At 63.8% G+C, this 55,337-nt stretch carries 54 protein-coding genes and 1 tRNA gene (2 of these 55 cut by a window edge); 30 read left to right on the top strand and 25 right to left on the bottom strand.

Going from position 1 to position 55,337, the window contains the following annotated elements:
* Together ASE26_RS23445 and ASE26_RS23440 are read right to left on the bottom strand one after the other, a co-directional pair.
* Positions 1–484 carry the start of a murein L,D-transpeptidase family protein gene (locus ASE26_RS23445; protein ID WP_055925335.1) on the bottom strand. Its footprint begins 737 nt before the window's first position, so only the first 484 of its 1,221 coding nucleotides appear in the window; it begins with the start codon at positions 482–484; the stop codon falls past the left edge of the window.
* 5 nt (positions 485–489) lie between these two features.
* Complete coding sequence (locus ASE26_RS23440) at positions 490–1,650, bottom strand: tetratricopeptide repeat protein (RefSeq protein WP_055924982.1); 1,161 nt, start codon at positions 1,648–1,650, stop codon at positions 490–492.
* A gap of 70 nt (positions 1,651–1,720) precedes the next feature.
* Between ASE26_RS23440 and ASE26_RS23435 the strand changes: the two genes are divergently transcribed.
* The 7 genes from ASE26_RS23435 to ASE26_RS23405 all read left to right on the top strand — a co-directional run bounded on the left by ASE26_RS23435 (position 1,721) and on the right by ASE26_RS23405 (position 12,411).
* Positions 1,721–2,503 (top strand): hypothetical protein, encoded by a 783-nt coding sequence (locus tag ASE26_RS23435; RefSeq protein WP_082507076.1) that lies wholly within the window; start codon positions 1,721–1,723, stop codon positions 2,501–2,503.
* Positions 2,504–2,548: 45 nt separating this feature from the next.
* Positions 2,549–3,850, top strand: a complete 1,302-nt coding sequence (locus tag ASE26_RS23430; protein WP_057247029.1) for a DUF3422 family protein — start codon at positions 2,549–2,551, stop codon at positions 3,848–3,850.
* Positions 3,847–4,986: an esterase-like activity of phytase family protein gene (locus tag ASE26_RS23425; protein ID WP_057247028.1), complete on the top strand. Its 1,140-nt coding sequence runs from the start codon at positions 3,847–3,849 to the stop codon at positions 4,984–4,986. Before ASE26_RS23430 ends, ASE26_RS23425 begins: the two co-directional genes overlap by 4 nt.
* A gap of 99 nt (positions 4,987–5,085) precedes the next feature.
* A complete protein-coding gene (locus ASE26_RS23420; RefSeq protein ID WP_055924969.1) occupies positions 5,086–5,697 on the top strand; it encodes a glutathione S-transferase family protein in 612 nt (203 codons plus the stop codon).
* Entirely contained in the window at positions 5,694–6,572 is an 879-nt protein-coding gene (locus ASE26_RS23415) for a pyridoxamine 5'-phosphate oxidase family protein (RefSeq protein ID WP_055924966.1), read from the top strand. Before ASE26_RS23420 ends, ASE26_RS23415 begins: the two co-directional genes overlap by 4 nt.
* A gap of 157 nt (positions 6,573–6,729) precedes the next feature.
* Positions 6,730–9,843: an EAL domain-containing protein gene (locus ASE26_RS23410; RefSeq protein WP_229207035.1), complete on the top strand. Its 3,114-nt coding sequence runs from the start codon at positions 6,730–6,732 to the stop codon at positions 9,841–9,843.
* A 180-nt stretch (positions 9,844–10,023) separates the two neighbouring features.
* Positions 10,024–12,411 (top strand): penicillin acylase family protein, encoded by a 2,388-nt coding sequence (locus ASE26_RS23405; RefSeq protein ID WP_200960836.1) that lies wholly within the window; start codon positions 10,024–10,026, stop codon positions 12,409–12,411.
* Here the strand turns inward: ASE26_RS23405 and ASE26_RS23400 are convergent.
* Positions 12,401–13,291 (bottom strand): dienelactone hydrolase family protein, encoded by an 891-nt coding sequence (locus ASE26_RS23400; protein WP_055924956.1) that lies wholly within the window; start codon positions 13,289–13,291, stop codon positions 12,401–12,403. The two genes, ASE26_RS23405 and ASE26_RS23400, sit on opposite strands and share 11 nt — an antisense overlap.
* A gap of 101 nt (positions 13,292–13,392) precedes the next feature.
* On the opposite strand from ASE26_RS23400, the gene ASE26_RS23395 reads away from it, so the two are divergent.
* Positions 13,393–14,322 carry a sensor domain-containing diguanylate cyclase gene (locus ASE26_RS23395; RefSeq protein WP_200953745.1) on the top strand — a complete coding sequence of 310 codons (930 nt, stop codon included), beginning with the start codon at positions 13,393–13,395 and terminating at the stop codon, positions 14,320–14,322.
* Here ASE26_RS23395 and ASE26_RS23390 read toward each other — a convergent pair.
* On the bottom strand, positions 14,302–15,471 hold the full coding sequence (locus tag ASE26_RS23390) for an acyltransferase family protein (protein WP_162259198.1): 1,170 nt from the start codon (positions 15,469–15,471) through the stop codon (positions 14,302–14,304). The genes ASE26_RS23395 and ASE26_RS23390 overlap by 21 nt on opposite strands.
* A gap of 178 nt (positions 15,472–15,649) precedes the next feature.
* Here ASE26_RS23390 and ASE26_RS23385 point away from each other — a divergent pair, with 178 nt between their 5' ends.
* A complete protein-coding gene (locus tag ASE26_RS23385; protein ID WP_057247025.1) occupies positions 15,650–17,266 on the top strand; it encodes a sigma-70 family RNA polymerase sigma factor in 1,617 nt (538 codons plus the stop codon).
* On the opposite strand, the gene ASE26_RS30240 is transcribed toward ASE26_RS23385, so the two are convergent.
* Entirely contained in the window at positions 17,213–18,235 is a 1,023-nt protein-coding gene (locus tag ASE26_RS30240) for a metallophosphoesterase (protein ID WP_082507075.1), read from the bottom strand. The genes ASE26_RS23385 and ASE26_RS30240 overlap by 54 nt on opposite strands.
* 90 nt (positions 18,236–18,325) lie before the next feature.
* On the opposite strand from ASE26_RS30240, the gene ASE26_RS30235 reads away from it, so the two are divergent.
* Positions 18,326–19,324, top strand: coding sequence for a LysR family transcriptional regulator (locus ASE26_RS30235; protein WP_162246526.1), 999 nt, complete (start codon positions 18,326–18,328; stop codon positions 19,322–19,324).
* Here the strand turns inward: ASE26_RS30235 and ASE26_RS23365 are convergent.
* From ASE26_RS23365 to ASE26_RS23350, 4 genes are all read right to left on the bottom strand, one after another.
* Positions 19,205–19,921 carry an SDR family oxidoreductase gene (locus ASE26_RS23365; RefSeq protein WP_229207034.1) on the bottom strand — a complete coding sequence of 239 codons (717 nt, stop codon included), beginning with the start codon at positions 19,919–19,921 and terminating at the stop codon, positions 19,205–19,207. The genes ASE26_RS30235 and ASE26_RS23365 overlap by 120 nt on opposite strands.
* Positions 19,922–19,998: 77 nt before the next feature.
* Positions 19,999–20,724, bottom strand: coding sequence for a LytTR family DNA-binding domain-containing protein (locus ASE26_RS23360; protein ID WP_057247023.1), 726 nt, complete (start codon positions 20,722–20,724; stop codon positions 19,999–20,001).
* Complete coding sequence (locus ASE26_RS23355) at positions 20,712–21,764, bottom strand: sensor histidine kinase (RefSeq protein ID WP_055924930.1); 1,053 nt, start codon at positions 21,762–21,764, stop codon at positions 20,712–20,714. The genes ASE26_RS23360 and ASE26_RS23355 overlap by 13 nt, the downstream gene beginning before the upstream one ends.
* A complete protein-coding gene (locus tag ASE26_RS23350) occupies positions 21,761–23,404 on the bottom strand; it encodes a Na+/H+ antiporter (RefSeq protein ID WP_055924928.1) in 1,644 nt (547 codons plus the stop codon). Before ASE26_RS23350 ends, ASE26_RS23355 begins: the two co-directional genes overlap by 4 nt.
* A 77-nt stretch (positions 23,405–23,481) precedes the next feature.
* Between ASE26_RS23350 and ASE26_RS23345 the strand changes: the two genes are divergently transcribed.
* Together ASE26_RS23345 and ASE26_RS23340 are read left to right on the top strand one after the other, a co-directional pair.
* A tRNA-Gly gene (locus ASE26_RS23345) sits at positions 23,482–23,557 on the top strand.
* Between the two features lie 142 nt (positions 23,558–23,699).
* On the top strand, positions 23,700–24,653 hold the full coding sequence (locus tag ASE26_RS23340) for a chemotaxis protein (RefSeq protein WP_057247022.1): 954 nt from the start codon (positions 23,700–23,702) through the stop codon (positions 24,651–24,653).
* A 7-nt stretch (positions 24,654–24,660) separates the two neighbouring features.
* Here ASE26_RS23340 and fghA read toward each other — a convergent pair whose 3' ends face one another.
* Positions 24,661–25,506, bottom strand: coding sequence for an S-formylglutathione hydrolase (fghA, locus tag ASE26_RS23335; protein ID WP_057247021.1), 846 nt, complete (start codon positions 25,504–25,506; stop codon positions 24,661–24,663).
* A 74-nt stretch (positions 25,507–25,580) separates the two neighbouring features.
* Here fghA and ASE26_RS23330 point away from each other — a divergent pair, with 74 nt between their 5' ends.
* The 6 genes from ASE26_RS23330 (at position 25,581) to ASE26_RS23305 (ending at position 30,564) form a co-directional block, all read left to right on the top strand.
* Positions 25,581–26,765 (top strand): cation:proton antiporter, encoded by a 1,185-nt coding sequence (locus ASE26_RS23330; RefSeq protein ID WP_055924921.1) that lies wholly within the window; start codon positions 25,581–25,583, stop codon positions 26,763–26,765.
* Between the two features lies 1 nt (position 26,766).
* Positions 26,767–27,885, top strand: coding sequence for a YbdK family carboxylate-amine ligase (locus ASE26_RS23325; protein ID WP_055924920.1), 1,119 nt, complete (start codon positions 26,767–26,769; stop codon positions 27,883–27,885).
* 101 nt (positions 27,886–27,986) lie between these two features.
* Positions 27,987–29,066, top strand: coding sequence for an MBL fold metallo-hydrolase (locus ASE26_RS23320; RefSeq protein WP_162246525.1), 1,080 nt, complete (start codon positions 27,987–27,989; stop codon positions 29,064–29,066).
* 30 nt (positions 29,067–29,096) lie between these two features.
* Complete coding sequence (locus ASE26_RS23315; protein WP_055924917.1) at positions 29,097–29,411, top strand: hypothetical protein; 315 nt, start codon at positions 29,097–29,099, stop codon at positions 29,409–29,411.
* Positions 29,412–29,414: 3 nt separating this feature from the next.
* On the top strand, positions 29,415–30,113 hold the full coding sequence (locus tag ASE26_RS23310) for a phytanoyl-CoA dioxygenase family protein (RefSeq protein ID WP_055924914.1): 699 nt from the start codon (positions 29,415–29,417) through the stop codon (positions 30,111–30,113).
* Complete coding sequence (locus ASE26_RS23305) at positions 30,088–30,564, top strand: hypothetical protein (RefSeq protein WP_055924911.1); 477 nt, start codon at positions 30,088–30,090, stop codon at positions 30,562–30,564. The genes ASE26_RS23310 and ASE26_RS23305 overlap by 26 nt, the downstream gene beginning before the upstream one ends.
* Here ASE26_RS23305 and ASE26_RS23300 read toward each other — a convergent pair.
* The 3 genes from ASE26_RS23300 to ASE26_RS23290 are packed head-to-tail and all read right to left on the bottom strand — an operon-like array spanning position 30,561 to position 32,600.
* Positions 30,561–31,514, bottom strand: coding sequence for a gamma-glutamyl-gamma-aminobutyrate hydrolase family protein (locus ASE26_RS23300; RefSeq protein ID WP_055924908.1), 954 nt, complete (start codon positions 31,512–31,514; stop codon positions 30,561–30,563). The two genes, ASE26_RS23305 and ASE26_RS23300, sit on opposite strands and share 4 nt — an antisense overlap.
* Before the next feature lie 54 nt (positions 31,515–31,568).
* The gene (locus ASE26_RS23295; protein ID WP_055924906.1) at positions 31,569–32,210 is read right to left on the bottom strand and encodes a phosphoribosyltransferase; all 642 of its coding nucleotides are present in this window, start codon (positions 32,208–32,210) and stop codon (positions 31,569–31,571) included.
* Positions 32,211–32,264: 54 nt separating this feature from the next.
* Complete coding sequence (locus ASE26_RS23290; protein ID WP_055924902.1) at positions 32,265–32,600, bottom strand: flagellar basal body rod C-terminal domain-containing protein; 336 nt, start codon at positions 32,598–32,600, stop codon at positions 32,265–32,267.
* 116 nt (positions 32,601–32,716) lie between these two features.
* Here ASE26_RS23290 and ASE26_RS23285 point away from each other — a divergent pair, with 116 nt between their 5' ends.
* Complete coding sequence (locus ASE26_RS23285) at positions 32,717–33,274, top strand: TetR/AcrR family transcriptional regulator (protein WP_057247020.1); 558 nt, start codon at positions 32,717–32,719, stop codon at positions 33,272–33,274.
* Between the two features lie 201 nt (positions 33,275–33,475).
* Complete coding sequence (locus ASE26_RS23280; RefSeq protein WP_156397846.1) at positions 33,476–34,513, top strand: CocE/NonD family hydrolase; 1,038 nt, start codon at positions 33,476–33,478, stop codon at positions 34,511–34,513.
* On the opposite strand, the gene ASE26_RS23275 is transcribed toward ASE26_RS23280, so the two are convergent.
* Positions 34,514–34,924 (bottom strand): hypothetical protein, encoded by a 411-nt coding sequence (locus tag ASE26_RS23275; protein ID WP_156397824.1) that lies wholly within the window; start codon positions 34,922–34,924, stop codon positions 34,514–34,516.
* A 99-nt stretch (positions 34,925–35,023) separates the two neighbouring features.
* Here ASE26_RS23275 and ASE26_RS23270 point away from each other — a divergent pair, with 99 nt between their 5' ends.
* From ASE26_RS23270 to ASE26_RS31245, 6 genes are read left to right on the top strand one after another with little or no spacing between them, the layout of a single operon-like run.
* Positions 35,024–36,697: an NAD(P)H-dependent oxidoreductase subunit E gene (locus ASE26_RS23270; RefSeq protein ID WP_055924895.1), complete on the top strand. Its 1,674-nt coding sequence runs from the start codon at positions 35,024–35,026 to the stop codon at positions 36,695–36,697.
* Positions 36,694–39,477 (top strand): formate dehydrogenase subunit alpha, encoded by a 2,784-nt coding sequence (fdhF, locus tag ASE26_RS23265; RefSeq protein WP_055924894.1) that lies wholly within the window; start codon positions 36,694–36,696, stop codon positions 39,475–39,477. Before ASE26_RS23270 ends, fdhF begins: the two co-directional genes overlap by 4 nt.
* Positions 39,474–40,430 carry a formate dehydrogenase accessory sulfurtransferase FdhD gene (locus ASE26_RS23260; protein ID WP_082507073.1) on the top strand — a complete coding sequence of 319 codons (957 nt, stop codon included), beginning with the start codon at positions 39,474–39,476 and terminating at the stop codon, positions 40,428–40,430. Before fdhF ends, ASE26_RS23260 begins: the two co-directional genes overlap by 4 nt.
* Positions 40,430–41,137: an ABC transporter permease gene (locus ASE26_RS23255; RefSeq protein ID WP_055924892.1), complete on the top strand. Its 708-nt coding sequence runs from the start codon at positions 40,430–40,432 to the stop codon at positions 41,135–41,137. Before ASE26_RS23260 ends, ASE26_RS23255 begins: the two co-directional genes overlap by 1 nt.
* Positions 41,138–41,142: 5 nt before the next feature.
* The gene (locus ASE26_RS31250; RefSeq protein WP_057247019.1) at positions 41,143–41,787 is read left to right on the top strand and encodes an energy-coupling factor ABC transporter ATP-binding protein; all 645 of its coding nucleotides are present in this window, start codon (positions 41,143–41,145) and stop codon (positions 41,785–41,787) included.
* Positions 41,788–42,594 carry a substrate-binding domain-containing protein gene (locus ASE26_RS31245; RefSeq protein ID WP_055924886.1) on the top strand — a complete coding sequence of 269 codons (807 nt, stop codon included), beginning with the start codon at positions 41,788–41,790 and terminating at the stop codon, positions 42,592–42,594.
* Here the strand turns inward: ASE26_RS31245 and ASE26_RS23240 are convergent.
* Positions 42,591–43,472 (bottom strand): alpha/beta fold hydrolase, encoded by an 882-nt coding sequence (locus tag ASE26_RS23240; RefSeq protein ID WP_055924883.1) that lies wholly within the window; start codon positions 43,470–43,472, stop codon positions 42,591–42,593. The two genes, ASE26_RS31245 and ASE26_RS23240, sit on opposite strands and share 4 nt — an antisense overlap.
* A 61-nt stretch (positions 43,473–43,533) precedes the next feature.
* On the opposite strand from ASE26_RS23240, the gene trxC reads away from it, so the two are divergent.
* A complete protein-coding gene (gene trxC, locus ASE26_RS23235) occupies positions 43,534–43,968 on the top strand; it encodes a thioredoxin TrxC (RefSeq protein WP_055924880.1) in 435 nt (144 codons plus the stop codon).
* On the opposite strand, the gene ASE26_RS23230 is transcribed toward trxC, so the two are convergent.
* The 10 genes from ASE26_RS23230 to dctP are packed head-to-tail and all read right to left on the bottom strand — an operon-like array spanning position 43,965 to position 52,928.
* Positions 43,965–44,858: an acyltransferase domain-containing protein gene (locus ASE26_RS23230; RefSeq protein WP_055924877.1), complete on the bottom strand. Its 894-nt coding sequence runs from the start codon at positions 44,856–44,858 to the stop codon at positions 43,965–43,967. The genes trxC and ASE26_RS23230 overlap by 4 nt on opposite strands.
* On the bottom strand, positions 44,855–45,781 hold the full coding sequence (gene mdcB, locus ASE26_RS23225; protein ID WP_082507072.1) for a triphosphoribosyl-dephospho-CoA synthase MdcB: 927 nt from the start codon (positions 45,779–45,781) through the stop codon (positions 44,855–44,857). Before mdcB ends, ASE26_RS23230 begins: the two co-directional genes overlap by 4 nt.
* Positions 45,778–46,440, bottom strand: coding sequence for a malonate decarboxylase holo-[acyl-carrier-protein] synthase (gene mdcG, locus ASE26_RS23220; RefSeq protein ID WP_082507071.1), 663 nt, complete (start codon positions 46,438–46,440; stop codon positions 45,778–45,780). Before mdcG ends, mdcB begins: the two co-directional genes overlap by 4 nt.
* Positions 46,424–47,140, bottom strand: a complete 717-nt coding sequence (mdcE, locus tag ASE26_RS23215; protein WP_055924874.1) for a biotin-independent malonate decarboxylase subunit gamma — start codon at positions 47,138–47,140, stop codon at positions 46,424–46,426. Before mdcE ends, mdcG begins: the two co-directional genes overlap by 17 nt.
* 2 nt (positions 47,141–47,142) lie before the next feature.
* On the bottom strand, positions 47,143–48,027 hold the full coding sequence (locus tag ASE26_RS23210; protein ID WP_055924869.1) for a biotin-independent malonate decarboxylase subunit beta: 885 nt from the start codon (positions 48,025–48,027) through the stop codon (positions 47,143–47,145).
* Complete coding sequence (gene mdcC, locus ASE26_RS23205) at positions 48,024–48,338, bottom strand: malonate decarboxylase acyl carrier protein (RefSeq protein WP_055924867.1); 315 nt, start codon at positions 48,336–48,338, stop codon at positions 48,024–48,026. Before mdcC ends, ASE26_RS23210 begins: the two co-directional genes overlap by 4 nt.
* 8 nt (positions 48,339–48,346) lie before the next feature.
* A complete protein-coding gene (mdcA, locus tag ASE26_RS23200) occupies positions 48,347–50,014 on the bottom strand; it encodes a malonate decarboxylase subunit alpha (RefSeq protein ID WP_055924864.1) in 1,668 nt (555 codons plus the stop codon).
* Positions 50,015–51,364 (bottom strand): TRAP transporter large permease, encoded by a 1,350-nt coding sequence (locus tag ASE26_RS23195; protein WP_057247018.1) that lies wholly within the window; start codon positions 51,362–51,364, stop codon positions 50,015–50,017. It abuts the gene before it with no gap.
* On the bottom strand, positions 51,361–51,915 hold the full coding sequence (locus ASE26_RS23190) for a TRAP transporter small permease (protein WP_055924858.1): 555 nt from the start codon (positions 51,913–51,915) through the stop codon (positions 51,361–51,363). Before ASE26_RS23190 ends, ASE26_RS23195 begins: the two co-directional genes overlap by 4 nt.
* The gene (dctP, locus tag ASE26_RS23185) at positions 51,912–52,928 is read right to left on the bottom strand and encodes a TRAP transporter substrate-binding protein DctP (protein WP_055924855.1); all 1,017 of its coding nucleotides are present in this window, start codon (positions 52,926–52,928) and stop codon (positions 51,912–51,914) included. Before dctP ends, ASE26_RS23190 begins: the two co-directional genes overlap by 4 nt.
* Positions 52,929–53,057: 129 nt before the next feature.
* Here dctP and ASE26_RS23180 point away from each other — a divergent pair, with 129 nt between their 5' ends.
* The 3 genes in view from ASE26_RS23180 to ASE26_RS23170 are tightly spaced (at most 56 nt apart) and all read left to right on the top strand, a layout consistent with a single transcriptional unit that may run on beyond the window.
* Positions 53,058–53,720: a GntR family transcriptional regulator gene (locus ASE26_RS23180; protein ID WP_055924852.1), complete on the top strand. Its 663-nt coding sequence runs from the start codon at positions 53,058–53,060 to the stop codon at positions 53,718–53,720.
* A gap of 56 nt (positions 53,721–53,776) precedes the next feature.
* Positions 53,777–55,018, top strand: a complete 1,242-nt coding sequence (locus ASE26_RS23175) for an MFS transporter (RefSeq protein WP_057247017.1) — start codon at positions 53,777–53,779, stop codon at positions 55,016–55,018.
* Positions 55,015–55,337: the 5' portion of a metalloregulator ArsR/SmtB family transcription factor gene (locus tag ASE26_RS23170; RefSeq protein WP_055924846.1), read on the top strand. Its footprint extends 298 nt past the window's final position; only the first 323 of its 621 coding nucleotides appear in the window; it begins with the start codon at positions 55,015–55,017; the stop codon falls past the right edge of the window. The genes ASE26_RS23175 and ASE26_RS23170 overlap by 4 nt, the downstream gene beginning before the upstream one ends.

Raw genomic sequence — 55,337 nt, 5'->3', positions numbered from 1 at the left:
TATTGTTCTGGTAGACATACAGGCGCGACTGCGTGGCGTCGACCACCAGCACATGGCGCATGTCGGCACGCAGCTGCAGCACGGAGCGCGGCGCCAGTCCCGGGCCGGGACGCGCCACCAGGGTTTGCAGGCGCACGCGCGCTTCGTCGCGCAAATCGTTCAGCTTGTCTGCCGGACCGCTGGCGCCGGCGCCGAGCTGGCCCACCGGCTTGGTGTGCATCAGCAGCAGGTCGCCGCGGATCAGGTGCCCAACGCGGAAATTGGGGTAAGCCAGCACCAGGGCGTCGGCCTTGGCCATCGCCTCCTGCAGCTGGCTGGCGCGCAGGTTCTTGTAGATCTCCAGCAGCATGATCTCGGCATCCTGCCGGGCGCGCGGGGATTCGGCCGGATGGATGGACTTGGCCATGCCGATACCGGCTGGCGTCAGCAGGGCGCATGCTGCCAGCAGCGCGGCAGCCGCACCGGCACTTGCTCGCTTCGACATCTCCATCAGCTCCCCGACTGCTCTTGCTTGATTAACCAGTTCCTGCCTTGCTTCTCCAGCACCAGGGTCTTGCGTCCGGCGGTGCTGAGGCGGTCCGACACGTACTTCTGGCGGAATTTCACGGTCGCGGTATTGCCCTTGACCGTCACTTGCGGCGCCTCGATGGACACCTTGATATGGCCTTTGCCCTCGATGCGGGCGGTGCGGTCAGCTTCCCAGGCCTTGCGGTTCTGGCCCTTCGGCGTCTGGAAATTGCCACCGTAGGCATTCAGGTAGCCCTTCATGTCCTGCGCGCTCCAGGCCTTGGCCCAGTTCTCGACAGCCTTGATGACATCGGCGCCATCGGCGTCTTCTTTCTGGACTTGCTCAGCTTTCGGTGCGGCCTTTGCCAATTGTACCGCCGGCGCCGGGGCCGGTGCCGCTGCCGGCGGGGCAGTCGGAATCGGCTTGGCCTGGGCAATGACAGGAGCCGGCGCAGGTGGCGGCACCGGTGCCGCCTTCACCGGCGGCGCAGGCAGCCTGGCCGGGACTGGAGCAGGAGCCGGCGCCGCCTGCGCGATCACTGGGGCAGGCGCCGCGGCCGGGGCCGCAGCTGGAACCGAAGCCGCAGCGAGCGCGGCCAGCGGTGAAGCAGCCTCGCCGCCTTTAGGCGTCAAGGTGCGCAGCATCGCCAGTTTGGCTTTCTGCGGCGGCTGCTGGGTCGGATCCGCCAATTGCATCGCCTTGTCGTAAGACTGGCTGGCCAGCTTGGCATATACGCCGCCCAGGTTTTCGTGGGCGGTGGCGTAAGCGGGGTTGGTGCGGATCGCGCGCTCCAGTGCAACGCGGGCCTTATCGTAATTGCCGGCCGCCGCATGCAGCACGGCCAGGTTGTTATAAGGCTCAGGTAATTCCGGATAATCTTCCGTCAGCTTTTGGAAAACATTAATTGCATCGGCTGTTTTGCCCTGCTCGGACAAAATCATTCCTTTAATGAATCGCAATTGTGCATCTTTGGGCCGTTGCGATAACGCAACATCAACCTTGCTTAAAGCGGCTGGCAACTGCCCGCTGCGCATCATTTTATTGATTTCTGCGACCTCATCGGCCTGCGCTGAAAAGCACGCAATTAATAGCGCGGCCCCTAGCGCAAGGGCTGTACGAGAGGAAATTTGCGATGCCTGCATTTATTTATTTTGCCGACGGGAAATAAACACTCATTTTATCAAATCCCAGCCGGCTGAATATACTTAGAAGATGGAACTAAGTATTACGCAGCAGGACGCGGGGCATACGGCAGAGGGGTTGCCGGTGTTCATTTTTGCGCTGTGTAATCGCCATGGCATGGAAGTCCAGATCAGTACCTTGGGCGGTGCGATTGTAAAGATCAATGCACCTGACCGGAATGGCCGCCTGGCCAACGTCGTGCATGGCAGGGCGCCGGAAAATGGCATCCATTTGCTGCCAGCGCCCGGGCATGCCCTGCACCGGCTGCCCTGGCACGCAGTAGCGCTGGTGGAAGACGCCAGCGTCGGCCTGCGCCTGGTCAGTCCCGGGCCGCATGCGGTGCTTGCGACCTATGTCCTGGACGAAGCGAATGGTCTTTCGCTGCATTGCCAGGCGCCTGCCGCGGCACCGGCCTCGATATGCCTGCACACGGCGTTCAATATGGCCGGCGAGGGCGAGGGGCTGCGCCAGTTGCTGACAGTCAGCGCGGAGCGCGTCGCTCCCGCCGGCAGGCACGAACAGGACTGCGCCGGCACCCGCTGGGATTTCCGCCTGGCGCGCCCGCTGGCCGAATTGCCGGGGCAAGCGCGCTACCTGCTTGGCAAACGCATCAACGGGGAAGTTGCGCTGCGCTTGTTCGATACGGCCAGTGGGCGTTTGCTGGAGGTGGCTACCGATGCCGATAGCCTGCGCCTGGGAACTGGCGAGCCGGCGCCATACCTGTGGCTGGAGCCGGTCATGGCGGCAGCCGGCGGCAAAATCGTGCTGCGCTTCAGCGCCCAGGCCCAGGGCCTGCCGCCGGGCTTACCGTAAATACAATGTTAATATCTGGACTCCCTCAAAATCGAGTCCAGCCCAATGAGTATCGTGTTTTCCAGCCTGAACCACGTGCAGCGCGTGCCCCTCGCTGCCGAAATCCACTCGCGCCCCTTCCTGAAACTGGATGCGCCAACCCTGCTGACCCATTTCGCCATCATGGGCGAACAGGAACAGCAGGAGTTGCTGGCGGAACTGTGTGGCCATTTCGGCGTGGCGGCACCGGCGGCAGGCGGGAAATACTTTACCCATGATTTCGGCCGCTTCCGCCTGAAATGGGAGCTGCACACCGAATTCGCCACCTTCACCTTTGCCGAAACCGTGGCCAGCATGCCGCTGCCGGAGGAGGCCTTCAGCAATATGCCTTCGCGCCACCTGCCGGAACAATGGCTGCTGAAACTTCAGGGCAGGGTGCTGGTGGCGGCGCACGTCCTGCTGGGGCGCCCGGGCGGCATGCAGCATGCGTTCGCCGAAAGCCTGCAGCGCCTGTTCCAGGGGGCGCCGCTGGCGGGCAGCCAGGTGATCAACGGCGGCGAAATGTGGACCGACTTCGCCATCCACGCCGATGGCTTCAGCCGCTTCGTGATCTGCGATGCGGGCATGCACGAACAGCAGTCGGGCCGCCTGGTGCAGCGCGTGCTGGAGATCGAAACCTATCGCATGATGGCCCTGCTTGGCCTGCCGGTTGCACAGGACGCGACGCCGGAACTGAATGAGGTGGAGGGCGAACTGGCGACCCTGGCCGGCGCCCTGGTCGAAGCGGACGGCAAGGTTGATGACGGCTCCACCGAGCAGGACCTGCTCGACCGCATTACCCACCTGGCAGCGCGCATCGAGAAGGTCTCGGCCGACACCAGCTACCGCTTTGCCGCATCCAAGGCCTATTTCGGCCTGGTCAACGCCCGCATCGACGAGCTGCGCGAGCTGCGCATTGAAGGCACGCCTACGGTGGAGGAATTCATGGAGCGCCGCCTGGCGCCCGCCATGAAGACGTGCGAGGCCGTGGCTGCGCGCCAGCAGGCCCTGGCCGGCCGCATCGCCAATAGCAACGACCTGCTGCGTACCCGGGTCGGCATCGTGCAGGAAGCGCAGAACCGCAAGATACTGCAGTCGATGAATGCGCGCGCCGCGCAGCAGCTGCGTTTGCAGCAGGCGGTGGAAGGGCTGTCGGTGGCGGCAATCTCCTACTACGTCGTGGGCCTGATCGGCTATTCCGCCAAAGGCGCGAAGGTGCTGGGCGTGGGCGTCAATCCTGAACTGCTGATGGGCGTCATGGTGCCGGTGGTGGCGCTCGGCATGTGGTTCGGCTTGCGCTGCATGCACAAGCGCCTGCACCACGCATGATGCGCTTGATTCCTTACCTGGCCGCGCTGGCGGCGGGAGCGGCGTTGGCTGCCTGCGCGCCGACCGGACAGCGTGCGCCAGTTTCCACGGTTTCTTCGGTCAGTGCGCTGCGCTTTATCGGCGAACTGCGCGTTGCGCACCACGCCATGTTCGGCGACACCATGCTGGGTGGTTTCTCCGGGCTTGATTACGACCCGGCGAGCGGCCGCTGGCTGATCGAAAGCGATGACCGCTGCACCCGCAGCCCGGCACGCTATTACGACGCCGAACTGGATTTCGACGCCACCGCATTCCGCTCGCTGCGCTTCACCGGCCTGCACTACTTCCTGAATGCCGACGGCCAGGATTTTGCCGCCGCCGCCGCCGGTTGCTCGCGCGCCGACGTGGAATCTATCCGTATCGATCCGCTGGACGGCAGCATGTGGTACGCCAGCGAAGGCGATCGCCGCGATGGCCTCGAGCCATTCATCCGCCATGCCACGCGCGACGGCGCGCTGCTGGCCGAGCTGCCCTTGCCGGAGAACTTCAAGGTACACAAGGATGAACTGCGCGGTTCGCGCTATAACGCCACCTTCGAAGGCCTGGCTTTCGCGCCGGACGGACGCAGCCTGTGGGCTTCCATCGAATGGCCGCTCTATGAAGACGGCCCGATCCCGACGCCGCAGCATGGCGCCGTGGTGCGCATGACGCAGTTCCAGCGCGATGGCCAGGTGCTGCGCCAGTTCGCCTATCCGCTGGATGCCATCCCCGCCGAACCGGGGCCGGGCAGGGAAGCGGAAAACGGCGTCTCCGAAATCCTCGCGCTGCCCGATGGCGAACTGCTGGTGCTGGAACGCGCCACGGTGCAGGATGCCGCCGGCGTGTACACCAATTACGTCCGCCTGTATGCCACCGATGCGCGCGGCGCCAGCGATGTGAAAGCGCTGCCTGGCCTTGAAGGCAAGCGGTACACGCCGGCCCGCAAACGCCTGGTGCTGGACTTCAGCAAGCAGCCCATGCCACGCGCCTACAACCTGGAAGCAATGTCTTTCGGGCCGCGCCTGCCCAACGGCCACACCACCATGGTGTTCGCCAGCGACGACAATTTCGGCAAGGGCCAGGTCACCCAGTTCCTGCTGTTCGAGGTGCTGCCCTGATCATTATTTCGCTGGGTGGAATGGTGAATTGCTGTCGGCGGTGATTCCCATCATCGACAACATGGATCACACTTTCATCATTACTTGAAAGGAGAGCCAATGAAGCTGTACTACCATCCCATTTCCGGCCACGCCCACCGCGCCCACCTGTTCCTGTCCCTGCTGGGCCTTGACTTCGAGCTGGTCGAAGTCGACCTGATGAAGGCCGAACAGAAAACGGAAGCATTCCTCAAGCTGAACCCGTTCGGCCAGGTGCCTGTGCTGGAGGACGACGGCGTGGTCATCGCCGACTCCAACGCCATCCTGGTCTACCTGGCCACGCGCTATGGCGATACCGGCTGGCTGCCGCAAGACCCGGTCGGCGCCGCCGCCGTGCAGCGCTGGCTGTCGGTTGCCGCCGGCGAAATCGCCAGCGGTCCGGCCACCGCCCGCATCATCAACCTGTTCAAGAAACCGGTCGATCCGGCCGACGCCATCGCGCGTGCCCACCGCATCCTCGGCCTGGTTGAGGCAAGCCTGGACGGCAGGGAGTGGATCGCTGCCGGACAGCCGACCATCGCCGATATCGCCTTGTACAGCTATATTGCGCGCGCACCGGAAGGCAATGTCGACCTGTCGGACTACGCCAACGTGAAGTCCTGGCTGGCCCGCGTGGAAGGTCTGCCGCGCTTCCAGCCCTTCATCAAGTCAGCGGTCGGGCTGGCTGCATGAACGCGCCCTGGCACGCCGGCGAAATCGCGATCCAGGCTACGCTGGGCGCGGTGGAACGGATGGACGAAATCGGCCGCAAGGTGATCCGCAACTACATGCCGGACCAGCACCGCGACTTCTTCGCCCAATTGCCGTTCGCCGTGTTCGGCAGCGTCGATGCCGAAGGCCGGCCATGGGCCACGCTGCGTGCCGGGGAAGAAGGTTTCATGCATTCGCCAGACCCGCAGCGCCTGCAGCTTACGTTGCCGGCGCAGCACGACGATCCGGCGCAAGCCGGCCTGCACGATGGCGCCGCAGTAGGCATGCTCGGCATCGAACTGCACACGCGCCGGCGCAACCGCTTGAATGGCAGGCTGCGCGCCCTCGGCGGCGAGCAGTATGAGATCGCCGTCGCGGAATCGTTCGGCAACTGCCCGAAATACATCCATGAACGCGACTATCGTTTCGAGCGCACCCCGGGCGAGCCGTCGGGCTTGCCGCCGCGCCAGTTGCCGCAGCTCGATGCGCTGGCGCGCGACCTGATCGGCCGTTCCGGGACTTTTTTTGTGGCGACGTATTCCGGTGACGGCGCCGGAATGCGGATGGATGTGTCGCACCGCGGCGGCCAGGCGGGTTTTGTCCAGGTCGGCAGCACTGGAAGCTTGCTGGTGCCGGACTATGAGGGCAACCGCTTTTTTTCGACTCTCGGTAACATACTGCTGAATGGCAGGGCTGGCCTGGTGTTCCCCGACTTTGAGAGCGGCGGTTTGTTGCAGATGAGCGGAACGGCGCGCGTTGTCTTGGACGGAACGGAACGGCACTGGGAATTCCAGCCGCAGCAGCTTGTGTGGCGGGAAGATGCGTTGCCGCTCAGATGGGCGCTGCTAGCAAAATAGTTCTGCTACCATCGGTTGCATGGATAGGGCTTCTCTCGCTTCGCCGGGACGGACCAGGCTGGACGCATTCACCGCGGTGTATGAAAACAGCCCCAACTTGGCTTTTATGATGGATGCCGATGGCAATTTGCTTGCCGCGAACGCCCATGCGCGTCGGTTGGCAGATGAGCTCGGCTCCGGGGCGACGGCGTTCGGCCTGTTCCGCAGCTGGGCCGCCGCCGAACTGCGCGACGACGCCATGCCCGAGGCCAAGCTGCGCGGCGTCTGGCGCGGCGAGCTGGCGCTGTGCGAGAAAGGCGGCGATGGCGCACCGGTTTCGCTGGCGCTGGAATACTACGCCGGCCATGGCGCCCAGCCCGAATGCTTCCGCTGTCTTGTCACGCCGCTGCCGGAAGCCGATTCCTATGGCTCGCGGCTGCGCTTCAAGCGTCTGTTCGACCAGCACCCGCATGCAATGTGGGTGTACGACGTCGCGACGCTGCGCTTCCTGGTGGTCAACCGGGCGGCGGTGGCGATCTACGGCTACAGCGAAGAAGAATTCCTCGACATGACGATCGAGGATATCCGCCCCGATAATGAACTGGAGCGGCTGCATGCCGACCTGGAGACTTCGCCGCAATCGGCGGCGCAGCAATCGGGCGCATGGACCCATCGCTGCAAGGACGGCCGCCTGATCCAGGTGGAGATTTCCTCGCACCCCTTGCTGATGGCGGGGCACAAGGCGCGCTTCGTGTTCGCCCATGACGTGACGCGGCGCCTGCGCGTCGAGAAAGCCCTGCATGAATCGCAGGAGATGACGCAGCTGGTGGTCGACCACATCCCGCACCAGATCTTCTGGAAGGACATGGATTTGCTGTACCGCGGCTGCAACGACATATTCCTGCGCGCGGCCGGGCTGTCGTCGCAGGAAGAAGTGGTGGGCAAGAGCGATTTCGATTTCCCCTGGTCGCACAATGCGGAGCGCATCCGCGCCGACGATGCGAAGATCATCAACAGCGGCGTGCCGCACCTGAACCGCGAAGACCATTTGCTGTTTGCCGATGGCAGCGTGCACTGGTTCCTGATCAACAAGCTGCCGCTGCACGACCAGGCCGGCAAGACCATCGGCCTGCTGGGCACCATCGAGGATGTTTCCGAGCGCAAGCAGGTGGAGCTGATGCTGCAGCTGCATAACCGGGCGCTGGAGTCGAGCGTCAATGCCATTGCCATCACCGCCATCCATGCAGGCAGCGATACCATCGATTACGCCAACCCGGCGCTGGCGGTGCTGACCGGCCATGCCGCCGGCGAGCTGGCCGGCCGCAGCCTGGAACAGCTGCTGGCCGACCCGGAAGATGCGGCAGCCCAGACCGCCCTGCATGAAGCGGTGCATGGCCAAAGCGACGTGCAGCTGATGCTGCGCGGCCGCCACCGCGATGGCCGCAGCTGGTGGGCGCAGCTCCATGTGGCGCCGGTCGGCGGCAGCGAAGGCCAGCACACGCACCGGGTCTGCGTACTGACCGATATGACGGCGACCATGGACTACCAGGCCCAGCTCGAACACCAGGCCAACCATGACGCGTTGACCGGCCTGCCCAACCGTAACCTGTGCGGCGACCGCCTGGCGCAAGCGATCAGCTATGCGCAGCGCTACGGCCACACGGTATGGGTGGCTTTCCTTGACCTCGACAACTTCAAGCTGGTGAACGACAACCTGGGCCACGAAGCCGGCGATGAACTGCTGCGCACCGTGGCGGCCCGCCTGCGCAGCTGCATGCGCGACACCGATACCGTGGCGCGCATGGGCGGCGACGAATTTGTGCTGGTGCTGCTGGATGGGCACGAAAGCACGCCGTCGCAAGCCATGCTGCGCAAGATCATCGACAGCGTGTCGGCGCCGATGCAGTTGGCAGGGCAGGAGCATACGCTCACCTGCAGCATGGGGGTCTCCCTGTATCCGGCCGACAGCAGCGAGCCGCAGCTGCTGATGCGCTATGCCGACATCGCCATGTACCGCGCCAAGGAAAGCGGGCGCAACCAGGTGCAGTTCTACGAGCCGGCGATGCACGCCCGCATCGTGGAGCGCGCCGCCATCGAGAACGAGCTGCGCGGCGCTTTGGCGCGCGGCGAAATGTTCCTGGTCTACCAGCCGAAGATGAACGTGGCCTCCGGCGAGATCTCCGGTGTCGAGGCGCTGCTGCGCTGGCGCCATCCGACCATGGGCCTGATCCCGCCCGGCCGCTTCATCGGCGTGGCGGAAGAGACGGGCCTGATCGTGGCGCTGGGGCGCTGGGTGATCCACACTGCCTGCGCCCAGAACAAGGCCTGGCAGGATGCTGGCCTGCGGCCGCTGAGGGTGGCCGTCAACGTTTCGGCGCGCCAGTTCCGCGACAAGAACCTGGCCGACGAAGTAGTGGAAGCATTGCGCAGTACCGGCCTGCAGGCACAGTACCTTGAACTCGAGCTGACAGAGAGCATGATGATGCAGAATGCTGACGAGGCGGTGGTCACGGTGCAGCGCCTGAAGAAAGTCGGGGTGGGGATTTCGATCGATGATTTCGGCACCGGCTATTCCAGCCTGGCCTACCTCAAGCTGTTCCCCATCGATTACCTGAAGATCGACCAGTCCTTCGTGCGCGATATGCTGGGCGACCCGACGGTGGCAGCCATTGTGCGCTCGGTGATTTCGCTGGGACACAGCCTGGACTTCCGCATCATCGCCGAAGGTGTGGAATCCGAAGGGCAACTGGCCTACCTGCAGCGTTATAACTGCGACGAAGCGCAGGGCTACCACCTGAGCCATCCGATCATGCCGGACGTTTTCGCCACGCTGCTGCAACAGGAACAGTCGCGCCAGCCGGCACGGCGCCCGGCGGACGAGCGCAGGGGCACCTTGCTGCTGCTCGACGATGAACCGAACGTGCTGTCGTCCCTGATGCGGCTCTTGCGCCGCGACGGCTACCAGATCCTGGCCGCGCACAATGCGCAGGAAGCATTTTCCATGCTGGCCACCCACGAGGTGCAGGTCGTGGTCAGCGACCAGCGTATGCCGGATATGAACGGCACCGAATTCCTGAGCCGGGTGCGCAAGCTCTACCCGGGCACGGTGCGCATCATCCTGTCCGGCTATGCCGAACTGGAGTCGGTGCTGGGCGCCATCAACCGCGGCGAAATCTACCGCTTTTATACCAAGCCCTGGGATGACCAGGCGCTGCGCGACAATATCCGCGAAGCCTTCCGGTATCACGCACTGATGCATGGCGGCGATGGCCATGCGCCGACCGGTACCTAGGTGCCGGACAGCGCAGCGAAAGCGTCCAGCAGGGCGTCGGCCACCACCATGATTCCGGCGCGCGTGATGGCGTGGCGGGGGAATCATGCGGGCCGCTTTAGCACGGTTAAACAATTTCCCTGCCGTTCCTTTTGGATTTCTGGCAAGATTTGACGCAACAGTATAAGAATGGGGGTGCCGATGGCGAAGTTATGGCTGAAACGTCTTGTCCTCGCATTTTTTGCGCTGCTGCTGGTACTGGCGCTGGGACTCTGGTTCTTCCTGCGCGGCAGCCTGGCCCAGCTCGATGGCCGGCGCACTGCGGCCGGCCTTGCCGGCAGCGTGACGGTGAGCCGCGACGCCAAGGGCGTTCCTTCCATCTCCGGCGGCGACCGTAACGACGTGGCGTATGCAACCGGCTTCGTGCATGCCCAGGACCGCTTCTTCCAGATGGACCTGCTGCGCCGCATGCCGGCCGGCGAGCTGTCCGAATTGTTTGGCGAAAAGGCGCTGGAGACCGACCGCATCAACCGCCTGCACCGTTTTCGCGCCCGCGCCGCGCAGGCGATCGCAGCCATGCCGCCTGCCGACCGCCAACTGCTGGAGCGCTATACCGCGGGCGTCAACGAGGGCCTGAACGCGCTCGGCAACCGGCCCTTTGAATATGGCCTGGTGGGCGTCGGTCCGCGTGCGTGGGCGCTGGAAGACTCCTTCCTGGTGGCCTGGGCGATGTATATTGATCTGCAAGTGACAGGCATCGGCCGCGAACTGGCGCGTGGCTGGCTGAAGGAGCACGCCAATGCCGAGCAGCTGGCCTTCCTGCTGCCGGCCAGCACGCAGTGGGATGCACCGCTGGATGCTGCCAGCCCACCGGCGCCTGACGCGCCAATTCCGGCCCGCGCGCCGGACTGGTGGGGCAAGGGCGTGGCCAGGGAGCCGGCAACGCTGGCTGCCGCAGCATTTGTCGACGGCGTGGGCAGCAATAACTGGGCTGTGTCCGGCAAGCGCAGCGCCAGTGGCGGGGCTATCGTTTCCGACGATATGCACCTGGGGATCAAGCTGGCGAACACCTGGTACCGGCTGTTGTTGCAAGTGCCGGGCCAGCATGGCAGCACGCGCCGCATCGTCGGCGTCAGCATTCCCGGAGTGCCGGCCGTGGTGGCGGGCAGCAACGGCAATGTGGCCTGGGGCTTCACCAACAGCTATGGCGACTATGTCGACCTGGTGGAAGTTGCTACGGCCAGGGACAGGCCAGGCCAGGCCAAGCTGCCGGGCGGCTGGGAAACGCCGGTGGTGCATGATGAGACCATCCTGGTCAAGGGCCAGCCGGCCGTCACCATGAAGGTGCGCGAGACTTCGCTGGGCCCGATCATGCTGTCCGGCGGCCGCGAATATGCGGTGCACTGGGTGGCGCATGATGTGAAGGCGGTGAACCTGGCGATCCGGCATATGGAGGAAGTGGACACCGTTGCCGACGCGCTGGCACTGGCGCCGAAAGTCGGCATGCCGGCGCAGAACCTGGTGGCAGGCGACAGCGACGGGAATATCGGATGGACCATCGTCGGCCCGCTGCCGCAACGGCCTGCCACGCCGGTCGATGCCAGCTACCCGCTGTCGGCCAATGGCAGCACGCGCGGCTGGCAAGGCTTGCTGCCGGCGGGCGGGTATCCATCGGTGCGCAATCCGGCCGGCGGCCAGCTGGTCACCGCCAACAGCCGCCAGTTGCTGGGCGCCGATTCCGTCAGGCTGGGCGACGGCGGCTTCGATATGGGCGCCCGCGCCAAACAGGCGCGCGACGCGTTGGCAGCGCTGGGCGACAAGACCGACGAGAAGGGCGTGTACAGCGTGATGCTGGACGACCGCGCGCTGTTCATTTCGCAGTGGCGTGAGCGCGCCCTGGCCGTGCTGGATGCGGAAGCCGTGAAAGGCAAGCCGCAGCGCGCCGAGCTGGCACACCTGTTAAAGGACAACTGGAACGGCCACGCCAGCGTGGATTCGGTGGCATACCGCGCCAGCCGGGCCTTTATGTGGTCCTTATATGAGCTGCTGTATGGCGGCGCCAATATCGAGTTGGCCAAGCTGGACAAGGATGCCAATATGCGCGCCGCGTCCAGCCGCTGGCCGGTTGTGCTGGGACGCCTGCTGGATGAACAGCCGGGCGGCTGGCTGCCGCCGGGGTATGCAGACTGGAAGGCGCTGCAACTGGCAGCGCTGGACCGCACCATCGAACACCTGGCGGCCGGCGGCAAGCCGCTGGCTTCCGCCACTTGGGGGGCGCGCAACACGGCGAAGATTGCACACCCGATTGCGGGCGCGCTACCGATGCTGAAGAAGTGGCTCAGCGTGCCGCCCGACCAGCTTCCGGGCGACAGCAATATGCCGCGCGTGGCCGGCCCGGCTTTCGGCCAGTCCGAGCGCATGACGGTGTCGCCGGGGCGCGAGGAACAGGGCCTGTTCAATATGCCGGGCGGCCAGAGCGGCCACCCTCTGTCGCCATTCTTCCTGGCCGGCCATGCCGACTGGGTCGCAGGCAAGGCCACGCCCCTGTTGCCGGGAGCGTCCGCCTATACGCTGACCTTTACGAAGTAGCGACGTTCGCGCGCAGGAAGTCCACGGTGCGCTGCCAGGCCTGCCTGGCGGCGGCTTCGTCATAGCGCGGCGTGGTGTCATTATTGAAGCCATGCTCGACGCCGGGATAGACGAAGTGCTGGTACGCCTTCCCGGCTGCCTTCAGCGCAGCCTCGTATGCCGGCCAGCCGGCCAGGATGCGCGCATCGTTGCCGGCATCGTGCACCAGCAGGGGCGACTTGATCTTGGGCACATCGGCAGCCGGCGGCTGGGCGCCGTAGAAGGGCACGGCCGCCGCCAGGTCAGGCACCATGGTCGCGAGGTAATTGGCCATGCCGCCGCCATAACAGAAACCCACCACGCCGACCTTGCCTGTTGCGCTGGGGTGCGACTTGAGGATTTGCACCGCCGCCAGGAAATCGGCGCGGGTCTTGGCCTGGTCCAGTTTGGAGAACAGTTCGCGCGCCTTGTCCTCATCGCCGGGATAGCCGCCCAGCGGTAACAGGGCATCCGGTGCAAAGGCCAGGAAGCCATCGAGCGCCAGGCGGCGCGTGATGTCCTCGATATGCGGGTTCAGGCCGCGATTCTCATGCACCACCAGCACAGCGGGCAGCTTGCCCTTGGCCGCGGCCGGCTGCACCAGGTAGCCGCGCAGCTTGCCGTAGCCTTGAGGTGAGGGATACTCCGCGTAGCCAGCCTTGAGGCGCGTGTCGTCGGCCGCTACCAGCGGCGCGGCAAAGCTGGGCGCCAGTGTCGCCAACAGGCTGGCGCCGGTCGCGCCGGCCACCGCATAGCGTGTTGCCGATGCGATGAAATCGCGGCGGCTTAACTGGCCATGCACGTATTTGTCGAACAGCTCCAGTACTTCCGGTTCAAAGTCCTTGGCGGTCAGGCGGGTCATCGTGTGAGTCTCCAGGTAAATTAGCGCTGTCAAGTCTACTCCGACCGGTGCATAATGACACTTCAACTCCGTGCCGGAACCAGCTATTGATGAGGCAAGCAATGATGAACGATTTTGCGGCCGCTTCCAAGGCCACCATGCAATTCCTTCGGCAGCGCCTGGGCTTCAAATTGTGGATGGTCACCCGTACCGACGGGAAAGACTGGATCGTCCTGTTCGCCGACGACCATGGTTATGGCGTGAAGGCAGGACAGGTTTATAGTTGGGCGGAAACTTTGTGTTCACGCATGGTCGAAGGGCAGGGTCCGCACATCGCGCCCGACGTGGCGAGCGAGCCGGCCTATGCCCAGTCCCCGATTACCGACAAGATCACCATCGGCGCCTATGTGGGCGTGCCGCTGCGGCGCGCCGACGGCACCCTGTTCGGCACCTTGTGTGCCATCGATCCCGAGCCGCAACCGGAGCGCATCCGGGAAGACAAGGACATGATCGTACTGATGGGCGAGCTGCTGGGCGGCTTGCTGGAAGCCGAGCTGGCCGGTACCGAAGCGGTGCGCAAGGCCGAGCGGATGGACGTCGATATCACGCGCGATGAACTGACCGGCCTGTACAACCGGCGCGGCTGGGACATGCTGATGGTGCGCGAGGATGAGCGTTGCCGTCGCTATGGGCACCCGGCCTGCGTGGTGTCAATCGATCTGGACGATCTCAGGTTCTATAACGATACCCAGGGCTATGCCTCCGGCGATGCCCTGTTGATCCGTTGCAGCAAGGCACTGAAGGAAGTCACGCGCGGTTCCGACGTGGTAGCGCGCATGGGCGGCGACGAGTTCGCAATGCTGATGGTCGAGTGCGACTATTTCGACGCCCAGGCCATGCTGCTGCGGGTGCAGGAAACGCTGGCCGGTTACGATGTGCGGGCTTCGATCGGCATGGCAATGCGCAAGCCCGGCATCGACCTGGAGGAAGCCCTCGCGATAGCCGATGCCGAGATGTACCGCGCCAAGCGCTCACGCAAGGTGCTGAACTAATCCATCCTTGGCGGCAGGCGTCGTGCCTGCCGCTTTCCCCACGCCGAACAGCGGCTGCAGCAGCGGCACCCGGCGCACTACCTCAAATACTCCGAAGCTGATGGCCAGCGTCAGCACCACGATCAGTGCGCCTTCGGTCGCGGGCGCCAGATTGGCCGCGCGCAGTGCCATCGCCAGGCAGATGATCAACGTCTGGTGCAGGATGTAGACCGGGAACACTGCCTGGGTCAGGTAGCGGCGCTTGGCGCTGTCGAAATTCAGGTGGCGATGGCCGAAACCGCACACAGCGATGATGGCGCTCCATTGGCACAGTGCGTAGACGACGCGTGCCAGCGGCAGCCAGTCCTTGTAGGTGTCGCCCGATGCGTAATAGAAGATGATGGATGCCCAGCTCGCGAGGAAGAATCCCAGCGCGGCAAAACGCACGTTTTCCAGTCGCTGCCAGAATTCACCGCGGCGTGCCATGGCCGCACCCAGCAGGAAGTAAGGCAGGCTCATCGCATGGTTATGCCAGTCGGACGTCAGGTTATGGGTATGCGGCCAATGCGGCAACAGCAGGATGCGGCCGACAGCCAGGAATGCCACCGGCAGGACAAACAGCTTCCAGCCCTGCAGCTGGCGCAGCAGCCAGGCGCCCATGGCTTGTATGCGCAGGCTGCCGATGACTGCCAGCAGCAGGGTGTAGATCCACAAATAGGGCAGGAACCAGAGGTGGTTCCAGGTCGGCAAGTCGAGGCAGCCATTGTTGTCGCAGAAGCCGTGAAAGGCGCGCACATAGAGCTGCATGAAGTCGAAGTAGCTGCCCTGGTAGGCGACGTCCGACACCACTTCAAAGTAGGATTGGGGCGGCACGATGAAGAACATGCCGAAGATAAGCGGAACCAGCAGGCGTTTGCTGCGTTCCTTGGCCAGGCCCTTGCCGCCCAGTTTGTCGAGCAGGAAAGCCGCTGCTGCGCCGCCAATCAGGAACAGCAGGCACATGCGCCAGGGTGAGGACAGCAGCATCAGCGGTTCGATGGCGGTGCTGGGGTGGGGGGCTTTGACATGCCAGTCCCAGGTCACGTAATACATGCCGGTGTGGTACAGCACGAGCAGGAAGAATGCGCAAATGCGCAGCCAGTCGAGGAAATACAGGCGTTGGTTTTGCATGATGGTTTGGCAAGCAGGGTTGGACATGAATCCAGCTTAAGGACACCGGTCTTGCCAAGCCAGCAATAGGTGGCGAACAGCATTTGGCAGGGGCGAACGTATTCATTGACGCAGATTTCAACCAGCCGGCCGGCACCGTGCAATATGACTGTATTGAGTGCCCCGATTGGAGATATTGATGAGTGCGTTGGCGTCCCCCAGGGATTTCCTCGAGTACGAGCCGCTGCTGTGGCGCGTGCTGAGCAAGCTGGTACGCGATGGCTATCACATCCAGCCGCACGACGCCCGCGACCTGATCCATGACTTTTTCCTTGAATGGGAACCGCTCAATAGCCGCTTTGACTCGGCCAAGGGCGATTTCGCCCCCTATCTCGCCACCGCCTTTTACCGCTTTGGCCGCCGCCGGCAGATAAAGTTGCACCGGCTGCGTTCGCGTGCCGTCGACATTGAAGAATGCCTCGACCTGGCCGCAGCCGATCCCTTGCCGTTGGAGGCTGTAGAAATGAAACAGCAAATCGCCCAGCTCAAGGCTGCCATTGCACTACTGCCCGAAGCCGAGCAGGCACTACTGGCCGACTTCCTGTCGGACTATGGGCCCGGCGAGCGCGAACTTGCGGAGAAACATCATCTCACGCGCTATCGCTTGCGCGACCAACTGGCTGCCACGGTCAGCCGGGTCGCGTTGCAATTGATCGAGGCACGGCCGCAATCGACCGATGCCGACATCGCTTACCGGGTCTGGGTCATGGACCAGGCGCCACGCACTGTGGCCGCCGAACTCGGAATGTCAACCGAACAGGTGAACCAGGCCAAGGCACGCTTTGCACAAGCACTGCTGAATTCAGTACGGCGTGCCGCGCAGCCTGATCGCCAGGGGAGAAAGATCATGCCGGAAATCGATATACTCAAGAAAGCACTCAGCGCATTTGATGATAGCGACGCACTGGAGAGCTTGCGCACGCACGCGCAGCAGATCCGCCTGGCGCTGGAGCAGGAGGACTTGTTGCTTGATCCTGGCGAGTGCGCCGCGCTGGCTGAACATCCGGAATGGCTTGCAAGTGTGTATGCAGCGTTGAGTAGCGGCGAACTGCAGAATGCTGAAACTGAGGAACTCCAGCCATCGATAGCAGCCATACTCAATGGCGAGCAGCAGGTGATTGCTGATGCCTGGGCAGCATTGCTTGAAAAGCTGGATGAAATGCGCCCACCGTCCGGGCTTGGCCAGTGGGAACTCGCGCTCATGGGTGTCGGCAAACTGCCGCCTGACCTGGTGCCGCACTTACGCCAGTACCATGCCTCTTGCAGAAGTGGCGATCCTGCCGGCGAACGACTGTTGAAATACGGCCTGACGCCCGGCATGGTGTGCGAGGCTTTGCATGAAATTGAATTGCTGTTCAACCGCTCCGTTCGGCGCGCCGGAGACGGATCGGTAGCCCGCAAAAGCGCAGACACCGACATCGTCGTCAAGCATAAGGGCAGCAGTGTAGCAATCAGCCAGGCGCTATTGAACGGAACCGTTGCAGGGACGCTCGACCTGGAACTGGAACGGGTGCCGGCGCTTGCCCGCAGCCTTTTCTGCATGTTGCAGGCATCGCCCCTGCTGGTTGGCGGTTATTGCTACCTGGGCGCGAACACGTTTTCCCAAATGCCGGAAACGGCGCGTCCGGAAGGTCTTCTCGCGCAGGACGTGCTGGTCCAGCGCTGGTGCGCCAACCAACGCGACCTGGCACAAGGTTCGGCGCTATTGCAACGCGAACTCGTGCGGGGCATGAACGGCAGTGAAGCCCGTTGCTGAACGGTGGTAGGTTGTCGTTGCCCACTCGAGCCTGCCATCAACGGCGAAGATGCGGTGGAGCATCAAGGCATTCGGCTCGAGGTTGACGCTGTCCGGTTTGCGCAGCCTGACGCGCCATTTGCGGGGAACGGCATCAAATTGTGTCGTTGAACCCGCACCGCATTCCCAGCACTCCCTGGCGCCGGCATAGTGGCGCCGCACGGAGGCTTTGTGCGTGTGGCCGCACAAGATCACGGCAATTTCGTGCTGTTGCAGGAACTGATCCAGGGCCTGCTTCGTAGCGTGGGCTATGGCCAGGCTGAATCCTGTCCATGTCTGTGCATGGTGGATGACCAGTACGCGGACTTCACGTGCTTTGCGTGGTTCAAGCATGGCGTCAAGCAACTGCAATTGCGAGCGGAAGCTGCCTCGTGCATAGCTGCGCTGGATGGAATTGGGGCGAATGTCGGCATCCGAATCAAGTTCAATCAAGGTTAGCTCATGGCCCAGATTTCCGAGCGGGAGGCTGCGCGTGGCGGGAAGGGCACCAATGAAGTAGTGGTAAAAGTTGGACGGAGTCGCACCTATCGGTACCGGTATTCCTGCCCAGTGATCGTGATTCCCAGGAATTGTGATGATTTTTCCGGCGGCATGCAGGCCGACATAATCGCCGTTGGGTGGAAGAATGTCGATTTCGCTTTCAAAGAATCGGCGTGCCAGTGCGAGTTCATGCGCATCGCCGTTGCGACTCAGGTCGCCGGTGACAAGAATCTGGAATTGTTCGTCGCTGGCGCGCAGTTTCTCGACAAATTCTGCGAGGGCGCGCAGGCCAGTGGCGTGATGCCCGAGCAGTCCATCGAATATGGGAAAGTTATCCAGGCCGAATTGCACGGCCTGGCTGATGGTGGCATCGCCTGTGCTTGGATCAAGGCTTCCGATGTGCAGGTCGGAAATGTGCAGCAAGGTTGCAAGCAGTTTTTGTTCTGGCATGATGGTCTCCCTGGTTAGTCTGGTATGGACAGGCAGGCCTACCAAAAGTTCAAACGATTTTCATGCGGGATCTCGGCGATAATGCGGAGCATGCAGCTCAAACATTTACGAACTTTTCTTGCGGTGGCTTCCACGCTCAGCTTCACCAGGGCGGGGCAGAAGGTCCATCTCGCACAGTCCAGCGTGACCGAACAGATCCAGGCGCTGGAGGCGGATTTAGGCGTGGCGCTGTTCGAGCGTTCGCAGCGTAAGTTGGCTCTCACCGATGCGGGCGGAAAGCTGGTGGAATATGCCGAGTCCCTGTTGGCGCTGGCAGCCGATGCGCGCGCCATTGTGGCCGGCGATACGGAGCTGCGGGGCAGCTTGACGATTGGGGCGCTGGAAACCTTGTGCGCGCATTGGCTGGCGCCGATGCTGGCCGACTTTCAGGGCAGGCATCCCGGGCTGCAGCTTGATTTGCAGGTGGCAGGCACTGGCGCGCTGCGCGAAGCGGTGCGGGATGGCTCGCTGGACCTCTGTTTCACTTTCACGCAGCCGCCGCCTGACAGCGGCCTGCACAGCGAGTGCGTCGGTTCGGACGAGTTGGCATTGTTGGTGCCGGCCGGTCACGTGCTTGGCGAGTTAGCCAGCGTCGGGCCGCAGCATGTTGCGGGCGAACGCTTCCTGGTGACGGCGCAGGGGTGCGCCTATCGCGGCATGTTTGACAGCGCGTTCTCGACGCGAGGATTCCCGTTGCCGCAAGTGGCTGGTGAATACGGCAGCCTGGGCGCGATAGTGAGCATGGTTCGCGCCCGGTTCGGTTGTGCGTTGATGCCACGGCTGGCCTTTGCGGGGCTTGATGCAGGGATCGTTGCGTTGCCATGGGAGGATGGCACCGGGCGCGTCGGCATCCATATGGCCTGGCGGCCAAGGCAATTGCCGCCTGCCTTGCGCCGGTTCCAGGATGCGGTCCGGCAGAAAGGCCTCGGCCTACACCATCCGGTGTCCACCGTCGACATGCAATACGCTGCCGGTGGCGAAGCGGTTGCGCATGAGGAAGCAGATCGCGTCGGCAATGTCGCCGACGCTGCCGACGCGCCCAACCGGTAACTTCTTTGCCATGCCTTCGAGCATGCCGGCCTTTGCATCGCCGGCGACAAATTCCCAGATCGGCGAGTCGACCCAGCCAGGCGAAACTGCATTGACGCGGATGGGCGCCAGTTCCACCGCCAGTGCGTAGGTGAGCGAGTTAAGCCCGCCGTTGATCGCGGCCACCACCGAGCCGCGTGCCGCTGGCCGGCACCAGGCGATGCCTGAGGTGAAGGTGATACTGCCGGAGGCTGGCAGCGAGGGCGCGCCGTATTTGGCCAGCAAGAGCGGGCCGACCAGTTTGGAATCCATTGCCTTGCGCATCACTGCGATATCGATGTCCGGCAAGAGCTGGTATGCGCCGCCGATGTCTGCCGCGGTGCAGACGATGTGATCGAACGGGCCGCATTGCGCAAACATGTTGGCAAGCTGATCCTCCTGTGTGATGTCTGCTGCGACGGTTGCGAGCTGCGGCGCGTTCTGCAGTTTCTCCCGAGCGCCGGCCAGCTTTGCGCTCGAGCGGCCTGCAATCGTCACCGCGCAATCCTCGTGCAGCAGGCGCTCCGCAAGCGCCAACCCCATGCCGGAGCTGCCGCCGGCGATCAATACCCGTTCCATGCTTTCTCCCTCCGTTGTGAGCCGGGTCATTGTCGCGGCTCATCGCTTGAAATGGAAACGGGAATTGGCGATTGCAGTTATCGGGATTGCCGATGGGTGAGGGCCTCCAGTATGGCTGCCTTGAAGTTGCGCCCAAGCGGCACGAGGGCGCCGTCGCGCAGGACCAGTCGGCCTTCCAGGTCGATCTTGTCGATGAGGGATAGCCGGACGGCGGCGCGGCGGTGGCAGCGCACGAATTGCTTGCCCAGGCTGTCCAGCAGGTCGGTCAGGGTCTGGCGCAACAGCGGGGTGCCCTGTGAGGTGTGCAGCACCACGTAATTGTCGGCTGTCTCCAGCCATTGGATGTCGGCGACGGGGACCACGCGGGTGCCGCCGCGCTCGCTGACCAGCAGCTGCTGAAGCGGCAGGCCGATGGCGCCCGGAGCGCGCTCCCCTTGCACTGCGCGGCTTGCCAGGCGTTCACGCAGGCGCTGCATGGCGCGTTGCAGGCGGGCAGAGTCAAAGGGCTTCAGCAGGTAGTCGATGGCGTTGGCATCGAAGGCCGGCACGGCGTATTCATCGAAGGCGGTGGCAAACACGATCAGCGGCGCCGGATGGGGCAGGGAGGCGGCCACTTCCAGGCCGCTGACTTCTGGCATCTGCACGTCGAGGAAAATGGCGTCAGGTGCGAAGCTGGCGGCTTGCTCCAGCGCCTCCACGCCATCGCGTGCCTCCTCGATGGCGGTGACGTCCGCCTCCTGCGCCAGCATGCGGCGCAGCTTGTCGCGCGCAGGGCGCTCGTCGTCAACGATCAGGATACGCATGGCAACCTCATTTGAGCGCGCACGCCAGCAGGTGCGAGCTGCCGCAACTGAAGCGTCGCCTGTTCGCCGTGCAGTGCTTGCAGCCTTTCGCGCAAGTTACGCACACCGATACCGCTTACCGCAACGCCGCTATCGGTGCCGTGCGCAGCGAGGTGCCCGGCATCGTCGCTGACTGTGAGCAGCAAAGCACCGCTATCGCGTTTCGCGCTGATGGCGATCTTCGTCACGCCGCGACGCCGTTCGACGGTGTGCTTGAAGACGTTTTCCAGCAAAGGCTGCATGCTCATCACCGGCACCAGGCAATCGCTGCAGGCCGCATCAATTTCCCAGACGATCTGCACGCGGTCCGCAAAGCGCTCCTCCATCAGCCGCGCATAACCGCGCAACAGGCGAAGTTCGGTCGACAATGGCGCCTGCTGCTGGCCGCTGACGTCCAGCGTCGCGCGCAGGACATCGGCCAACTGCACCAGCGTCGCATCGGCGCGTTCGACGTCGGTGTGCATCAGCGAAGAAATGGTGTTCAGCGCGTTGAACAGGAAATGCGGCTGCATCTGCTGCGTAAGCTGGTGCAGCTGGGCCGTCCGCCAGTTGGCATTGGCTTGTTCGGCGGCGCGATACGACAGCACGCCAAAGGTAATCAGGGTAAAAATAATGACGAAGACCGAAATCTTCACGTTCTCGTAAAGCAAGGTCTCGCCCCAGGGTTCATGCTGGTACTCCGCGCCCAGCAGGGCGTACACGCCGTGCCGGATGCCAAACGCCAACGGCGTAAACAGTATCCACCATACCGGCAGCCATAGAGCCTGCCGTGCAAACCAGGGCGCGGGAGTTGCCAGCAGGGTGTCATGGCGCCGCGTGGCAAGCCTTTGCATCGCCAGCAGCAGGGAGGCCACGACCATCGACGACGACTCCCACAGGATGGGTTGCCACAGCGGCCCATGGTCGTCATGGCGCAGGAAGTCCTGGATCGCCGTCGCCACCATCAGGGCCCAGAACAGCAGCCACGCGCCAGCGAGTGAAAGGGTGGCGCGCCGGTTCATTTCTTCTGGTGGCGTGCTTCGACGAGGTCAATCTCGCGCACCAGCTTGCGTGCCGTTTCGTCGGAAATGGTGTGGTGGCGCGCCAGGTCGAAGATAGCCTGGCGTTCGGCCACCATGGCGGCAAGGCGCAGTTCGCGCTCGGCGCGGTCCAGCTTGCGGAAGTGTTCCTTGTTCTGGTCTTCCGCCGACCAGGCCACATTCAGGCGGTACTCGTACAGCGCGATTACGCGCGCCGCCGCTTGCGGCAGCACGTCGGGATGGTGGGCGTCGGCCAACGCCAGTTCGGCGCGCTCGATGGCTGCGATCGCCGCCGATGCTGCCTGGCGCCGCGCCATATCTTCCTGCTGCCGCTCTGCCGGCTCTTCCGGCAAGCGCATGCTGCCCAACAGGCGCGGCAAACCGACACTTGCCGCCAGCAGGGAAATCAGGATCACCGAGCTGGCCAGCAAAATGGTCAGGTCGCGCGCCGGGAAAGGATCGCCGTTCGGCATGAACAGTGGCAAGGTCAGCACGCCGGCCAGTGTGATCGCACCGCGCGCACCGGCCAGCGCAGTTGCCAGCAGCAGGCGCCAGTGCGGCTTGCCGCCTTGCGCCGGGGAGGCGCGCCGGCTGCGGCGATACAGGGTCACGCGCAGCGTTGCCCACACCCAGGCAAAGCGCAGCGCAATCAAGCCGAAGCTGATGGCGAAGGCATACAGCACCAGCCACCATGGATTGATATGGCCGCTCTGCTCCAGCGACTCGCTGGCGCCGCGCAGGATGTCAGGCAACTGCTCGCCGAGCAGCACGAACATCACACCGTTCAGCGTGAACTGCACCGTGTCCCATACGGCGGTGCGCTGGATGCGGGTTGCGGCCAGTGCCTGGCCGCCCAGCTCCACATAACTCATGGTGATGCCCGCCGCCACGGCGGCCAGGATGCCGGAAGCATGCAGGCGCTCGGCGACCAGGTAGGCGCCAAATGGAATCAGCAGGCTGACCAGGATTGGCGAGCCGGCAGGCTCGCCGTAGCGCGTGGTCAGCCGGCCCTGCAGCCATGCGATGGCGCCGGTCACGGCAACACCCGTCGCGATGCCTGCCGCTGCCAGCCAGACAAAGGTCAGCGAAGCGTTGGCCAGCGAGAAGGAGCCGGTCAGTGCGGCCGCCACGGCAAAGCGGAAGCACACCAGGCCGCTGGCGTCGTTCAACAGCGCTTCGCCTTCCAGGATGTGCATCAGGCGTTTCGGGATCGGTGCGCGCGAGGCGATCGAGCCGACGGCAACCGGGTCGGTTGGCGACAGGATTGCCGCCAGCGCAAATGCCACCGGCAGCGGCATGGCGGGGATCATCCAGTGAATCAGGTAGCCGGCGCCGAGCACGGTGAAGATCACCAGGCCGAGGGCGAGTTCAAGGATCACGACGCGGTCGCGGAACAGGCCCGTGTTCGGGATGCGCCAGCCATCGAGGAACAGCAGCGGCGGGATGAACAGCAGGAAGAACAACTCCGGGTCGAGCTGGATGCCGTGGCCCGACCATGCGGCAATGCTGGCGCCAAGACCGATCTGCACCAGGGGCAGGGGAATGCCGGAAAGTATCCGCTTCATGTAAGCGCTGGCGATCACGGCCAGCAGCATTGCCAAAACTATCTCGATAGAATCCATGCGGATATTATAGGGGCATGACAAACGAAAAAGAACTTGTCACTCTGGATAGTGGCTGTCATAATAGCGCCTCCCCTGCGGGAATAGCTCAGTTGGTAGAGCGCAACCTTGCCAAGGTTGAGGTCGAGAGTTCGAGACTCTTTTCCCGCTCCAGAATTCTTAGAAGGACGCCAACGTGCGTCCTTTTTTTGTTGTTTCTGCCCCTCATCGCTCCCGGATGTCAAAAAAAGGCCGGTATACTGCCGAAACATTCCATACCAAAGGGAATGCCATTTAAAGCAGACTGGAGCGATCGATGAATTCCGTTCAACAAGAAGTTGACGAGCGTAGCAACCTCACAAACTCCAACAAGTTCGAGCTGCTGTTGTTCCGCCTCGGTGTCGATGGCACCAGTGGCAATTCCGAGTTATACGGCATTAACGTCTTCAAGATCCGCGAGATTGTTGCGATGCCGACCGTGACCGCCGTCGCAGGTGCGGAGCCGCATATGCTGGGTGTGGTCAACCTGCGCGGCCAGATTATTCCTGTGATGGACTTGCCGGGCATTGTCGGCGTCAAGCCAAAGACTGGCCTGAACATCATGCTGGTGACGGAGTTCGCGCGCACCACGCAAGCCTTCGCCGTTGAATCGGTGGACGAGATCGTGCGCCTGGACTGGAGCCAGGTGCTGAGCGCTGAAGGCAGCCACGGTAGCGGCATGGTGACCTCGATTGCGCGCGTCGATGGCGACGTGCAGAACACCCGCCTGGCGCAGGTGCTGGATGTGGAAACCATCCTGCGCAACCTGTCCCCAAGCGACGGTAAGGAAATCGACGAAACCGCCGTCGGCCGCCTGCCGCTGAAGCCAGGTACCTTCATCCTGGCTGCTGACGATTCGGTCGTTGCGCGCAACCTGATCGAGCGCGGCCTGGAAGCCATGCATGCGCCGTTCGTGATGATGAAGACCGGTAAGGAAGCGTGGGACAAGCTCAATCACATCGCCGAAGGCTGCAAGGCCGAAGGCATTCCGGTGGAAGACCGTGTGGCCCTGGTGCTGACCGACCTGGAAATGCCGGAGATGGATGGCTTCACGCTGACCCGCTTGGTGAAGCAGGATGCGCGCTTCTCCAAGATCCCGGTGGTGATCCATTCTTCGTTGTCCGGCAAGACCAACGAGGACCACGTAAAGGGCGTCGGTGCTGACGCCTACGTGGCCAAGTTCGTAGCGGAAGAACTTGCGGAAACGATCCGCAAGGTGCTTACGAAGTAATGTCGCTTCAAAGCTCTTTTAACTGGCGGCTATGCAGCTTCACATGGTCGCCAATGAAGCTCGAAATAAAGTAGTAGCCATGATCGTAGCCCGCATGCCGGCGCAGCTCCAAAGGCTGTCCGGCGGCGCGGCACGCATCCTCGAACACTCCCGGATATAACTGCTCCTCAAGGAATTTGTCGGCCAGGCCCTGGTCGATCAGGATGCCATTAGGGAAGGGTGCTTCGTCCTGTACCGACATCAATGCGCTGGCGTCGTGCTGCAGCCAGGTCTCCTTGTCCGGCCCCAGGTAGCCCTCGAACGCTTTCTGCCCCCAAGGGCAGCGTACCGGCGCCGCAATCGGCGCGAAGGCCGATACGCTGCGGAACAGGTCCGGCCTGCGCAAGGCCAGCGTCAAGGCGCCATGCCCACCCATCGAATGGCCGAAGATGCCGATGCGCTTGGCATCGACCGGCAGTTCATCGATCACCAGTTGGCGCAGCTCGTGGATGTAGCTCTCCATGCGGTAATGCTGCGACCACGGCGCTTGCGTCGCATCGAGGTAGAAGCCCGCGCCTTCGCCGAAATCCCAGCACGCTGTTTCACCTTCAATGCCCGTGCCGCGCGGACTGGTGTCCGGCGCGATGAGGACCAAGCCTTCACGCGCGGCATGCTGCTGCGCGCCGGCCTTGATGGCAAAGGTCTCCTCGCTGCAGGTGAGTCCCGCGAGATAGAACAGCGCGGGCAAGGGCCCTTGCGCTGCCTGCGGCGGAATGAAGATGGAGAAGCGCATTGGCAAGCCAATCGCTTCCGACTCATGCCGGTAGAAGCGCTGCATTCCACCATGGCAAACGTGTTCGCTGATCATGTCCATGCATGGCATTGTAACGGAGATAAGTGCGACGCGTTTTTCACAATTGCAATATAGTACGGCTCGGAGGTACGTTTATGACCGATTTGTTAGTCATCTCTGACGAACTCGCATGGCCTTGCGCCATGCTGCTGGCATGGCTCGCAGGTGAGTTCGTTCATCGTTGGAGTAATCTGCCGCGCATCAGTGTGTACGGTTTGGTGGGCTTCCTGCTTGCGCAGGCGATGCCCGATCTTCTTGTGCCGGACGGCAGCAGCCAGGTAACGCTGCTCGCCAATATCGCTTTCGGCCTCATCCTGTTTGAATTCGGTTACCGCATCAACCTGCGCTGGCTGCGCGTCAATCCCTGGATTGCCGTCAGCGGCCTGGCAGAATCTGCGCTCACGTTCGGCGCAGTGTTTTCAATCGCTTACTGGCAAGGCATGCCGCCGTTGACGGCGCTGTTGCTTGCATCCTTGGCGATGTCCACTTCGCCGGCAGGCGTGCTGCGCGTGATTAATGAGGAACGCAGTTCGGGCCAGGTGACGGAGCGCGTGCTGCATTTGGTGGCAATGAACTGCGTGCTTGCGTTGTTCGTGTTCAAGGTGGTGGTTGGTTTCTGGGTATTCCAGACCTCCGGCAGCCTGACGCAAGCCGTGTCGCGCAGCGTGATCGAGCTGCTCGCTTCGGCCGTGCTGGGCGCGGTGGCAGGCATGCTGGTGCCGGCGCTACTGCGCAGCATTGGCACGCTGGCGCGAGATGGCACCGTGGCTTTTGCCATGGTGGTCGTGCTGCTGGTGTCGATCACGCAGGCGGCCGATTTGTCGCCCGTGCTGGCGACCCTGACCTTCGGCCTGATGGCGCGCCATCGCCGCGTGACCTTCACGCGCACGCAGCGTAACTTTGGCGCGATCGGCGAACTGTTGACGGTGCTGCTGTTTGTGTTTGCTGTCTCCACGCTGGACTGGCAGCGCGTAGTGTTCGGTGCTTCGCTGGGCGCATTGCTGTTGCTGGTGCGCTTCGCTACCAAGACCATCGCCGTCGCGCTGCTCTCGCACGTGGCCGGTATTTCATGGCGCAAGGGCGCGTTGATCGGCGTAGCGCTGTCGCCGATGTCGGTGTTCGGCATCCTGCTCCTGGAGCAGACGCGCTATATGGGTATTGTGCTGGTGGATGAACTGGCTGCGCTGGCCGCCATGACACTTTTCATGGAAGTGCTGGGGCCGGTCATTACGCAGCGCGCGCTGATCCGGGCGCGCGAAACGGCAAAAGAGGAGGGCTGATATGCCGTTGGAAGAATTCAAATCGTCGCAAGCTTTGACAATGGGGGTCGAGCTCGAGCTGCAATTGGTCAGCCTGTCCGACTTCGACCTGACCGCGTCGAGCCCGGACTTGCTGCACCTGTTGGCGCGCAAGCCGTTTCCCGGCCACGTCACGCCGGAGATCACCGAGAGCATGATCGAGATTAACAGCGACGTGCACACCAATCACAGCGAGCTGGTGGCCCAGTTGCGCGAAACGCGCGATACCCTGGTACGGGCGGCCGACACGCTGAATATCGGCATTTGCGGCGGCGGGACGCACCCGTTCCAGCGCTGGTCGGAGCGCAAGATCTTCTCGAAGCCGCGCTTCAAGGAAGTGTCGGCGCTGTATGGCTACCTGGCCAAGCAGTTCACGATTTTCGGCCAGCACGTGCACATCGGCTGCACCAGCGGCGACGATGCGCTGTACCTGCTGCATTCCCTGAGCCGCTACGTGCCGCACTTCATCGCGCTGTCGGCGTCGTCGCCCTACGTACAGGGGAACGACACCCTGTTCAACTCCGCGCGCCTGAACAGCGTGTTCGCCTTCCCCATGAGCGGCCGCGCGCCGTTCATCCTGAAGTGGGACGAGTTCGAGCACAGCTTCTTCTCGAAGATGGAGCATACGGGCGTGATCAAGTCGATGAAGGACTTCTACTGGGACATCCGCCCCAAGCCTGAATACGGCACGATCGAGCTGCGCGTCTGCGACACGCCGCTGACGGTGGAACGCGCCGCGGCTTTGGCCTGCTATCTGCAGGCCCTGTGCTCCTATCTATTGGAGCGCAAGGAGGAGCCGCCGGCCGAAGACGACTACCTGGTCTACAACTACAACCGCTTCCAGGCCTGCCGTTTCGGGCTCGATGGCACGGTGGTGCATCCGAAGACCTACGAGAGCCTGTCACTGCGTGAAGACATCCTGACCACGCTGCGCCGCATGGACCTGCATGCCGAAGCCCTGGGCGGCAGCGCTGCGCTGAACCACCTGATGCAGGTGACCCACATGGGCAGCGATGCCCACTACCTGCGGGCGGAATTCGATTCCTCCGGCAGCGTGGAGGGCGTGGTGGATGCGGCGATTGCGAAGTTCAGGGGTAATTGATCGGCTGGCGGCGGCGCCAGGGCGCCAGCCGCTATCGGCGACGCGCGGAATTCCAGGCGATTGGATATAATTGACATTTTTTCAACATGTCGCGCCGCACCATGTCCGCCGTTCCCGCAAAGCCCCGCGCCATCAGGCGCGCCATTGTCGCCACTGTCATTCTCCTGCTTGCGTTGGTGCTTGGCGCATCGTTGCTCGCCAGGATGCCGTTTGCCAGCGACCAGGTATTCGGTAAGCTGCGCTCCGGCCAGCTGTGGAGTGAAAAGGCGCGCTACGTGGACGACTGGTATGCGGTTGAGGCGATTGACGATGGCAGCTACATCATCGCGGAACCCAAATCCTCACAATACAACTCTTCCTACCTGCTGGTTGGCGGCGATCGCGCGCTGTTGATTGACGCTGGATCCGGCGAGCGTCCCGCCAACATCCGCTCGATTCGGGCGCTGGCCGAAAGCCTGACTGCCAAGCCCCTCATGCTCGCGCTTTCGCACTTCCACTTCGACCATATCGGAGACCTGGATGCATTTGAAGGTGCGCTGGTGCTCGCGACAGCAGAGCTGCAATCCAGGGCGCAGGGCGGCAGGCTGCAGATCGCTGCCGCGGAATCGCTCACCGGCTCGCGCGCCTTGCGCATCCAGCGTTGGTTGGGGGACGGCGAGAAGATTGACCTTGGCGGCCGCGCCATCGAAATCCGCTCGACGCCGGGCCATGCGCAGGAGTCTGCAACCTTCGTCGACCGTGAGCGTCAATTGGTGTTTGCCGGCGACTTCCTCTACCAGCACCTGGGTGGACTGGTCGTATTCCTGCCCGGCAGCGACACGTGCGTCTACGCTCATGAAATCGGGAAACTGCTGGCCACGACGAGCAAGTCCTATCGGTATTTCGGCGCCCATGGCAAGCCGGAGTTTGATCACGACTGGGCCGATCGCGTCCGCTTGGCGATGGGCGAGCTGGCGAGCGGTGCCGCCAAGCCTGTGCTGGCCGAGAGCTACCTCGCTCCTGGCCTGCCGCTGCATATGCACCGGCAAGACCAGCTATTGATATACCAGCCGCCGTTTGTTCCGGCGTCAGTGCTGTATTCCTGGCGCTCGCTGGCAGTGCTGGGCACTGCATTGGCGCTGATATCGGGCATTTTCTGGTGGCTGTTCGGGGCATTGGGACGACCCCGGTCCGCAGTATAATCAGGCACTTCCAGTTAATTCGAATAGCTCATGAGCGATAACAGTGTCCTGGGGATCTACACCTTCGAAGGGATTTTCGAAGGCAAGCCGGTCTATGAATACGCACACCCGCAAGAGCATGCGCTGCACAAGTGCATGCTGTTCCTGCTGCAGGAAGGCGCGGATGCCCTCTGGGACTCTGCGATTATCGAGGCCAGCAAGTTCGGATTCGAGGAAGTTGCGATGGACGCGTTCAGTGTCCTGCAAACTGAAATGCTGGAGCAGAAGCCGTTCGTTGACCTGCACCCTCACATCGAAGAATCCCTGACCCTGGGCAGCTCCCTGGTCTTCTACGAAAAACCTTAAACGATGGCTGACGCTGCCGATTTTGCGCGGCGCGGGTTTGCGGTCATTGCCGGTGCCGTCGATGCCGGGCAATGCGCACGCTATGCCGCGCAAATCGGTACCCACGACACGGCAGGGTCCCGGACTTTGCTGTCGCAGGCTTGGTGTGCAGAGCTTGCGGGCTTCCTCACTGCTTCACCTGCGGTTCGGAACCTGCTGCCGGCCGGCCACGTCCCTGCGCAATGCACTTTCTTCGAAAAATCGGGTTCCGTGAACTGGCTGGTGCCGGTGCACCAGGACCTGAGCATCCCTGTGTACGAGCAGGTCGAGGGGACGGCCCTGCGCGGCTGGTCGCGCAAGGAAGATGGCTGGTATGTGCAGCCTCCGAGCGGATTGCTGGAACAGCTGGTCGCAGTGCGGCTGCATCTTGACCCTTGCGGTGCGGAGGACGGTCCGGTGCATGTGGTGCCGGGGTCGCACCGGCAAGGAGTCATTCCGCCGCAGGATGCGGCGGCATTGCGCCAGGACGAGCAAGCCTGCCTGGCGCAGGTGGGCGACCTGCTGGTGATGCGACCGCTACTGTTACATCGTTCCTCAAAAGCAACAGGCACCAGTCGCCGCCGGGTATTGCATTTCCTCTTTGGTCCTGCTGAGCTACCACATGGATTAGAATGGCCAAAGCGGGGAGGATGGCAATATGAAACTGATTATCGCGATATTTAGCCTGGTGTTCAGCCAGGCCTCGCTGGCAGCTGCAAACACATTGCCAGCGGCGGACGAAGCTGCCGCATTCAAGGCCGCGGGCTTCAAACAGCATGGAAAAGCATGGAAGTCCTGCGCTGACTCCGGGGCGAGCTATGTGCCGGGCGCGATCGAACAAGTCAAAGACCTGAATGGCGACGGCCAACCTGAAGCAATCATCACGGAAAGCGGCACGGCATGCTATGGCGATACTGGCGTCGGCTATGCCCTGGTCAGCAGGCAGTCCGATGGCAAATGGAAGCTCATTACCCATGGCGCCGGCATCCTGACTGTGCTCCATACCAGGGGCAAGGACGGCTGGCCCGACATCGAAATCGGCGGTCCGGGCTTCTGCTTCCCTATCGAGCGCTGGAATGGCAGCGCGTATAGGCAGCACCAACTGCAATACGACGGGAAGCCCTGCAAGCGTTAAAAGCGCGTTTCGCGCGCGGCGCGGAGGAAGCTGTCGAGGATGCCGGTGCAATCGAGCAGTTCAACGCCGCCCGCGCGGTGGAATTCGGGGTGCCATTGCAGGCCCATTACGAAGGGCGCCCGCGTGTAGCGGATTGCTTCGATCATATTGTCCGGATAGGACAGCGCTTCCACCTGCATATCCTTGCCCAGCGACTTCACCGCCTGGTGGTGGATGGAGTTCACCAGTGCGCGTTGCGGGCCCCTGACCATATTAGGCAGCGAGGAGCCGGGCGGGAAAGTGACTTCGTGCCGGTGCCGGTCGTAATCGTCGGACACGTGGGCATGGGCGTCCGGAACATCGGTCGCAATGTCCTGGTAGAGGCTGCCGCCGAAGGCGACGTTGAGCAGCTGGCATCCGCGGCAAATACCCAGCACCGGCTTGCCTGCTTCGACGAATTCATGCAACAGCTCCAGTTCGTACATGTCGCGCGCCCGGTCGCCGCTCCATTCAGGCTTGGTCGGCGCTTCGGCATAGCTTTGCGGCGATACGTCGGCGCCGCCTTGCAGCACCAGGCCGTCGAGGTGCTTGGCGTAGTCGCGCAGGCGGATATTGGAGGGGTGCAGCAGGCCCGATGTATTCACGGTCGGGATCATGAACACCAGTACGTCGCGCGACATCACCCACTGCGCCACGGACTCTTCGAGATATTGCAGGTTCTTGCTGCGCAGCCCCGTGGCGCCGGGCTCGGGATGGTAGATGCGGGCCGAAACCCCGATGTGCAAAGGCCGCTGGACGATATGCCGCGTCGCGGCGGCAGCCCAGCGCTTGTAGCGCGCAACGATCACGCGCCCCCACAGCGTGAAGATGGTTTCGCCGGGATCAAGGTAGCGCGGCGCGTCGCCGGCGCGCCGCCGCTGCCCGCGGTCTCCTTCGCGGCGATCCTGTTTGCGGGGATCGTGTTCGGTCATCCGTTGGCTGCCTCCTCTGCGCCAGTGTCGCACACGCGGCAATTCAAAGTCGCACTACTGGCTCGCCAGCAGCTCCAGGACTTCTTCTTCCGACACCTGCGGGAAGCTGCGGTAATGGCGGCTGACGGACATGAAGTTCATCGGCGCGGCAAGGTAGACAATGCCGTCGGCCAAAGGCGCGATCACTTCCAGCGAATCCGGCGCAGCCACGGGTACGGCGGCAATCAGCTGCTTTGGCTTGCGCGCGCGCGTGGAGCGCAGGGCTGCGGCCATGGTGGAACCGGTGGCCAGGCCATCATCGACAATCACCACGGTGCGGCCCTCCGGGTTGGCCGGCGGCCGCCTGCTACCGTATGATGCGCGGCGCCGGCGCATCAGCTCAAGCTGCTCGTGGGTCTGCAACTCGACCCATTCCATGCTGGTACGGGTGCGGTTGAAATAGGGCGCCAGCTCGCGGTTGCCATGCTCGTCCACGGCGCCGACCGCCAGCTCGGGATCGATGGCAGAGGGAATTTTTCGCACCAGTACTACATCAAGCTCGCCATCGAGGCGGTCGGCAATGATGCGCCCCATCGGCACGGCGCCGCGCGGAATGGCAAGGATCAGGGGCCGGCTGCCGCGCAGGTACACCAGCTTTTCGGCCAGCAGCTCGGCGGCTTGATTGCGGTCCTGAAGGGGGAGTTCGATGTCGTCCATGCTAGCCTCCGCCACGCTGCACATACGACAGCATAGCGCGGGAAGGCGCTGGCGTTAAGCCTTGATATCGAGCAGTGTACCGATTCGTTCGTCGGCAGCCTGGATCACTTTGGCCGACAGGTCGAAGTTGGCCTTGTAGACCAGGGAGTTGGTGATCGAACTGGCCGGATCGGTGCCTGACGGTGCGCCGCCAGCGTTGGCGGCAGCCGACAGGTCGCGTGCCGCAGTGGAAATGGTGACGCTGGTGCCGCCCGCGGTTTCCTGGAACGTGGCCTGCTGCGGCTGGAAGTTCTGTGTCGCCAGGTTGGCGACGTTGTGTCCTTCCACGTCCAGGGCGCGCTGGTTTGCTTGAAGGCCGGACAGGCCGGCCTGGAGTGCGGAGATCGTCATGGCGCCAGTTTACATGATTCCACATGGAAATTACCAATCACTGCCCAAAAAATAAGCAGGCCGTGCAACACATGGTATGATGATGACCGCAATGATTGATGCGGGGGAGGCTGGCCATGAAGATCACCAGGGAAAAAGCAGCGGAAAACCGGCAAGTGCTGGTCGAAACGGCTGCCCGGCTGTTCCGGGAAAAGGGGATCGACGGGGTTGGCGTGGCAGAGATCAGCAAGGCCGCCGGGCTCACCCATGGCGCGCTTTACGCCCATTTCCCCTCGAAAGACGCGCTGGCGGCGGAGGCAATGCAGTTCAGCACACGTTCCGCCTATGGCAAGGTGACTGAGCACCCGGTGACGCTGGCGCAACTGGTCGATTTCTACCTGGCGCCGGAACAGCGCGACAACCTTGCGCAAGGCTGCCCTTTGGCGGCTGCCGCCAGCGAGGTGGCGCGCCAGGATGCTTCAGTGGGTGCAGGCTATACCAGCGGTTTCCGCCAGATGGTGGAATACATCAGCCAGCAGCTGCCGGCCGGGGAAGGCCAGCGGCAACAGGCGCTCGCGGTCATGGCAGCGCTGGTGGGCGGCATCTCGGTGTCGCGAAATGTCTACAAAACCGACCCCGAATTAGCCGACGAAGTACTGGAATCCATGCGTTCCATGCTCCTGAAGCTGAGTTAATTGCTACGTTTGTCGTTTTGGGATTGCTTTCCTGAGCGGTGCGCATAAGAATCTGGGATATTGCCCCTACGCATTGTTCCGGAGAGCATCATTAATTCCTTCGCCGCACGTGTCGCCGCCATACTGCTGGCCTGTGCAAGCCTGCCATTCGCGCGGGCCGGGGAAGCTGCGCTCGACTCTCGCCTGCATGAGCAGATCATCATGGTTCCGGCCGGCCGCGCGCAGAGCGTACAACTGGAGACCACTGTTTTCCGTCCTCCTGGCGCCGGCCCGTTCCCGCTGTTGATCATCAACCATGGCAAGGCACCGGGCAATCCGAAGTTCCAGTCGCGCGACCGCTTCATTTACCTGGCCACGGCCTTCGTGCGGCGCGGCTACGCGGTAATGGTGCCGATGCGTACCGGCTTTGCCAATTCGACCGGCAAGTTCGTTGAATATGGCTGCAATATGACGGCCAATGGCTACGAGCAGGCGGGCGATATCGCCGACGTGGTGCGTTTCGCGCGTACCCAGCCCTGGGTCGACAATGATCATATCGTGCTGGCCGGCCAGTCGTTTGGCGGCCTGGCGAGCATGGCCGCGGCTACCCAGGACCTGCCGGGTGTGCGCGGCATCATGAATTTTGCCGGGGGCCTGAAGGTGCATGGCGACCTGTGCAACTGGCAGGGCGCCCTGGTCAAGGCGTTTGGCGAGTACGGCCGCCGTAACAAGCTGCCGAGCATGTGGATGTATGGCGCGAATGACAGCTACTTCGGACCGGAACTGGTGGCACGCATGCATGGCGCTTTCACTGCGGCCGGCGGCAAGGCTGACCTGGTGGCTTATGGCGCGTTCAAGAAAGACGCGCACGGTTTGCTCGGCAACCGCGATGGTGCGGCGGTCTGGTTGCCGGAAGTCGAGCGCTTCCTGGCCGGCGTCGGCATGCCGACCCGCGAGGTCTACGCCGTGGCCGAACCGCCGGCGCAAAAGGCCACCCGCTATGCTGCATTGGATGACGTAGGTGCCGTTCCCTACGTGCCCCAGCGTGGCCGCGAGCAGTATCGGGAGTTCCTGAACAAAGCTACGCCGCGCGCCTTTGCGATTTCGGCCACCGGTTCATGGGGCTGGGCGGAAGAGGGCGAGAACACCAACGAAAAGGCGCTGGCGGCCTGCCAGGCGGCGAGCAAGGAACCGTGCCGCCTGTATTCGGTGGATAACGATATTGTCTGGTCCGAGCACGGCACTGCCGGCCGCAACTGATCACGCCAGCGTCAGTCCGGCGACGACGGTAAGCGCGGCGCTCAGGTAGCCGAGCGGGCGCTGGCCCCAGCGCATGCGGCAGGCCAGCACGGCACTGGCGCGGTGCAGGTGGACGAAGGCGTAACTGGCCAGCAGGTTTTGCAGCGCCACCCAGGCATGCATCATGATCGCGGCGCCCAGCAGGGCAAGGCCGCCGCCCCGCGCGATCGCGCTAAGCTCCACGGCGGTGGCGATCACCGCGCCTTGCGCGATCCCCAGCATCATTCCCAGCATCGCCACCCGCATCAGGCGCGGATGGAAATACTGGCGCTGCCATTGTGGAACCAGGCTGAACGCATGCAGTACGAGGACGATTGTCAGGCTCAACTGGTAAAGGTCCAGCATGGACGCCAGCGATTGAAAATTTTCCACGGTTGACCTCCCGTGCTGTGGCATCCTTATACTGACGATAACATGTTCCGCCCCAGGGCCACGCATGATACCCTGAGGTAAGCAAGGCCATTTCGCGAGGTGAATCAGGGCATGATTCCTATTGCAGTGCAGGGTGCCAGCCGGGAGAGGAAGCGCCAGCGGCCGAAAGGCCGGCAAGTCGACGCTGCTGCACTGCAGCAGGTGCAGGCTTTGCTGGACGGCCTGCCGCGCAGGCGGGATCTGCTGATCGAGTTTCTGCATCTGATCCAGGATGCATATGGCTGCCTGTCGGCGGCGCACCTGGCTGCACTGGCTTCCGAGTTGCGGCTGGCGCAGGTTGAAGTCTTCGAAGTCGCCACCTTCTACCACCATTTCGATATCGTTCGCGAAGGCGAGCTCCCGCCGCCGGCGCTGACGGTGCGCGTGTGCGATGGCTTGTCGTGCGAGATGGCTGGCGCTGGCGAGCTGCTGGCGCGCTTGCCGGCGATGCTGGGGCGGGAGGTGCGGATCGTATCGGCGCCTTGCATCGGACGCTGCGAGCAGGCCCCGGCAGTGCTGGTGGGCCAGCGGGCGTCGGGCCTGGCCAGCTGCGAGAGCGTGTCGGCGGCCGTCGCGGCCGCGGCAAGCACCGGCGCCGCGCAGTGCATCGGCGAGGGCGAGGGCGCAGCGTTTGCGGTCCTGGGCGAATGCCTGTCCGGTGCACGCTCGGTGGAGGCTGTGATTGGTGCGCTCGAAGATGCCGGGCTGCGCGGGCTGGGCGGGGCCGGCTTCCCGGCTGGGCGCAAATGGCGGATTGTGCGCAACGAGCCAGGGCCGCGCCTGATGGCGGTCAATATCGACGAAGGCGAGCCGGGAACGTTTAAAGACCGCTTCTACCTCGAACACAATCCCCGGCAATTCGTTGAAGGCATGCTGATCGCCGCCTGGGCGGTTGGCATCGACGAGATCTATGTCTACCTGCGCGACGAATACCACGATTGCCGCCAGCTGCTGCAGCAAGAGCTGGCGCGACTGGGCGACGGCTCGCCCCGCATTCACCTGCGGCGCGGCGCCGGCGCCTATATTTGCGGCGAAGAATCCGCCATGATCGAATCGATCGAGGGCAAGCGCGGCATGCCGCGGCTGCGGCCACCGTATCTGGCCCAAGTGGGCCTGTTCGGCCGCCCAACGCTTGAACACAATTTCGAGACCTTGTACTGGGTGCCGCAGATCCTGGCGAAGGGCGCGGCATGGTTCACCAGCCATGGCCGCCATGGACGCAAAGGCCTGCGCTCGTTCTCTGTGTCCGGGCGTGTGAATCAGCCCGGCGTCAAACTGGCGCCAGCCGGCATTACGGTTCAGGAGCTGATCGACGAATACTGCGGCGGCATGCCGGGCGGTCACCAGCTTTACGCCTACCTGCCGGGCGGCGCATCGGGCGGCATCCTTCCCGCCAGCATGAACAACATCCCGCTCGACTTCGACACCTTGCAACCATATGGATGCTTCATCGGTTCCGCCGCCATCATCGTGCTGTCGCAGCATGACAGCGCACGTGCCGCGGCGGGGAATATGATGCGGTTCTTCCGCCACGAGTCCTGCGGCCAATGCACGCCATGCCGCGTTGGCACGGCGAAGGCGGTCGACCTGGTCGCGCAGCCGGTGTGGGATGAAAGCCTGCTCGGGGAGCTTTCGCAAGTGATGCGCGACGCCTCGATCTGCGGGCTTGGCCAGGCCGCGCCCAATCCGGTCGACTGCGTGCTGAAATATTTTCCGCACGAGGTAAGGCGATGATCGCCTTCGAACTCAATGGCCGCGCGATGCAGGCGGCAGAGGGCGAAACATTGCTGCAGGCGGCGCGTCGCGAAGGCATCCGGATCCCGCACCTTTGCTACATGGACGGCATGGCGCCAGCGGGCAACTGCCGCGCATGCATGGTGGAGATCGATGGCGAGCGGGTGCTGGCGCCAGCATGCTGCAGGCATCCCACGCTAGGCATGAAAGTCAGCAGCGACAGCGCGCGCGCGCTCGCAGCGCAAAAGTTGGTGCTGGAACTGCTGTTGGCCGATATGCCGCAGCAGGGGCATACGCGGCATAACGAAGTCGCATTTTGGGCTGCGGCGCTGGCGCTCGGCAAGCCGCGCTTCACAGCCCGCCGGCAGCCCGCGCGCGACCTCTCGCATGCCGCCATCGCGGTCAATCTCGATGCCTGCATCCAGTGCACGCGCTGCCTGCGTGCCTGCCGCGACGAGCAGATGAATGACGTGATCGGCCTGGCCTGGCGCGGCGACCAGGAGAAGATCGTGTTCGACATGGACGACCCGATGGGCGCATCGACCTGCGTGGCCTGCGGCGAATGCGTGCAAGCCTGTCCGACCGGAGCCCTGATGCCGGCGCGGGATGCCGCGCTGGCGCTGCCCGACAAACGCGTCGACTCCGTTTGCCCATACTGCGGCGTTGGCTGCCAGCTCACTTACAACGTCAAGGGCAACAGGATCCTGTTCGTGGAGGGCCGCGACGGGCCAGCCAACCAGGGCAGGCTTTGCGTGAAGGGCCGCTACGGCTTCGACTATGCCCATCACCCGCACCGCCTGGTCAAGCCCCTGGTACGGCGCGCCGATGCCCCGCCAAAATCGGGCGGCTTCACCATGGACCCTGGGCGCGTATACGACGTATTCCGTGAAGCGAGCTGGGAAGAAGCGCTGGCGCTGGCCGGCGGCAAGCTGGCAGCCATCCGCGATACGAACGGGCCGCGCGCGCTGGCCGGATTCGGCTCGGCCAAGGGCAGCAACGAAGAAGCCTACCTGTTCCAGAAGCTGGTGCGCATCGGATTCGGCAGCAATAACGTCGACCATTGCACCCGCTTGTGCCACGCCTCCTCGGTCGCCGCGCTGCTGGAAGGGATAGGTTCGGGCGCCGTATCCAACCCGGTCAAGGATGTGATGAAGGCAGAAGTGGTGATCCTGATCGGCGCCAATCCGGCGGTCAACCACCCAGTAGCGGCGACGTGGATCAAGAATGCCGTAAGCCAGGGCACCAAGCTGGTGGTATGCGACCCGCGCCGCTCCGACTTGTCGCGCATCGCCCACCGCTTCCTGCAATTCAAGCCGGATACCGACGTCGCATTGTTGAACGCAATGATGAACGTGATCGTGACGGAAGGGCTGGTGGACAAGGATTTCATCGCCAGCCGCACCATCGGTTACGACGAGCTGGCGGCGAACGTGGCCGATTACAGTCCGGAAGCCATGGCGCCAATCTGCGGTATCGAGGCCGAAACCATTCGCGAAATAGCCCGCCTGTACGCCCAGTCCCGCGCCTCGATGATCCTGTGGGGCATGGGCATTTCGCAACACGTGCACGGCACCGATAATGCACGCTGCCTGATTGCACTATCGCTGATGACGGGGCAGATCGGCCGGCCGGGCACCGGCCTGCATCCGCTGCGAGGGCAGAACAATGTACAGGGCGCCTCCGACGCCGGCCTGATTCCGATGATGTACCCCGACTACCAGCGCGTAACCGAACCAGCCGCCAAAGCCCGTTTCGAAAGCGCCTGGGGACTGGAGCCCGGCACGCTGGACGACAAGCCCGGCCTGACCGTGGTGGAAGTGATGGATGCCGCCGCGGCAGGACAGGTCAAAGGCATGTACATCATGGGCGAGAACCCCGCCATGTCCGATCCCGACGCAAACCATGCCCGGGCAGCGCTGGCGACGCTCGAGCACCTGGTGGTGCAGGACATCTTCCTCACCGAAACGGCCTACCTGGCCGACGTGATCCTGCCCGCCAGCGCCTTCCCCGAAAAAACCGGCAGTTTCACCAATACCGACCGCCTGGTGCAGATCGGACGCCAAGCGCTGGAACCGCCGGGCGAAGCGCGGCAGGATTTGTGGATTATCCAGCAGCTCGCGCAACGACTGGGCCTGAACTGGCAATATGGCGGCGCAGCCGGCGTTTTTGCAGAGATGCGTCAGGTGATGCCAAGCATCGCAGGCATCACGTGGGAACGGCTGGAGCGCGAACATGCGGTGACCTATCCATGCCACGAGGAGGGCGATCCCGGTACGCCGGTGGTTTTCACGCAGGATTTCCCGCGCGAGTCTGGCCGGGCGCGTTTTGTGCCGGCCGATATCATTCCCGCCGACGAAAGGCCGGACGCCGCGTACCCGATGGTCCTGATCACCGGACGCCAGCTCGAACACTGGCACACCGGCAGCATGACACGCCGCACGGCGGTGCTGGACGCGATCGAACCCGACCCGGTAGCCCTGGTGCATCCGCTCGACCTGGCAGCCCTGGGCGGCGAGCCAGGGGACGTGGTGACGATAGCATCGCGGCGCGGGCAGGTTTCGCTGTATGCACGGGCCGACGACAGTTCGCCGCGCGGCGCAGTGTTCGTGCCGTTCTGCTATTACGAAGCAGCGATCAACAAGCTGACCAACCCGGTCCTCGACCCGTTTGGCAAGATCCCCGAATTCAAGTACTGTGCAATCAAAGTCACGCTGGGCGGCACGCTCGGCGCCCAGTCCAGTTTTGGCGGCGGCAAAGCGATGGAGGCGGCAGGCGCATGAGACTACCGGAAATGACGCACGCCAGCGTGCCGCTGACGCAGGAAGTGGAAGCAATCGACGAAAAAGGACGCCGCTCGCAGATCCACATCCCCACCGAACGCCCGCTGACCGTGTACGTGGACAAACGCGAGCTGGTCACGCTGATGACGCTGGGCGGCGCGCCGGAAGCGCTGGTGCTTGGCTACCTGCGCAACCAGCGCCTGGTGCGGTCGGTGGAGGATGTGGCATCGATCCATGTCGACTGGTCGGTTGGCGCAGCGGCAGTCAGGACGCGCGAAGGGGTAGCCGACATCGAACAGCGCACCGCGCGCAAAGTGGTGACAACCGGCTGCGGCCAGGGTTCCGTGTTCGGCGACCTGATGGACGAAGTGGACGACATCATTCTGCCGCCCGACGCACGCCTGAAGCAATCCGGCGTGTACCGGATTGTCGAGGCCATCCGCACGCAGCAGTCGATCTACAAGCAGGCGGGCTCGGTGCACGGCTGCGCCCTGTTCACGCAAGCGGGCGAGCTGATGTACTTTGTCGAAGACGTAGGCCGCCACAATGCGGTCGACTCGATCGCCGGGAAAATGTGGCTGGACGGCGTGGACGGCGGCGACAAAGTGTTCTATACGACCGGCCGCCTGACATCCGAAATGGTGATCAAAGGGGCGCAGATGTCGATTCCATTCCTGTTGTCGCGCTCAGGCACCACGCAAATGGGCCACAGCGTCGCCAGCCACCTCGGCATGACGCTGCTCGCCCGCTGCACCGGCCGCCACTTCCTGCTGCTGACATCCCCCGGGCGCCTGGTCGCCGAACCCGAGTTGGCCGAACTACCGCCGAGCCCGTGTCACACCATGGGGTCACACCCCAAGTGTGACACGGGCTCGTCCGTGGAACCGGCTGAGCCCGTGTCCCCTTTGGGGTGTGACCCCATGGTGGGACACGAGCTGGGCAGGGAGGGCTGATGGGGCTGGCCGATGCGGTGCGCGGGGCGTTCGGATTGCTGTTCAATGGCGATCCTGTGCTGTGGCGGATTGTGTGGGTGTCGGTCAGCACCAGCGTGCTTGGCTTGCTGATTGCTACGCCAATTGCGATTGCCGGCGGCTACGCCATCGCGATGAGCGAGTTTCGCGGCAGGCGTATCGTGATCTGGCTGGTGCAGGCGGCCTTGTCGTTGCCGACGGTGCTGATTGGACTCCTGCTGTACATGATGCTGTCGCGCCACGGGCCGATGGGCGGCCTGCAGTGGCTGTTCTCTCAACCTGGCATCGTGGCGGGGCAGGTGGTGATTGCGCTCCCGGTGCTGCTGGCCTTTACACTGGCGGCCGTTCAGGCGGCAGATCCGCGCTTCGCTGAAACGGCGATCGCGCACGGCGCTTCGTCCTGGCGCGTCATGTCGACGCTTCTTTTTGAAGTGCGTTTCGGCGTGATGGCGGCGATAATCAGCGGCTTTGGGCGAGTGATTTCGGAAGTCGGCTGCGCCATGATGGTGGGCGGGAATATCGCCGGCGAAACCCGCACTATCACGACCGCCATTGCACTGGAAACGAGCAAGGGTGAATTCGCGCAGGGCATCGCACTGGGCGTGGTGCTGGTGGCCATCGCACTGGCAATGAACGGCGCCATGCTGGTGCTGCAAGGCGACGCCCATGCCGCCCGGGGACGGGGGTGACGCCCATGCTATCCATTGCCCGCCTGACCAAGCGTTATGGGGAAAACCTGCTGTTCGACTTGAAGGACTTCAAGCTCGACGCAGCGCGAGCCTACGTCCTGACCGGAATGAACGGCGCCGGGAAAAGCACGCTGCTGCGGGTACTGGCTGGCTTGGCGCCGGCCGATGCGGAGGGCATTCACTTCGCGGGCGAAGCGGTGACGCTGGCTCCATATCCGGCGTCACTGCGCCGCGAAATCGTCTACGTGCACCAGCATCCTGTGATGTTCTCAACCAGTGTGGCCGGCAATATCGGCTACGGCCTGAAAGCGCGCGGCATGGCGCGTGCCGACGCGGCGCAACTGGTTGAAGAAGCGATGTACTGGGCCGGTGTGCAGCACCTGCGCGGCAGCCGACCGGCCACCTTGTCAGGCGGTGAAAAGCAGCGCGTGGCGCTGGCTCGAGCCAAGGTGCTGCATCCGCGCCTGTTGCTGCTCGATGAACCAACCGCCAGCCTGGATGGCGAGGCGCGCGAACAGGTGTTGGCATTGATTCCTTCGCTGACGCAGTCGGGCAGCACGGTCGTCATGGCGTGCCACGACCGGGATTTGATCAACCTGCCGGATGTGCGGCGCCTGAAGCTGCGCGACGGCCAACTAGAGGAGAAATGAATGAAGCGTCGGCTCCTGCTTGCCTTTGCCGCAGCATTTGCGCTGTCCGGCAGCGCGTATGCCCAGCAGATTATCCGGCTGTCCACCACCACCAGCACGGAAAACTCCGGCTTGCTGGCCTACCTGCTGCCGGCCTTCGAGGCCAGGACCAACAGCAAGGTGCATGTGATTTCGGTCGGCACAGGTAAGGCGCTGGAGCTGTCGAAGAATGGCGACGTGGATGCCACCCTGGTGCACGCGCGTTCGGCGGAAGACAAATTTGTTGCTGAAGGCTGGGGCGTGGACCGGCGCGACGTGATGTACAACGACTTCATTCTGGTCGGCCCATCCAGTGATCCATCGGGCATCAAGGGCGGCAAGGATGTCCTGGCTGCGTTTCGCAGGCTTGCAGGCGGCCAGGCGAAGTTTATTTCGCGCGGCGACAATTCCGGCACGGACATCATGGAAAAAGCCTATTGGAAGCAGGCAGGCGCGCAGCCGGCCGCTGCGCTGTACGTGTCGGCGGGCCTGGGCATGGGTGAAGTGCTGAATATGGCGGCCGAGATGGGCGGCTATACCCTGACCGACCGCGCGACCTACGGCGTGTACCAGGCCAAGACCGGCCTGGCCCTGATGGTTGAGGGCGACCAGCGCATGTTCAATCCTTACGGCATTATCGCCACTAATCCGGCCAGGCATCCGGGCGTGAACTACAAGGGCGCCCGCCAGTTGATCGACTGGATTACGTCGCCGGAGGGACAGGCGAAAATTGCGCAGTTCCGGCCGGGCGGGCAGCAGCTGTTCTTCCCAAGCGCCAAGCCTGATTAAGCGCGCTGCAGCCAGGCGAGAAGCGCATCGGCCACTGCACCCGGATTCTCGCGCTGCGGGAAGTGGCCGACGCCGGCCAGCAGCGCGCGGTGATACGGCCCGCTGAACAGGTGGTCCTTGTGTTCGGAAGTTTGCGGGCTGTTGGCGCCATCTTCCGTGCCATGCAAGGTGAGCGTCGGCACGCCGATGACGGAATCGTGCCGCAGCCGGTCTTCCTGCATGGCGTAATGTGGGTCGGAAAGGGCCAGGCCCCAGCGATGGCGGTACGAATGCAGCGTCACGTTGATCCAGTCCGGATTGTCCCAGGCGTGCATGGTGTCGTGGAAAACGCCCTCGCCAAAATGCCACGATGGCGACCAGGTGCGCCACAGCAGGAGGGCGAGTTCGCGCCGTTCCTTGCGCAGCGCTTCGGCGCCGCGCTCGGTCGACATATACCATTGGTACCAGTAATTGCGGGCCTGGTGCAGGCTCAGTGCCTGGTTCGGGTCATTGGTGCCCCAGCCGACCGACAATGCCATACAGCGCATCACGCGCTGCGGAGCCAGCAGGGAGGCGATGTAGGCGGCGCGGGCCCCCCAGTCGTGCCCGACCACATTGAATCGTTCGATGCCCAGTGCCGTGGCGAAGTCCAGCAAATCCTGGGCAAGGGCGCTTAACTGGCCGCTGCGCGGCGTGGCGTGATCGAGGAAGCGGGTTTCGCCAAAGCCGCGCAAGCTGGGCACGATCAATCGGTAGCCGCAGCCTGCCAGGTAGGGCAGGACGCCATCCCATGTGTGCATATCATCCGGCCAGCCGTGCAGCAGGAAGATCGGCTCCCCCTGCATGTCGCCATGCTGGCGGAAGGCAATGCGCAAGCGGTCGGTGTTCACGTATTCCATGTTGCCTCCTGGCGGGCGAAGCGTGCCCTCGGGATTATAAGCCTGCGCTATACTGGATCCTATGGAAAACTTGCATATCGTCTGCCCCCATTGCGACGCGGTCAACCGTGTGCCTTCAGTGCGCCTGGAAGAAGAAGCAACCTGCGGCAAGTGCCAGCGGCAATTGTTCACCGGGCACCCGGTGGACTTGTCGACGGGGCGCTTCCTTAAGCATATTGAGCGCAACGATATCCCGGTACTGGTCGATTTCTGGGCGCCGTGGTGTGGCCCTTGCCGCACGATGGCGCCGTTCTACGAGCAGGCAGCCCAGCACCTGGAACCGTATTTCCGCGTGGTGAAAGTGAACACCGAGGCGGAGCAGCAATTGGCTGCGCGTTATGCCATCCGCAGCATCCCCACGCTGGCGGTATTCAAGGGCGGCCGCGAACTGGCGCGCCAGGCTGGCGCCATGGACAGCAAGAGCATAATCGCCTGGGTGCAGCAGCACCTGCGCTAGAACTGGGCCAACCAGTTTCGGATTCCATCCATTGAGCGGAAGTCTGCCACCGAGCGGCAATCAATGCCGGGATGGCGCGCTGACAACATCTTCGACAAGGCGTTTCCCGGCCCCAGTTCCAGGGCGGCGGTGATGCCTCGCTCGGCGCAGGCGTCCATGCATTCGGACCAGACAATTGTTTCAGCAAGCTGGCGCGAGAGGTGGCTGATGGCTGCCTCCCTGTCGCGCACGGGCATGGCGTCAATGCCACCCAGGACCGGGGTGTGCAGCGTGCCGAATTCTTCCTGTGCGAGCAGGGTTGCGAATGGTTCGACGGCCGCTTGCAGGTAGGGTGTGTGGGAGGCGACGGCGACCGGCAGTTGCGCAATGCGTGCGCCTGGGATCGATATGGCTGCGGCGTTTGCCGCCGGGCCGCCTGCGATGCAGCTGTCTTCGCCGGTTTCGATCGCTATGTGGAAACCATGGGCGGCCAATTGCGGGCGCAGGGTTGCCGGGCGCCGGCCGCTGACCGCGAGCATGGCTTGGGGGCTGCCGGGGGCGACGCAAGCGTCCATCAGCGCGGCACGCCGCGCGGCCAGGGCGATGGTGCGTTCCGGCGTGAATGCTCCTGCAACGCCGTAGGCTGCCAATTCGCCGACGCTGTAGCCGGCCACCAGCGCGGGCTGCGGGCAATCGCGGCGCAGTGCTTCCCACATGGCGAGGGTGCTGGCCACGATGGCCGGCTGGGCGCTGCGGTTGCTGAACATCGCGCCAGGATCGGACAAGTCAGGCAGCGATGGCGCCAGTTGCGCCAGCAGCGCAGCGCCGTGCGGGTCGCGACGGGCCAGGTCGTACATGGCGCCGTGCTGGCTGCCTTGCCCGGGGCATAGAACCAGCAGGCGGCTTTTCATGGCGGGGGCATTGCGGTCAGGCTATGCACCAGGCAGGTGGCGGCGAGCAGGTCGGCGGCGCCGCCGGGCGACAGGCGCTGGGCGATGAAGCGCTGGTGGCAAGTCAATGCATGCTCTTTCCATTGCGGGTTTGCGGTACCGCCTTGCTGCAGGAAATGGCGGGCCGCGTGGCGTACTGTGTCGGCTCCCTGGGCCCCGCCGCGATGGTAGATGTTGGTATCGCTGATGTGGGACATCAGGGCAAAAATGGCTTCGACGCGGGCATTCAGCATTGGCGCGCCGCGTGCCAGCGCGGTTTGCAGGGCGGGCAGGCCGACGTCAAATACCGAGGGCAGGCCAAGGGCGCCTTCTTCGCGGGCTCCGCTGGCGGCGTGCCGGGTTGCCGCTTGCCGGCCATGCGAGTCGCCAATGGCGTGTGTGTGGGCCGCCAGTTCTTCTCCCCAGTGCAGCAGCAGTGCGGTGCGCAAGGCGGCCGGCGTCAATGTCATGCGCAAGGCGCGTACGCGCCCCATCGCGGCGCACAGCAATCCGAGGGCAAAGATGGCGCCGCGGTGGGTGTTGATGCCCTTGGTGGCGGCCATCATGCGCTGTTCGGCGGCGATGCCGAGTTTTTTCAGTTCGATGAAAGGGACGCCGTCGTAGCCGGCACGGCAGATGCGGGCGTAGTAGTGGCGCAGCGAGAACAGGCTGCGCATGAACGTGGCGGCGTCCATATCCGTATGGCTGCCGTTATCGACGAGCGAGACCAGGCCGGGCTTGGGGTACAGAGCCAGTTCGTGGTACAGGCTGCGCACCGCGCGCAGGGCCACTTCGCGCGAGAGGGCATGTGCGGCGTGCCGGCGCGGCTGGGCGCTGGCGCTGCGGCGGGCGGCGGTTGCCAGGGCGCGCGGCGGCTGCTGCGCGGGGCTGGCAAGGGCAGTCATGCCGGCTCCAGTTCTGCGCGCAGCTCCGCGCGCGTGCCGAGTTTGACGCCGTCTTGCGATTTGACCAGGACGCGCTCGGCGCGCGCGCGCGTCGTGAACCATTCCTTCCACGCCACGGCCTGGCCGCTTGGGAAAATGATCTCGCCGTCCAGCGGCAGTTCGTCGTGGTGGCTGGCCAGCAGCAGGGTGCCTTCATCCAGTTCGGCGCTGTCGCGCGGTCGGAACAGCAGGTCGATGTCGGAGGCGTCGCGCAGGTAGGCCTGGCCTGTCAGTGCTTGCAGGGCGAGCGAACCGAACACGCGCAGATCGAGGCCTGCGCGGGATTCAGCCAGGCGGGCAAAGGAGGCCCGCCAGTGCGCGGGAAGGGCGTCGGTCACGGCGTCCAGCGGCAATGGCGCGCTGTGGCGGGCGATGTGCTGCGAAGGCACGCGCAATGGCAGCCGCAGTTTCGCGCCGCTGGCGGGATCGGGCGGCGCTGCCAGGCCGAGGCAGGCATCTTCGGATTGTGCTGCGTCGTCGCGGCGGCGTACCACCAGCGGCCAATCGGCATCGGCCCAGCGGACGATTGCTGCATGGGCTGGCGTGCCGTGCGGGGCGCTGGCCAGCACTTCATGCCAGCCATTCCGCGCCAGCCACACAAGATCATGCCGCGCGTACATTGCTGCCGCCGATGATGGCTTCAATGACCGGCTGCGCGGCTTTGCGGCCGCCGCGCAGGAGGCCGAGGGCGCTGCGCTGGTCGTCGCGCGGAGCATTGGCGATGGCATCGGCAAGGTGGGCGGCCAGGTCGCCTTCCCAGATTGCCTGCAAGCCGCCCATGCGCAAATAGTTCTCCGGCCCCGGCGCGAACACCGGATTGCTGCGTGCCAGTTCCAGCAGTTTTTCTTCAGGTACTTTGGTGATGCGCGCCATCGCGGGCAGGCCCATGACGCGGATGGTGGCGCCGGGCAGGGCGTAGCAGGCGTCGGCCATCAAGCCGCTGGTGATGAAACCGCCGGACAGGGCCTGGTCGTACACCAGGCCAACGATGCGGTGCCCCAGGTGGCGTGCCAGGTCGATGCACTTGCCCAGGTGGGCCATATAGCTGTTAATGCCCAGCATTTCGTCGCGATGACGCAGGCGTTGTCCCTGCGTGTCGACCAGCAGCACGATCGGGCGGCCGGGATGGTTGCGCACCGTCGCCAGTACGGCCTTGGCTTGCGCCAGCGCGATCTCCACGCCTATCGGCGCATGGCCGGTGGTGCCGATCACACTGACGGTTTGTCCGTCCACGCGCGCGGTGCCGTTCAGGAATTGCTCACGTTCCAAAATGTCATGTCCGCCGGGGAACAGGGCATCGGCCAGTACTTTCCAGTCCATTGTCATGCTCCCAGTCGGTAAGGCGCCGCGGCGGCGGTGAAGGAATCGATAGCCAGCATCGGGACGTCCTGCGGCGCGGCGATACCCAGCGCCGACCAGATCTCTGCCGGGTCGCGCATGTCGCCAAAGCGTTCAATGCGCTGCTCCAGCAAGGCTTGCTCCGCTTCCAGGCCGCCCAGGGTCAGTTGCACCGTGCCGCTGCGGGCTTCTTCGATGGCGTCCAGCGCGGCCCGGCGGAAGGCGGGAATGCTGTCCTCCACGATGCGCTGTACGTCGCCCAGCAGGTAGCGGTGCTTGCCGCCGGTGGTGCGCCACACCAGGGCGCGGTCGCGCGAGTCGAATTCCTCCACGCCGTTGGCGGTTTCGATCACTTCCGGTCCCGACATGGCCAGGCGGCCTTCTTCTGAAATCACCAGTGAATTGGCGCAGCGCGCGACGATGCCCATGCCGCCGAAGGCGCCGTTGGAGCCGCCGATCAGCACTACGACCGGGATGCCGGCGGCGCGCACGTCCAGTACTGCGCGCATGACTTCCGACACTGCGATCAGGCCCGCATTGGCCTCATGCAAGCGCACACCGCCGGTTTCCAGCAGCAGCAGCACTGCGGCGGGGCGCTCGAGCAGGGCGCGGCGCAGCATGCCGACCAGCTTGGCGCCATGCACTTCGCCCACGGCGCCGCCCATGAATCCGCCCTCCTGTGCGGCGGCGAATACCGCCAGGCCGCCCAGTGTGGCGCGGCCGGCCACCACGCCGTCGTCGAACGACACCGGCGCATTCAGTTGCGCCAGGTGCGGGCTGACGATGCGCTGCGCAGGGCCGATGAATTCTTCGAAACTGTCGAACAATGCCAGGCGCTCGCGCGCATTGGCCTCGAGGTAGCTGCTCATTTTCCTTCTCCCAGCATGGATTCCACCGCCTGGTCGAGGCGCAGGCTGACCACGGCGGGCGTAGCGCCCATGTCGTTGATGGCGATGCGGGTGTCGGCCAGTTGCCAGCGCTGGTGAAAGTCGCCGATTACGGCTTGCCAGATCGGGCCGAAGCCGACTGCGGCGGTCTGGACCTGCACTTCGCAGGCGCCTCCCAGCGGCGTGCTTTCGATCAGCACCTCCAGGTTGCCTGAGCTGACCACGCCGACGATGCGCGGTTCGGCCGACAGCGGGCGGCGGCCTTGTTCGAATCGGTAATTGAGTGTTTCCATCTTTGCTCCTACCAGTTGCGGAAGCGCTTGGGCGGGTCATACAGGCCGCCCGATGCTCGCACGAGGTCTTTCATGTTTTTTGCCGCCAGCAGGTCGCGCGTGGCTTGGCGTTTGTCGATGCCCAGGTCTTCGGCGCGCGTAATGATGCCGCGCTCGCGCAGGTTTTCCACCATGCGCTTGTCGCGCCGCAGGCCGACCGGGGTGTAGCCTGCTACGCCGCGGATAGCCTGTTCGCGCTCTTCGGCGCTGCGGCACAGCAGCAGGTTGGCGATCCCTTCCTCGGTCAGGATATGGGTCACGTCGTCGCCGTAGATCATCACGGGCGGAATCGCCATCTTAGCCTGTTCGCCCAGTTCCCATGCATCCAGGCGTTCGACAAAGGCCGGCTGCATATGCTCGCGGAAGGTTTCCACCATCTGCACCACCAGCTTCTGGCCGCGCGGGATGGTGCCGCTGCCCAGGCGGGCCTGTGCGCCGGCTTTCAGCCATGCGGGGCTGGCGTGGCGCCTGCCGCGCGCGTCGGCGCCCATATTCGGTGCGCCGCCGAAGCCGGAGATGCGTCCCAGCGTGGCGGTGGACGAGTTGCCGGCCAGGTCGATCTGCAAGGTGGAGCCGATGAACATGTCGCAGGCGTAGTGGCCTGCGGCCTGGCAGTAGGCGCGGTTGCTGCGCATCGAGCCATCCGGACCCACGGCGAAAACGTCGGGACGGGCACGGATGTAGTTCTCCATGCCCAGCTCGGAGCCGAAGGAATGGATCGATTCCACGAAGCCGGCTTCAATCGCTGGAATCAGGGCAGGGTGCGGGTTCAGGGCCCAGTTGGTGGCGATCTTGCCGCGCAGGCCGAGCGAAGCGCCATAGGTCGGCAGCAGCAGTTCGATGGCCGCGGTGTCAAAGCCGATGCCGTGGTTCAGGCGCTGCACCTGGTACTCGGCGTAAATGCCCTTGATCGCCATCATCGCCATCAGCACCTGGATTTCGGAAATCTGCGCCGGGTCGCGCGTGAACAGCGGTTCGATATAGTAGGGCGTTGGCGACTGCACCACGAAATCGACCCAGTCGCCCGGCACATCGATGCGCGGCAGTTCGTCCACGATGCGGTTGACTTGCACGATCACGATGCCGTTCTTGAAAGCAGTGGCCTCGACGATAGGCGGGGTGTCTTCCGTATTGGGCCCTGTGTACAGGTTGCCATTGCGGTCGGCCGCTTCCGCAGCGACCAGGGCCACGCGCGGCGGCAGGTCGATGAAATAGCGGCTGAACAGCTCAAGGTAAGTGTGGATGGCGCCGATATTGAGCTTGCCGGCCGCCGCCAGCTTGGCAACGCGCGCGGCCTGCGGTCCGGAGAAAGAGAAGTCCAGTTTCGACGCTACGCCGCGCTCGAACACGTCCAGGTGTTCGGGCAGGGCCAGCACCGACTGCAGCATGTGCAGGTCGTGCACGCGCTGCGGATCGAGCCCCGCCAGCGCCTGCGCCAGGAAGTCGGCCTGCTTCTGGTTATTGCCTTCGATGCAGACGCGGTCGCCATTTTCAAGCACTGCGTGCAGCAGGTCGGCGATGCGGGCGGCCGGCAGTGACTTGCCTGCCAGTTCGCCACCGAGCACGCTGCGGGCGCGTGCCAGGCGGCCGTTGCGGTTGCGTTGAAGGCTATCCCAGACGCGGTTGGGGGAATTCATTTACCGGGCTCCCATGATCATGTCGGGCAGGCCGGTGGCAATGCCGGGGAAAATGCACAGCAGGACCACGGCGACCACCATCAGCAGCAGGAAAGGCACCACGCCCCAGATCACGTCGCGCAGTGGAATGTCGGGCGCGATGTTCTTGATGACAAAGATGTTCAGGCCCACCGGCGGGTGAATCAGGCCCATCTCCATGACCACCGTCATGACGATGCCGAACCACACCAGGTCAAAGCCCGCTTCACGCAGCGGCGGCAGGATGATCGGCGCCGTCATCAGGATGATCGATACCGGCGGCAGGAAAAAGCCCAGCACCACGACCAGCACCAGGATGGTTGCCAGCAGCACCCACTTCGACAGGTGCATGCCGACTACCCAGCTTGCGGCAGACTGGCTGATATGCAGGTAGCTCATGACGTAGGAATACAGCAGCGACATGCCGATAATCAGCAGCAGCATGGTTGATTCCTTGATCGTGGACGACAGGATCGGCGACATGTCCTTGGGCCGCCAGGCGCCGTACACTACGGCGATGAGCACCAGCGCGAGCAAGGCGCCAAGGCCGGCCGTTTCGGACGGGGTGGCAAAGCCGCCGTACAGCGCGATCATCACGCCGATCAGCAGCACGATGAAGGGCAGCACGCGCGGCAGCATTTCCACTTTTTCGCGCAGGGTGAAATGCTCGTCTTCCAGGTAGGCCGACTTGACGCCGCCGTTTTGGTAAGCCACCAGGGCCAATTGGTATTCTGCGCGTGCGCGGTAGACGGCGTAACCGGCAAACAGCAGTACCAGCAGCACACCGGGGCCGATACCGGCCAGGAACAGGCGGCCCAGCGACTGTTCCGCAGCTACTGCGTACAGGATCATGGTGATCGATGGCGGCAGCAGGATGCCCAGCGTGCCGCCCGCTGCGATGATGCCGGCCGCGAAACCGGGAGAATAGCCGCGCTTGCGCATTTCCGGAATTCCGGCCGAGCCGATGGCCGAGCAGGTGGCAGGCGAGGAACCGGCCATGGCCGCAAACAGCGCGCAGGCAAACACGTTGGCGATGCCCAGGCCGCCAGGGACCTTGTGCAGCCAGGTGTGGATGGCCGAATACAGGTCTTTGCCGGCCGGCGATTTGCCGATGGCCGCGCCCTTCAGGATGAAGAGTGGGATCGAAAGCAGGGTGATGGAAGCCATTTCCTCATAAACGTTCTGGGTGACCGTATCGAGCGCACTGGCAGGCATGAAAAAATACATGAAGGAGGTCGCCACAATGCCCAGCGCATACGCGATCGGCATGCCGGAGAACATGACCACCAAGGTGACGATGCCGTACAAGGCTCCCAAAGTCAGTTCGCTCATTTTGCGGCTCCTTTATCAGTGATGCGAGCCAGCACTTGCAGCAAGATCTGCAGGGTCAGCAAGGTCATGCCGGCCGCCATCATGGAATAGGGAATCCACAGCGGCGGTGCGAAAGTGGAGGTGGTGGTCTGGCCATCCACCCACGCTTCATGCCACAGGGTCCACGACTTCCACGAGAAGAAAGCGCAGAACACGAAGGACAAAAGGTCGACGATGAACAGGCGCACCGCATTGGCCCTGGGCGGCAGGATGGCAGCCAGCGCTTCGATCCCGATATGGCCGCGGAAGCTTTGCACGTAGGCGCAGCAGAAGAAGGTGACCCCGACCAGCATGAAGATCGACGCTTCGTCCTGCCAGTCCGTCGGCGCGTGGAAGAAATAGCGCGATACCACGGAGTAGGTGAGGATCAGGGCCGTGGTGACCATCGCCACCATGGACAGGACCAGCAAGCCCAGGTTCACTTTGGCCAGCAGCGCGCCGGCCATCGACAGGCCCGGAGCCTGCGGCAACGCCGCATCCTTGGGCGGATTGAGCTCGAAACCGTGGCTCACAGCGTCTTCTCCGCAAGGGCCAGCAGTTTGGCGCAGTTGTCGTTGCGCTCACCATAGTCCTTCCATGCGGTGGTGCGGGCGATGGCTTGCCATTTCTTGACCGAGGCTGCGTTCAGGTCGACTACTTTGGCGCCGGCCTTTTGGTAGACGGCGGCGACTTGCGTGTCGTCGGCCTGCGCTGCGGTCCTGGCAAAGGCTTCCAGTTCGGCGCCGACGGCCATGATGGCGCCCTGCTGGTCCTTCGGCAGGCGCTCGTAAGCGGCGCGCGACATCATCAAGGGCTCGAACATGAACCAGTAAGAGGTACCGCGACCGGTGGTCAGGGCTTTCGACACTTCTTCCAGGCGGAAGGAAATCAGGGAGGTGGAGGAGGTCAGGGCCGCATCCATGGCGCCGGTCTGCATGGCGGCGTAGATTTCGTTGGAGGGCAGCGACACCACGGCGGCGCCGGCGGCTTTCAGGATCAAGTCCATTTCGCGCGAACCGCCGCGGATCTTCATGCCTTTGGCATCCTCCGGATCGACCACCGGCTTGACGCGCGAAGCGACGCCGCCGGCCTGCCAGATCCAGCTCACCAGCACCACGCCTTTTTCCCAAAGCAGCTGCGTCAGCGCCTTGCCCACCTCCTGGTTCTTCCAGCCGTAGCCCTGTTCGTAGGAGGTGACCAGGCCCGGCATCAGGCCGATATTCACTTCCGGGACTTCGCCGCCGGCGTAGGACAGCGGCACCAGCGACAAGTCCAGCGCACCCTTGCGCATGGCGGAGAACTGGGCGTTGGTCTTCATCAGCGACGAGCCGGGATAAATGGAGAACTTCAGTGCACCCTTGGTGCGCTTTTCCACTTCCGCCGCGAACATGCGGGTCAGTCGGTCGCGGAAGTCGCCTTCGGCCAAGGTGCCGCCTGGGAACTGGTGCGAGATCTTCAGCGAGCCGGACTGGGCCCAGGCGGTTTGCAGCCACAGCGGGCTGGTGGCGAGTGCGGCAACAACGGACCTGCGGGTCATCTGGGACATGTCATCCTCCAAGGGTTAAGTATGCAGCTTTGTTTTTTATGTATACAAGAATATCTTCAGAAAATACATTGTCAAGTGAAATATGCGACTTATAATGGAGTCTCATATACATACTGAACTTTTAGTTCCATGACGAAACATTCTTCCACCCTGCGGGAAACCATCGAGGAAATGATTGCGATGGGCGAGCTGCAGCCGGGGCAGCACCTGGACGAGACCGAACTGGCGAGCCGCTTCGGCGTATCGCGTACGCCGATCCGCGAAACGCTGATCCAGCTGGAATCGATGGGGCTTGTGGTGATCCGGCCACGGCGCGGCGCCATCGTGGCGGAACTGGGGCCGCAGCAACTGGTCGAAATGTTCGAAGTGATGTCCGAACTGGAGGCGACCTGCGGCCGCCTGGCGGCGCGCCGCATGACGCCGCAAGAGCAGCAAGTGCTGCTTGCGGCCCACGAGGCGTGCAAGGCTGCCGTGGAAGCGCAGGAGCCGGACGAGTACTACTACCGCAACGAGGCCTTCCACGAGGCGATCTACGCAGGCGCCCATAACAGCTTCCTCTTCGAGCAGACGCGCGGCCTGTATCGCCGGCTGCGGCCATACCGACGTTTGCAGCTTCGCGTGCGCAATCGCATTGGCCACTCCTATTCCGAGCACGAGGGCGTGGTGCAGGCTATCCTCGCCGGCGACGGCGACAGGGCGGCCGAGCTGCTGCGCGGTCACGTAATGATCCAGGGCCAGCGCTTTTCGGACTTGATGGCATCGCTGCCGCAACTGACCCAATCTGCCGCCTGAATAATAAGTAAGGGTTTTAGTTTACTTATTGTCGAGGCCTGCGTATATTGGTGGGCATGAACAATGTCCTCCTCATCGCGGCTACCTGCCTGCTTGGCCTGCTGTCCACTACGGGCGCTTCGCTGCCATACCCGATCCTTCCGCCGCTGTTTGCGGCCGAAGCACACAATTCCCTGAATAATTTCCTCGGCCTGCCGCCCAAGCTGTTGTTCGGCATTGCGCTGACGGTGAACCCGATTGGCCTGGTGATCGGCTCGGCGTTGCTGGGACCCATGTCCGACCGCTATGGACGCCGCCCCATCCTGCTGGCGACTGCCCTTGGCGCCGCTGCCGGCCATGCGCTGACTGCACTCGCGCTGGTGATGCAGTCTTATCCCTTGTTTATCCTGGCCCGCTTCGGCACTGGCCTGCTGGAAGGCAACGGCGCCGTGGCGCGTGCCCTGGTGGCAGAAAAGCTGGAAGGCCCGCAGCGCCTGCGCGCGCTGTCGCTGGTGAATGGTTCGCTGCACCTTGGCTGGCTGGTGGGCCCGGTGCTGGCTGGCTTCACGCTGGGCTTTGGCATCACGGTGCCGTTCTGGGTGGCGGTGGCAGCGCTCATGCTGGCTGCAGCGCTGGTGGCGATCACGGTGCCGCGGGCAGCCAAGGTCCCAAGCGATGGCGCATCCTGGTGGCAGGTGGCGCGCTCGCACCACGCCATGAACCTGCTGCGCTTCCCGGAGTTGCGTACCCTGTTCATCGTGCAGTTGGCGCTGACCTGCGGCATCACCGGCTTTTACGAATATTATCCACTGTGGCTGGTGGAGCAGGGCGGCTACGATGCGCGCGGGATTGCAACCATCAATATGGCGATGTGCGCAATCATGACGCTGGCGGCCATCATTGCCGGCCGGCCGAGCAGCATGGAACCGCTGCACCGTGCCAGCTGGCTCGCTTTCGCATTGGCGGCCGCGGTGGCTGGCGTCGCCCTGGGCAACCTGTGGATCGGCATGGTGGCGATTTGCCTGTTCGGGCTGCCCAATGCCTTCTATAACGCGACGGTGCAGTCGTGGGCGGCGGACCGCTTTGCGGCACACGGGCAGGGCTCCGTCATGGGCTTGCTGTCGATGACGTTCTGCTTCGCGAATATCGTGATGGCGACAATTGGCTCGGTCCTGGCGCTGGTCGATACGCGCCTGATCCTGCTGCTTGGCGCCGTGCTCGCGGCGTGGGCTGGCTGGCGCCTGCGCGGTTGGCGCTGCGAACTGGCAGCGCCGCCCCTACCGCGTGCCGCGGCGCGCACGGAAGGAGCCGGCGCATGAATACTGCCGACCAGATCCTGTTCCTGTTGAAGACGCGCGGCCCGCGCACGGCGCAGCAACTGGCCGAATTGCTCGACCTGACGTCGATGGGCGCGCGCCGTCACCTGGAAGCGGCGCAAGAGCGCGGCTTCGTTACCTTTGAGGACGTGGCTGAAAAAGTAGGCCGTCCTTCGCGCCGCTGGCTGCTGACCGACGCCGGCCATGCGCGCTTCCCGGATCGCCACGCCGACCTGACGCTGCAACTGATCACGCAAGTGCGCGCCTTGTTTGGCGAAGAAGGCATGGACAAGCTGATCACGGCCCGCGAGCAGGCCAGCGA

Origin of the sequence: Duganella sp. Root198D2 (assembly GCF_001428585.1) — a bacterium.
Taxonomy (GTDB): domain Bacteria; phylum Pseudomonadota; class Gammaproteobacteria; order Burkholderiales; family Burkholderiaceae_D; genus Rugamonas.
This window is presented reverse-complemented; position numbering and strand designations above follow the sequence as displayed.

What these genes read in the sequence shown, in the direction of transcription:
- ASE26_RS23440 (WP_055924982.1), bottom strand. Translation starts at nt 1,650, where the DNA reads ATGCAGGCATCGCAAATTTCCTCTCGTACAGCCCTTGCGCTAGGGGCC.
- ASE26_RS23435 (WP_082507076.1), top strand. Translation starts at nt 1,721, where the DNA reads ATGGAACTAAGTATTACGCAGCAGGACGCGGGGCATACGGCAGAGGGG.
- ASE26_RS23430 (WP_057247029.1), top strand. Translation starts at nt 2,549, where the DNA reads ATGAGTATCGTGTTTTCCAGCCTGAACCACGTGCAGCGCGTGCCCCTC.
- ASE26_RS23425 (WP_057247028.1), top strand. Translation starts at nt 3,847, where the DNA reads ATGATGCGCTTGATTCCTTACCTGGCCGCGCTGGCGGCGGGAGCGGCG.
- ASE26_RS23420 (WP_055924969.1), top strand. Translation starts at nt 5,086, where the DNA reads ATGAAGCTGTACTACCATCCCATTTCCGGCCACGCCCACCGCGCCCAC.
- ASE26_RS23415 (WP_055924966.1), top strand. Translation starts at nt 5,694, where the DNA reads ATGAACGCGCCCTGGCACGCCGGCGAAATCGCGATCCAGGCTACGCTG.
- ASE26_RS23405 (WP_200960836.1), top strand. Translation starts at nt 10,024, where the DNA reads ATGGCGAAGTTATGGCTGAAACGTCTTGTCCTCGCATTTTTTGCGCTG.
- ASE26_RS23400 (WP_055924956.1), bottom strand. Translation starts at nt 13,291, where the DNA reads ATGACCCGCCTGACCGCCAAGGACTTTGAACCGGAAGTACTGGAGCTG.
- ASE26_RS23395 (WP_200953745.1), top strand. Translation starts at nt 13,393, where the DNA reads ATGATGAACGATTTTGCGGCCGCTTCCAAGGCCACCATGCAATTCCTT.
- ASE26_RS23390 (WP_162259198.1), bottom strand. Translation starts at nt 15,471, where the DNA reads ATGCAAAACCAACGCCTGTATTTCCTCGACTGGCTGCGCATTTGCGCA.
- ASE26_RS23385 (WP_057247025.1), top strand. Translation starts at nt 15,650, where the DNA reads ATGAGTGCGTTGGCGTCCCCCAGGGATTTCCTCGAGTACGAGCCGCTG.
- ASE26_RS30240 (WP_082507075.1), bottom strand. Translation starts at nt 18,235, where the DNA reads ATGCCAGAACAAAAACTGCTTGCAACCTTGCTGCACATTTCCGACCTG.
- ASE26_RS30235 (WP_162246526.1), top strand. Translation starts at nt 18,326, where the DNA reads ATGCAGCTCAAACATTTACGAACTTTTCTTGCGGTGGCTTCCACGCTC.
- ASE26_RS23365 (WP_229207034.1), bottom strand. Translation starts at nt 19,921, where the DNA reads ATGGAACGGGTATTGATCGCCGGCGGCAGCTCCGGCATGGGGTTGGCG.
- ASE26_RS23360 (WP_057247023.1), bottom strand. Translation starts at nt 20,724, where the DNA reads ATGCGTATCCTGATCGTTGACGACGAGCGCCCTGCGCGCGACAAGCTG.
- ASE26_RS23355 (WP_055924930.1), bottom strand. Translation starts at nt 21,764, where the DNA reads ATGAACCGGCGCGCCACCCTTTCACTCGCTGGCGCGTGGCTGCTGTTC.
- ASE26_RS23350 (WP_055924928.1), bottom strand. Translation starts at nt 23,404, where the DNA reads ATGGATTCTATCGAGATAGTTTTGGCAATGCTGCTGGCCGTGATCGCC.
- ASE26_RS23340 (WP_057247022.1), top strand. Translation starts at nt 23,700, where the DNA reads ATGAATTCCGTTCAACAAGAAGTTGACGAGCGTAGCAACCTCACAAAC.
- fghA (WP_057247021.1), bottom strand. Translation starts at nt 25,506, where the DNA reads ATGGACATGATCAGCGAACACGTTTGCCATGGTGGAATGCAGCGCTTC.
- ASE26_RS23330 (WP_055924921.1), top strand. Translation starts at nt 25,581, where the DNA reads ATGACCGATTTGTTAGTCATCTCTGACGAACTCGCATGGCCTTGCGCC.
- ASE26_RS23325 (WP_055924920.1), top strand. Translation starts at nt 26,767, where the DNA reads ATGCCGTTGGAAGAATTCAAATCGTCGCAAGCTTTGACAATGGGGGTC.
- ASE26_RS23320 (WP_162246525.1), top strand. Translation starts at nt 27,987, where the DNA reads ATGTCCGCCGTTCCCGCAAAGCCCCGCGCCATCAGGCGCGCCATTGTC.
- ASE26_RS23315 (WP_055924917.1), top strand. Translation starts at nt 29,097, where the DNA reads ATGAGCGATAACAGTGTCCTGGGGATCTACACCTTCGAAGGGATTTTC.
- ASE26_RS23310 (WP_055924914.1), top strand. Translation starts at nt 29,415, where the DNA reads ATGGCTGACGCTGCCGATTTTGCGCGGCGCGGGTTTGCGGTCATTGCC.
- ASE26_RS23305 (WP_055924911.1), top strand. Translation starts at nt 30,088, where the DNA reads ATGAAACTGATTATCGCGATATTTAGCCTGGTGTTCAGCCAGGCCTCG.
- ASE26_RS23300 (WP_055924908.1), bottom strand. Translation starts at nt 31,514, where the DNA reads ATGACCGAACACGATCCCCGCAAACAGGATCGCCGCGAAGGAGACCGC.
- ASE26_RS23295 (WP_055924906.1), bottom strand. Translation starts at nt 32,210, where the DNA reads ATGGACGACATCGAACTCCCCCTTCAGGACCGCAATCAAGCCGCCGAG.
- ASE26_RS23290 (WP_055924902.1), bottom strand. Translation starts at nt 32,600, where the DNA reads ATGACGATCTCCGCACTCCAGGCCGGCCTGTCCGGCCTTCAAGCAAAC.
- ASE26_RS23285 (WP_057247020.1), top strand. Translation starts at nt 32,717, where the DNA reads ATGAAGATCACCAGGGAAAAAGCAGCGGAAAACCGGCAAGTGCTGGTC.
- ASE26_RS23280 (WP_156397846.1), top strand. Translation starts at nt 33,476, where the DNA reads ATGGTTCCGGCCGGCCGCGCGCAGAGCGTACAACTGGAGACCACTGTT.
- fdhF (WP_055924894.1), top strand. Translation starts at nt 36,694, where the DNA reads ATGATCGCCTTCGAACTCAATGGCCGCGCGATGCAGGCGGCAGAGGGC.
- ASE26_RS23260 (WP_082507073.1), top strand. Translation starts at nt 39,474, where the DNA reads ATGAGACTACCGGAAATGACGCACGCCAGCGTGCCGCTGACGCAGGAA.
- ASE26_RS23255 (WP_055924892.1), top strand. Translation starts at nt 40,430, where the DNA reads ATGGGGCTGGCCGATGCGGTGCGCGGGGCGTTCGGATTGCTGTTCAAT.
- ASE26_RS31250 (WP_057247019.1), top strand. Translation starts at nt 41,143, where the DNA reads ATGCTATCCATTGCCCGCCTGACCAAGCGTTATGGGGAAAACCTGCTG.
- ASE26_RS31245 (WP_055924886.1), top strand. Translation starts at nt 41,788, where the DNA reads ATGAAGCGTCGGCTCCTGCTTGCCTTTGCCGCAGCATTTGCGCTGTCC.
- ASE26_RS23240 (WP_055924883.1), bottom strand. Translation starts at nt 43,472, where the DNA reads ATGGAATACGTGAACACCGACCGCTTGCGCATTGCCTTCCGCCAGCAT.
- trxC (WP_055924880.1), top strand. Translation starts at nt 43,534, where the DNA reads ATGGAAAACTTGCATATCGTCTGCCCCCATTGCGACGCGGTCAACCGT.
- ASE26_RS23230 (WP_055924877.1), bottom strand. Translation starts at nt 44,858, where the DNA reads ATGAAAAGCCGCCTGCTGGTTCTATGCCCCGGGCAAGGCAGCCAGCAC.
- mdcB (WP_082507072.1), bottom strand. Translation starts at nt 45,781, where the DNA reads ATGACTGCCCTTGCCAGCCCCGCGCAGCAGCCGCCGCGCGCCCTGGCA.
- mdcG (WP_082507071.1), bottom strand. Translation starts at nt 46,440, where the DNA reads ATGTACGCGCGGCATGATCTTGTGTGGCTGGCGCGGAATGGCTGGCAT.
- mdcE (WP_055924874.1), bottom strand. Translation starts at nt 47,140, where the DNA reads ATGGACTGGAAAGTACTGGCCGATGCCCTGTTCCCCGGCGGACATGAC.
- ASE26_RS23210 (WP_055924869.1), bottom strand. Translation starts at nt 48,027, where the DNA reads ATGAGCAGCTACCTCGAGGCCAATGCGCGCGAGCGCCTGGCATTGTTC.
- mdcC (WP_055924867.1), bottom strand. Translation starts at nt 48,338, where the DNA reads ATGGAAACACTCAATTACCGATTCGAACAAGGCCGCCGCCCGCTGTCG.
- mdcA (WP_055924864.1), bottom strand. Translation starts at nt 50,014, where the DNA reads ATGAATTCCCCCAACCGCGTCTGGGATAGCCTTCAACGCAACCGCAAC.
- ASE26_RS23195 (WP_057247018.1), bottom strand. Translation starts at nt 51,364, where the DNA reads ATGAGCGAACTGACTTTGGGAGCCTTGTACGGCATCGTCACCTTGGTG.
- dctP (WP_055924855.1), bottom strand. Translation starts at nt 52,928, where the DNA reads ATGTCCCAGATGACCCGCAGGTCCGTTGTTGCCGCACTCGCCACCAGC.
- ASE26_RS23180 (WP_055924852.1), top strand. Translation starts at nt 53,058, where the DNA reads ATGACGAAACATTCTTCCACCCTGCGGGAAACCATCGAGGAAATGATT.
- ASE26_RS23175 (WP_057247017.1), top strand. Translation starts at nt 53,777, where the DNA reads ATGAACAATGTCCTCCTCATCGCGGCTACCTGCCTGCTTGGCCTGCTG.